The organism is Xanthomonas sp. SS (assembly GCF_014236835.1).
GTDB lineage: Bacteria > Pseudomonadota > Gammaproteobacteria > Xanthomonadales > Xanthomonadaceae > Xanthomonas_A.
Genome location: NZ_CP051190.1, coordinates 284059 through 340785 on the forward strand (window position 1 = coordinate 284059; position 56727 = coordinate 340785).

48 protein-coding genes and 3 pseudogenes (2 of these 51 cut by a window edge) are annotated in these 56727 nt (G+C 67.4%); 33 read left to right on the forward strand and 18 right to left on the reverse strand.

The genetic code is table 11. The features are described 5' to 3' along the window. The 3 genes from HEP74_RS01275 to HEP74_RS01285 all read left to right on the forward strand — a co-directional run. On the forward strand, positions 1-206 hold the 3' end of the coding sequence (locus HEP74_RS01275) for a rhodanese-like domain-containing protein (RefSeq protein ID WP_185814845.1). 229 nt of this gene lie to the left of the window's left edge; the window shows 206 of its 435 coding nt (coding positions 230-435); the start codon falls outside the window, past its left edge; the stop codon is at positions 204-206. A gap of 88 nt (positions 207-294) precedes the next feature. Further along, entirely contained in the window at positions 295-813 is a 519-nt protein-coding gene (gene secB, locus HEP74_RS01280) for a protein-export chaperone SecB (protein ID WP_185814846.1), read from the forward strand. 18 nt (positions 814-831) lie between these two features. After that, positions 832-1857 (forward strand): NAD(P)H-dependent glycerol-3-phosphate dehydrogenase, encoded by a 1026-nt coding sequence (locus HEP74_RS01285; protein WP_185814847.1) that lies wholly within the window; start codon positions 832-834, stop codon positions 1855-1857. A 173-nt stretch (positions 1858-2030) separates the two neighbouring features. Here the strand turns inward: HEP74_RS01285 and HEP74_RS01290 are convergent, their stop codons facing one another. Continuing rightward, positions 2031-2603, reverse strand: a complete 573-nt coding sequence (locus tag HEP74_RS01290; RefSeq protein WP_185814848.1) for an OmpO family porin — start codon at positions 2601-2603, stop codon at positions 2031-2033. Positions 2604-3809: 1206 nt separating this feature from the next. Between HEP74_RS01290 and HEP74_RS01295 the strand changes: the two genes are divergently transcribed. Together HEP74_RS01295 and HEP74_RS01300 are read left to right on the forward strand one after the other, a co-directional pair. Continuing rightward, a complete protein-coding gene (locus HEP74_RS01295; RefSeq protein ID WP_185814849.1) occupies positions 3810-7052 on the forward strand; it encodes a P-loop NTPase family protein in 3243 nt (1080 codons plus the stop codon). A 2-nt stretch (positions 7053-7054) separates the two neighbouring features. Then, a complete protein-coding gene (locus HEP74_RS01300; protein WP_185814850.1) occupies positions 7055-7756 on the forward strand; it encodes a hypothetical protein in 702 nt (233 codons plus the stop codon). 652 nt (positions 7757-8408) lie between these two features. Here HEP74_RS01300 and HEP74_RS01305 read toward each other — a convergent pair. The 3 genes from HEP74_RS01305 to HEP74_RS01315 all read right to left on the reverse strand — a co-directional run bounded on the left by HEP74_RS01305 (position 8409) and on the right by HEP74_RS01315 (position 10660). Further along, a complete protein-coding gene (locus HEP74_RS01305) occupies positions 8409-9077 on the reverse strand; it encodes an NAD(P)-dependent oxidoreductase (RefSeq protein WP_185814851.1) in 669 nt (222 codons plus the stop codon). 200 nt (positions 9078-9277) lie between these two features. Beyond that, the gene (locus HEP74_RS01310) at positions 9278-9751 is read right to left on the reverse strand and encodes an AtaL-like protein (protein ID WP_185814852.1); all 474 of its coding nucleotides are present in this window, start codon (positions 9749-9751) and stop codon (positions 9278-9280) included. Positions 9752-9790: 39 nt separating this feature from the next. Continuing rightward, a complete protein-coding gene (locus tag HEP74_RS01315; protein WP_185814853.1) occupies positions 9791-10660 on the reverse strand; it encodes an SDR family oxidoreductase in 870 nt (289 codons plus the stop codon). A gap of 110 nt (positions 10661-10770) precedes the next feature. On the opposite strand from HEP74_RS01315, the gene HEP74_RS01320 reads away from it, so the two are divergent. Further along, complete coding sequence (locus HEP74_RS01320) at positions 10771-11652, forward strand: LysR family transcriptional regulator (RefSeq protein ID WP_185814854.1); 882 nt, start codon at positions 10771-10773, stop codon at positions 11650-11652. Positions 11653-11826: 174 nt separating this feature from the next. Here HEP74_RS01320 and HEP74_RS22065 read toward each other — a convergent pair. From HEP74_RS22065 to HEP74_RS01340, 4 genes and pseudogenes are all read right to left on the reverse strand, one after another. After that, positions 11827-12266, reverse strand: a pseudogene (locus HEP74_RS22065) (PTH2-like family protein). 19 nt (positions 12267-12285) lie between these two features. Beyond that, the gene (locus tag HEP74_RS01330) at positions 12286-13140 is read right to left on the reverse strand and encodes an AraC family transcriptional regulator (RefSeq protein WP_185814855.1); all 855 of its coding nucleotides are present in this window, start codon (positions 13138-13140) and stop codon (positions 12286-12288) included. A gap of 166 nt (positions 13141-13306) precedes the next feature. Further along, a complete protein-coding gene (locus HEP74_RS01335) occupies positions 13307-13786 on the reverse strand; it encodes a tRNA (cytidine(34)-2'-O)-methyltransferase (RefSeq protein WP_179571124.1) in 480 nt (159 codons plus the stop codon). Positions 13787-13837: 51 nt separating this feature from the next. Beyond that, positions 13838-14311, reverse strand: coding sequence for a hypothetical protein (locus HEP74_RS01340; RefSeq protein WP_185814856.1), 474 nt, complete (start codon positions 14309-14311; stop codon positions 13838-13840). A 414-nt stretch (positions 14312-14725) separates the two neighbouring features. Here HEP74_RS01340 and HEP74_RS01345 point away from each other — a divergent pair, with 414 nt between their 5' ends. The 6 genes from HEP74_RS01345 (at position 14726) to HEP74_RS01370 (ending at position 22331) form a co-directional block, all read left to right on the forward strand. After that, a complete protein-coding gene (locus tag HEP74_RS01345) occupies positions 14726-17602 on the forward strand; it encodes a M16 family metallopeptidase (protein WP_185814857.1) in 2877 nt (958 codons plus the stop codon). A gap of 289 nt (positions 17603-17891) precedes the next feature. Next, positions 17892-18209, forward strand: coding sequence for a DUF4156 domain-containing protein (locus tag HEP74_RS01350; RefSeq protein ID WP_185814858.1), 318 nt, complete (start codon positions 17892-17894; stop codon positions 18207-18209). A 102-nt stretch (positions 18210-18311) separates the two neighbouring features. Further along, positions 18312-19328 carry a 3-oxoacyl-ACP synthase III gene (locus HEP74_RS01355; protein WP_053835032.1) on the forward strand — a complete coding sequence of 339 codons (1017 nt, stop codon included), beginning with the start codon at positions 18312-18314 and terminating at the stop codon, positions 19326-19328. A gap of 140 nt (positions 19329-19468) precedes the next feature. Further along, positions 19469-20641, forward strand: coding sequence for a Fic family protein (locus HEP74_RS01360; protein WP_185814859.1), 1173 nt, complete (start codon positions 19469-19471; stop codon positions 20639-20641). A gap of 103 nt (positions 20642-20744) precedes the next feature. Continuing rightward, on the forward strand, positions 20745-21650 hold the full coding sequence (locus HEP74_RS01365) for an alpha/beta fold hydrolase (RefSeq protein ID WP_185814860.1): 906 nt from the start codon (positions 20745-20747) through the stop codon (positions 21648-21650). A gap of 207 nt (positions 21651-21857) precedes the next feature. Next, on the forward strand, positions 21858-22331 hold the full coding sequence (locus tag HEP74_RS01370) for a hypothetical protein (RefSeq protein ID WP_185814861.1): 474 nt from the start codon (positions 21858-21860) through the stop codon (positions 22329-22331). Positions 22332-22474: 143 nt separating this feature from the next. Here the strand turns inward: HEP74_RS01370 and HEP74_RS01375 are convergent, their stop codons facing one another. Beyond that, entirely contained in the window at positions 22475-22849 is a 375-nt protein-coding gene (locus tag HEP74_RS01375; RefSeq protein WP_185814862.1) for a YkgJ family cysteine cluster protein, read from the reverse strand. A 214-nt stretch (positions 22850-23063) separates the two neighbouring features. Between HEP74_RS01375 and oleC the strand changes: the two genes are divergently transcribed. Together oleC and HEP74_RS01385 are read left to right on the forward strand one after the other, a co-directional pair. Next, positions 23064-24716 (forward strand): olefin beta-lactone synthetase, encoded by a 1653-nt coding sequence (gene oleC, locus HEP74_RS01380; RefSeq protein ID WP_185814863.1) that lies wholly within the window; start codon positions 23064-23066, stop codon positions 24714-24716. A 10-nt stretch (positions 24717-24726) separates the two neighbouring features. After that, a complete protein-coding gene (locus HEP74_RS01385; RefSeq protein WP_185814864.1) occupies positions 24727-26307 on the forward strand; it encodes a winged helix-turn-helix domain-containing protein in 1581 nt (526 codons plus the stop codon). On the opposite strand, the gene HEP74_RS01390 is transcribed toward HEP74_RS01385, so the two are convergent. Further along, entirely contained in the window at positions 26291-27430 is a 1140-nt protein-coding gene (locus HEP74_RS01390) for a serine hydrolase domain-containing protein (RefSeq protein WP_185814865.1), read from the reverse strand. The two genes, HEP74_RS01385 and HEP74_RS01390, sit on opposite strands and share 17 nt — an antisense overlap. A gap of 78 nt (positions 27431-27508) precedes the next feature. Between HEP74_RS01390 and HEP74_RS21830 the strand changes: the two genes are divergently transcribed. The 8 genes from HEP74_RS21830 to HEP74_RS01425 all read left to right on the forward strand — a co-directional run bounded on the left by HEP74_RS21830 (position 27509) and on the right by HEP74_RS01425 (position 34993). Then, a complete protein-coding gene (locus HEP74_RS21830; RefSeq protein ID WP_255423626.1) occupies positions 27509-27631 on the forward strand; it encodes a hypothetical protein in 123 nt (40 codons plus the stop codon). After that, positions 27628-28638: a 2-alkyl-3-oxoalkanoate reductase gene (gene oleD, locus HEP74_RS01395; protein WP_185814866.1), complete on the forward strand. Its 1011-nt coding sequence runs from the start codon at positions 27628-27630 to the stop codon at positions 28636-28638. Before HEP74_RS21830 ends, oleD begins: the two co-directional genes overlap by 4 nt. 62 nt (positions 28639-28700) lie before the next feature. Next, the gene (locus tag HEP74_RS01400; RefSeq protein WP_003468167.1) at positions 28701-28859 is read left to right on the forward strand and encodes a DUF1328 domain-containing protein; all 159 of its coding nucleotides are present in this window, start codon (positions 28701-28703) and stop codon (positions 28857-28859) included. Between the two features lie 350 nt (positions 28860-29209). After that, positions 29210-31126: a prolyl oligopeptidase family serine peptidase gene (locus tag HEP74_RS01405; protein ID WP_255427844.1), complete on the forward strand. Its 1917-nt coding sequence runs from the start codon at positions 29210-29212 to the stop codon at positions 31124-31126. 66 nt (positions 31127-31192) lie between these two features. Further along, on the forward strand, positions 31193-31834 hold the full coding sequence (locus tag HEP74_RS01410) for a ubiquinone biosynthesis accessory factor UbiJ (protein ID WP_185814868.1): 642 nt from the start codon (positions 31193-31195) through the stop codon (positions 31832-31834). Then, a complete protein-coding gene (ubiB, locus tag HEP74_RS01415; RefSeq protein WP_185814869.1) occupies positions 31831-33489 on the forward strand; it encodes a ubiquinone biosynthesis regulatory protein kinase UbiB in 1659 nt (552 codons plus the stop codon). Before HEP74_RS01410 ends, ubiB begins: the two co-directional genes overlap by 4 nt. Before the next feature lie 70 nt (positions 33490-33559). Then, positions 33560-33910 (forward strand): DUF3147 family protein, encoded by a 351-nt coding sequence (locus HEP74_RS01420; protein ID WP_185814870.1) that lies wholly within the window; start codon positions 33560-33562, stop codon positions 33908-33910. A 282-nt stretch (positions 33911-34192) separates the two neighbouring features. Further along, positions 34193-34993 (forward strand): pseudouridine synthase, encoded by an 801-nt coding sequence (locus HEP74_RS01425; RefSeq protein WP_255427937.1) that lies wholly within the window; start codon positions 34193-34195, stop codon positions 34991-34993. 283 nt (positions 34994-35276) lie between these two features. On the opposite strand, the gene HEP74_RS01430 is transcribed toward HEP74_RS01425, so the two are convergent. Next, complete coding sequence (locus HEP74_RS01430) at positions 35277-35816, reverse strand: DUF2059 domain-containing protein (protein ID WP_185814872.1); 540 nt, start codon at positions 35814-35816, stop codon at positions 35277-35279. Between the two features lie 190 nt (positions 35817-36006). On the opposite strand from HEP74_RS01430, the gene arfB reads away from it, so the two are divergent. Further along, positions 36007-36438 (forward strand): alternative ribosome rescue aminoacyl-tRNA hydrolase ArfB, encoded by a 432-nt coding sequence (arfB, locus tag HEP74_RS01435; protein WP_185814873.1) that lies wholly within the window; start codon positions 36007-36009, stop codon positions 36436-36438. A gap of 3 nt (positions 36439-36441) precedes the next feature. Further along, on the forward strand, positions 36442-37044 hold the full coding sequence (locus HEP74_RS01440) for a lysophospholipid acyltransferase family protein (RefSeq protein WP_185814874.1): 603 nt from the start codon (positions 36442-36444) through the stop codon (positions 37042-37044). Positions 37045-37197: 153 nt separating this feature from the next. Here the strand turns inward: HEP74_RS01440 and HEP74_RS01445 are convergent, their stop codons facing one another. The 3 genes from HEP74_RS01445 to HEP74_RS01455 form a co-directional block, all read right to left on the reverse strand. Continuing rightward, positions 37198-40236: a TonB-dependent receptor gene (locus tag HEP74_RS01445; RefSeq protein WP_255427845.1), complete on the reverse strand. Its 3039-nt coding sequence runs from the start codon at positions 40234-40236 to the stop codon at positions 37198-37200. 100 nt (positions 40237-40336) lie between these two features. Continuing rightward, a complete protein-coding gene (locus HEP74_RS01450; protein ID WP_185814876.1) occupies positions 40337-41413 on the reverse strand; it encodes a FecR family protein in 1077 nt (358 codons plus the stop codon). Next, complete coding sequence (locus HEP74_RS01455) at positions 41394-41966, reverse strand: RNA polymerase sigma factor (protein WP_185814877.1); 573 nt, start codon at positions 41964-41966, stop codon at positions 41394-41396. The genes HEP74_RS01450 and HEP74_RS01455 overlap by 20 nt, the downstream gene beginning before the upstream one ends. A gap of 349 nt (positions 41967-42315) precedes the next feature. Here HEP74_RS01455 and HEP74_RS21835 point away from each other — a divergent pair. The 4 genes and pseudogenes from HEP74_RS21835 to lepB form a co-directional block, all read left to right on the forward strand. After that, positions 42316-42837 (forward strand): annotated as a pseudogene (locus HEP74_RS21835) (cyanophycinase); the annotation flags it as partial. A 264-nt stretch (positions 42838-43101) separates the two neighbouring features. Continuing rightward, a complete protein-coding gene (locus HEP74_RS21840; RefSeq protein ID WP_255424062.1) occupies positions 43102-44067 on the forward strand; it encodes an isoaspartyl peptidase/L-asparaginase family protein in 966 nt (321 codons plus the stop codon). A gap of 235 nt (positions 44068-44302) precedes the next feature. Beyond that, a pseudogene (gene dcp, locus HEP74_RS01465) lies at positions 44303-46457 on the forward strand (peptidyl-dipeptidase Dcp). A gap of 441 nt (positions 46458-46898) precedes the next feature. Then, positions 46899-47528 carry a signal peptidase I gene (gene lepB, locus HEP74_RS01470; protein WP_185814879.1) on the forward strand — a complete coding sequence of 210 codons (630 nt, stop codon included), beginning with the start codon at positions 46899-46901 and terminating at the stop codon, positions 47526-47528. A 111-nt stretch (positions 47529-47639) separates the two neighbouring features. Here lepB and HEP74_RS01475 read toward each other — a convergent pair whose 3' ends face one another. Further along, complete coding sequence (locus HEP74_RS01475) at positions 47640-48680, reverse strand: MBL fold metallo-hydrolase (RefSeq protein ID WP_185816448.1); 1041 nt, start codon at positions 48678-48680, stop codon at positions 47640-47642. Between the two features lie 127 nt (positions 48681-48807). On the opposite strand from HEP74_RS01475, the gene HEP74_RS01480 reads away from it, so the two are divergent. After that, positions 48808-49440, forward strand: a complete 633-nt coding sequence (locus HEP74_RS01480; protein ID WP_185814880.1) for a TetR/AcrR family transcriptional regulator — start codon at positions 48808-48810, stop codon at positions 49438-49440. 96 nt (positions 49441-49536) lie between these two features. Here HEP74_RS01480 and HEP74_RS01485 read toward each other — a convergent pair whose 3' ends face one another. The 3 genes from HEP74_RS01485 to HEP74_RS01495 all read right to left on the reverse strand — a co-directional run bounded on the left by HEP74_RS01485 (position 49537) and on the right by HEP74_RS01495 (position 51804). Continuing rightward, on the reverse strand, positions 49537-49887 hold the full coding sequence (locus HEP74_RS01485; protein ID WP_185814881.1) for a VOC family protein: 351 nt from the start codon (positions 49885-49887) through the stop codon (positions 49537-49539). A gap of 70 nt (positions 49888-49957) precedes the next feature. Beyond that, entirely contained in the window at positions 49958-50680 is a 723-nt protein-coding gene (locus HEP74_RS01490) for a helix-turn-helix domain-containing protein (RefSeq protein WP_185814882.1), read from the reverse strand. A gap of 155 nt (positions 50681-50835) precedes the next feature. Next, entirely contained in the window at positions 50836-51804 is a 969-nt protein-coding gene (locus tag HEP74_RS01495; protein ID WP_185814883.1) for a LysR family transcriptional regulator, read from the reverse strand. 108 nt (positions 51805-51912) lie between these two features. Between HEP74_RS01495 and aceB the strand changes: the two genes are divergently transcribed. The 4 genes from aceB to HEP74_RS01515 all read left to right on the forward strand — a co-directional run. After that, on the forward strand, positions 51913-53556 hold the full coding sequence (gene aceB / locus HEP74_RS01500) for a malate synthase A (RefSeq protein WP_185814884.1): 1644 nt from the start codon (positions 51913-51915) through the stop codon (positions 53554-53556). Between the two features lie 142 nt (positions 53557-53698). Continuing rightward, on the forward strand, positions 53699-54994 hold the full coding sequence (aceA, locus tag HEP74_RS01505) for an isocitrate lyase (RefSeq protein WP_185814885.1): 1296 nt from the start codon (positions 53699-53701) through the stop codon (positions 54992-54994). A 295-nt stretch (positions 54995-55289) separates the two neighbouring features. Further along, the gene (locus HEP74_RS01510; protein WP_185814886.1) at positions 55290-56336 is read left to right on the forward strand and encodes a GGDEF domain-containing protein; all 1047 of its coding nucleotides are present in this window, start codon (positions 55290-55292) and stop codon (positions 56334-56336) included. A 26-nt stretch (positions 56337-56362) separates the two neighbouring features. Further along, positions 56363-56727 carry the 5' end (the start) of a putative peptide modification system cyclase gene (locus tag HEP74_RS01515; protein WP_185814887.1) on the forward strand. It continues 2272 nt past the right edge of the window, so only the first 365 of its 2637 coding nucleotides appear in the window; its start codon is at positions 56363-56365; the stop codon falls past the right edge of the window.

Below are 56727 nucleotides of genomic sequence, written 5' to 3' on the forward strand. Positions count from 1 at the left end.
ACGCCACGCCGAGCCAGTTCGGCCCCGAGCACAAGCTGGTGGCCAACGCCAAGTCCTCGCCGGTGGTGCTGGTATGCCGCACCGGCAACACCGCCGATGCCGCCGCCAAGCAGCTGAAGAAGGCCGGCTTCGAGCAGGTCTACGTGCTCGACGGCGGCATCGCCGCTTGGCAGCAGGCCGATCTGCCGCTGGTCAAGGGCCGCTGATCGCGCCTCCCGGCCTGGCGCCGAGCGCCGCGGCCGGCATGTGATAATCCCGAATCTTTCTGTTACCTGAATCCACCGGAGTCAAGAAATGTCCGACGTCACCAACAACGGCGCCACGGCGCCGGCCGAAGCCGCAACCGGCCCCGCTTTCACCATCGAGAAGATCTACGTCAAGGACGTGTCCTTCGAGTCGCCCAACGCGCCGGCGGTGTTCAACGACAACGTGCAGCCGGAGTTGCAGCTCAACCTCAACCAGCGCGTGCAGCGTCTGAACGAGCAGGCGTTCGAAGTGGTGCTCGCGGTGACCCTGACCTGCACCGCCGCCGGCAAGACCGCGTACGTGGCCGAAGTGCAGCAGGCCGGCGTGTTCGGCCTGGTCGGCCTGGACCCGCAGGCGGTGGACGTGCTGCTCGGCACGCAGTGCCCGAACATCCTGTTCCCGTACGTGCGTTCGCTGGTCAGCGATCTGATCCAGGCCGGCGGCTTCCCGCCGTTCTTCCTGCAGCCGATCAACTTCGAAGCGCTGTACGCCGAAACCCTGCGCCAGCGCGCGCAGCAGGGCGAGACCCAGTCGCTCGCCGACTCGGAGCCGGCCGGCAACGCCTGAGCGCGTCTGCCGTTCCACATGCGCGATAACCCCGCGAAGAAGATCGCCGTTCTCGGCGCCGGCTCCTGGGGCACCGCCCTGGCCGCGCTCGTCGCCCGGCACGGTTTCCCGACCGTGCTGTGGGGGCGCGACGCCGTCGTCGCCGAGGCGATCCAGCAGCGCCACGAGAACCCGCGCTACCTGCCGCAGATCCCGCTGCCGGCGACCCTGCAGGCCACCACCGACCTGGCGGCGGCCGTGCACGGCGCCGACTGGATCCTGGTGGTGGTGCCGTCGCACGCGTTCACCGAAACCCTGCACCAGCTGGCGCCGCTGCGCCCGCCGCAGGCCGGCGTGGCCTGGGCGACCAAGGGCTTCGAGCCCGGATCGGGGCGCTTCCTGCACGAGGTGGCGCAGCAGATCCTGGGCGAGGACGTGCCGCTGGCGGTGGTGACCGGTCCGTCGTTCGCCAAGGAAGTGGCGCTGGACCTGCCGACCGCGGTGACCGTGCACGGCGATGCCGCGTTCGCGCAGCAGGTCGCCGACGCGATGCACGGCCCCACCTTCCGCGCCTACACCGGCGACGACATGGTCGGTGCCGAGCTGGGCGGGGCGATGAAGAACGTGCTGGCGGTGGCCACCGGCGTGGCCGACGGCATGGAGCTGGGCCTGAACGCCCGCGCCGGCCTGATCACCCGCGGCCTCAACGAAATGCTGCGGCTGGCCGCGGCGATCGGCGGCAAGCCGGAAACCCTGATGGGCCTGGCCGGACTCGGCGATCTGGTGCTGACCTGCACCGGCGACCTGTCGCGCAACCGGCGCCTGGGCCTGGCCCTGGGCCGCGGGCAGACCCTGCACGACGCGGTTCGCGCGATCGGCCAGGTGGTCGAGTCGGTGCAGACCGCCGACGAGGTGATGCGCCAGGCCGAACGCCATGGCATCGACCTGCCGATCTCCAACGCGGTGCGCGCAGTGCTGCACGGCGAACTGACCCCGGCGGTGGGTCTGCAGCAGTTGCTGGCCCGCGAGCAGAAACCGGAGTATCCGACCACGCTGTTCAGCTGATCGGATCGCTTACCGTTGCAGATACGAAAAAGCCCGGCCGAAGCCGGGCTTTTTCGTATCTACGGTCACTCGGCACGAACGACGCGCAAAAAAGAAGCCCGGTCCTGGGACCGGGCTTCGAACCGCGCGCAGCGGGAGAGAGAGACGCGGCGCGCAGTGCTACGCGGTGCTGCTTACCAGCTGAAACGCGGGCCGACGAACCATTCCTTGTCGCCATCGCGGTTCATCTTCAGGTCCGCGCTCAGGCCCCAGTTCTGGTTGAGCTTGGCCTGGGCGCCGAGGCGGCCATAGAACTCGCCGTCCGGGTTGATGCCGTCCTTCTTGGTGTAGTCCTCGTAACCGCCGAGCGCATACACCTCGAGGTACGGGTTGAACGCGGTACGGATGCCCACTTCAGCGCTGTAGCCGTTGAACTTGGTGCCGTATTCCGGGTCGAAGCGGTTGTAGGCCACGCGGGTCACCAGGTCGGTGCTGGTCGAGATCTCGTGGTTGTAGCCGGCGCCGATGCGCCACTGGTCGACGTCGACGTCGCCGAAATCGGTCTTCTGGCGGTTGAAGTCGCCGAACACGCTGAAGTTCGGGTTGATCGCGTAGGAGCCCTTGACGGCCCAACCATCCGCGTCGCCGCCGTCGGCGTCGGTCTTGATGTAACCGCCTTCGACGTAGTTGTAGGACAGGCCTTCGGCCGCAGAGGCAGCGAACGGCAGAGTGGCCAGGAGGCCGAGAGCGAGCAGAGAAGTCTTCATGATCGGGATACCCTTGTTATTGGTTTAGTCGGCGCTGAGGCGTGGGCCGCTCGCTGCCGATATGTAAATTATCCGTTAGCCACCCGAACTTCCCCTGAATTTCAAACTGACCGGTATATAAATCAGACATCGTGTTCAGGAACTTCCGGGGCGCGGTTTTAGCCATGGGCGAATAGTTCATGCAGGTTGCACGAACTATTGGACCAAAGGCCTGTTCAAACTATTGGAAATCCTAGACCGCACAGGGCGACGGCATGCTTCATCGCAGCCGTCAGCTCTTAGCAGACGCATGGGTCACTGCGAGCTCGCGACGCGTACACTGAACGTACGAAGAACAGGTTGATCCCCATCTTGGCGTTGGATCTGTAACACGCAGTTCTCGGACATCACCTATAGGAGCGCCTGTGAACGCTGAAGACGATTTGCTCGATCCTACATCCGACGCTGGCTTCTGTCGGAGGCAACGCCCCGCGTCTGGGCCGCAGCCTTCGCTGCGAATCTGGACGGGGGCGCAGAGTCGGCACTTCGTGCTGCAAATACAGCTGCCGCCCTCGTGGAGCAGATAAAAGTATGCACCGCCGAAGCCGCTCGAATCCATCGCTGCTCAGGCAGGCCTCTCAATCGACGCACGTGATTTCAGAGGGTGGTATCGGGTCTGCGATGCCTTACGGAACGGGAAGACTCCTGACTATCTCCCGCCAAGCGAGCAAGAGATCGAAGGTGCCTACCAAGCGTATACGCTGGGAATGGCCGACTTCTACTAAGTAGGCTCAATCAGAATGCCGGAGCGCGGCTGACGGCTAGCTTCTCCCGCGAACCCTGGAGGTAGTTCCCTAAGTTTACATGAGCGTGCAGCAGGGCGTGGGCTCAGCGATGGAGAGTCGAGGGTCCGCTTTTGGCTGAAGCGGGCGCTTCCCCTAACGCCTATAACCGATTGATCTTTATAGGCTCGCGCATCAATGGGTAGGAAGGCGGTCGATACCTGGCGGCTGCCGGTTGCCACGTTGGGGCCCTTGTAGGTGTGGAAGCCGGCACACCTAAGGCACACAACAGGACGAATCCCTAGCTCTTAATGGATCCGTCGCCCCCTAGGGGGAGCTCGACGGGCGTTGCGACCGGTTGCGGCAATCCCCTGGATATAGCGCTGGAATCGGTCGCTGCAGTAGTCTGTACACCTCGCTGCAAGGAACGCCTAAGGGTCTATAGATGCTGCCGTCAAACATGCTGATTCGTAATGATGATATATCGGGCATCGTCTCGCGACTTGGGGCGCGCGACATAGTGCTGTGGGTCCGCAAACCTTTGCTTTCGGATCATGAGCGCGACGAGTTGGCGCGGTTCGTAGGGCTGCCTTGGGCGATGGTCGTTTCAGAGGACTACGACGACGCTCTAGTCGCCGCGATTCAGAATGACGAGGGTGTGGATAATCCTCTGGTGCGGCGGCGCGGTTTCGTCCAAATAATCGAAAGCGACATTAGCAAGGTCGATCTCCCTACTAGATCACTGCCCTTGCTGTTCCTTGGCGGGAGCGCTCGCAAGGTGGCGACTCAAACGTTCGCAGATAAAATGCGGCGAATGGCGATGCTTGACTTTGTCAGGACGTCGGATGCCAGACATATCCTAGCCGTAGGTGGCGAAACGGCCGGTGTGCCGGAAGGCATCGGCGATATATGGGGGGCGTCGTTCCAGCCCTCATTAACGGTCGTTTCTCCCCTGGCCGATGCGGGTGAAGTGCTCAGTGGGGAGGTGAGTAAGTTTCGGAACATAACGCTTGTATCGTTGGGGTACGAGCACTTCATGGATGAAGTCATATCGCGATACAGCGAAGTGTTTCCTCCCGATCACGTTATGGTGCGATTGCGCGACAAGCGGGGTAATCCGCAAGTAGTGGATCTGACGCTTTGCGATGAACCTGAACGCCCCGTCCTTGAAGATTATAACCTGATTCAGGAGCGAGACCTTCGATCCATCATGCCGGACGAGCTCACCGGGGAGGCATTTGCCGACTTCTTTTCCGGTAAGGCCACACGGTGGGAGCCTTACGCAGCGGGTTTGCCGTGGTCGAGAGGCGAGACCGCCCGCCACGCGCTTAAGTCACTCCTGCACAAGCTGGATTCTCACGGCCCAGATGCCAACGTTATCGGCTACATCACATCTGAGCCTGGAGCCGGAGGAACAACTTTAGCGCACGCACTCGCTTGGGAGGCGGCAAGAGACGGATATCCTGTGCTTGTGGCCAAGTCGCTTCCTTTCGAAGTTAGTGCGCTGCCGCTTGTCCATTTCATGCATCGTGCTAAGGATGCGGCAGCGGAGTCATCTGTACTTCGAAGCGTCTCCGTCAATACGATTTCCGACCATGAGCTCTACGAGACGCCTTGGGTCATTGTATTTGACGTGATGCATTGGCAGCATCGCGCCTCTGAGCTTCTCAGTTTCTTTCAAGAGGTTAAGCGTTCCGGTCGGCCTACTCTAATTTTGGTGGTGGCAGATGTGCAACTGCCGCTCGCTTATCACAATCATTCTATCTTCAAGCCGGTTGCGAATGTGCTTCACCTACTTTCCAGTGACGCTGCAAGAGATCTCGGAAGGCACCTGAACAAGTTCCTCTCATCGCGGGGGTTGGCAAGATCCGAGGCTCAATGGACGGCGTTCTTTAACGCGCATGCGGTAGGTGGCGTTAATGACAGTGCATCTTTCTGGGTTGCACTGTCGTTCTGGGTCCGAGGCCAATACGATCTCAACGAGTCCTTGCAAGAGTGGATCTTCTCCAAATTCATATCGGGCTGCCCAGACGATGAGTTGAAGCTGGCGGTAATGGAGATTGCATCACTTAGCGCTGAGCGAGTTCCGATGCCGGAAGGGTTGCTACATCGGTCCTCTGGAAAATGGCCGACATCTGCACTTCTCGGGGATGCCCGTAGTGACTTGGCTGCCGTCGGGCTTATCTCAATGCATGGGCCAAATGGCCGGCATTGGGCGCTAGTTCACGACGTGCTCGGTACTTACTTGCTGAATGCGATCTTCTACGACGATGCGCTGTTGGGAAAGCTTTCGTTAACGCAAGCTACGAGTCCAGAACACCTGCGCCTCATTCTCCTTGGTCAAATCGCGGTAAATTTTGAGCTGGGCGAGCGTCGGTACCGTGCACTCGGGGAGGACTTCGCGACAACTTTCCTAAAAATTGACCCGGATCATGGTCACTTTAGCTTTGCGCCTTTCTGGCGCGAGGCTCTGTCAATCCTGAATAAGATGCCGAGCCCGTTGCGCGACTCGAGTCGAGTCTTCCGTCACCATACTGCGATTTCACGCCGCCGAATCGCGAAGTTGGGTGTATCGGCTGGCGTGGAAGCGAGCGAAAAGGTGGAGATTCTGCGTCAAGCTGTCACTGATCTGCTTTACGCAATCGATTTCATTGATCAGAATGACGACTCTGAGTCTGACCTCAATCTTCTAAACTCGCTTGCGAATGCATACTTCGACCTTGCGGCTGCGCAAGCTGAGCTAGGAGATTCAGGTGGCGCGGTGCACGACACGCGCAAGCTAGGATATGAATTTGCGGCTAGGGCACACGCGCTTAGTCCTGCTAATCCCTTCGTTATTGAAACTCATGTGAAGAGTCTCCTGGAACGTGCGGCCGAAGACGACGTTTCCGCACCGGCACTCTACGTTGAGGCTCTGAATGTCCTCTTTGCAGCCGCTGAGTCGAAGGACGTTCAGTACCGACGAGATCAGCTCGCAAAGATGGCGGATCAGGCATTGAATTCCCTACTTACCAAGCACGCAACTGCTTCCGCAGGACAGCCGGCAAGCGGTGCTCCGTCTGGTCCGGTAGACGTGCTAGTAGCTGCGTGGATATCACTTGCATCCACCTTCGAAGGCGTCTCGTTCTTTAACGTCGACGCAATCGATCCAGAAGAGCTGGATAAGGCGCTTGCCATTCTCGAAAATACTGCGGGAGCCGGGAACTCTCAAGTCATAAGGCTTACTTTTGACTTGGTTGTTCGACGGGAGCCGTTGAACTTTGACCGGCAGCTACAGCTCCTCAATGAGCTTATAGCGGTAGGTTATCGCCTGCCGGCACAACTGCAGCTTGACCGAGCCGTTCTCCTGTATCAAGTGGGGAGGGCAGCCCAAGGCGAGCGCGAGTTCAAAAACCTTCGGAACCTGTGGAGGACGACAGAACAATATGTCTCCGTTCCAGATCGTCTGCGTTGGTTGCTTACACACGATCGAAAGGAAAGGAGGGTGATCGACGCAGTGGCAGTTTCTGGCTACGGTGCGCGTGCGGTCGCGAAGATTGGGGAGTTCAATAATTCTCAGACGCCATATCGACCGGAAGAGCATGCGCTTCGGGATCCGAAGCCGGGACTACGGTTCAAAGCTTACGTTTCCTTTGGGAATAATGGGCCGTTTCTGCGTCCCCTTACAGCTCCCTGGACACACTTCTGAGAATGGATATTCCAGACCACGTCAAGCTCTATGCGCGCTCCGCAGGACTAAAGATAAGCGCCCGCACGGTCTTTGTCGAAGGGACGAGCGATGTCGAGTACTTCAAGATCGCCTCCCAACTTGAGCAGAAGTCCGGCGGGTCCCAACTTATAGGTGGTAACTTCTCGATCGTTGCCGCCGGAGAGCGGGATCGGGGCGGGGTGGATGGGCTGGTACAACAGCTGTTGGCATTTCGAACCATGGCTACGACCTACAGGGATAGAAGTGGCCGTCACGTGTACCGATTTCTTGGGTTGTTCGACAATGACTTTGCGGGACGAAGCGCGCTCAAGTTGGCAACTTCACGTAACGTCGGTATGCAAGAATTTGCCGATGTGTTCAACCTGTTTCCTGTAATGAATCCCGCAGTTGGCGACCCGGCTGCTGTCGGGAGAGCGATATGGAAGGAAAATGATGGCTTTAAGGGAATCGACTGGGAGATTGAAGATATGCTTTGTCCAAGTTTTCTTGATGAATACGAGAGATCTAATCCTCGTTTCCTGAGAAGTAAGAAGACGTCGCCCGGGGGGCATGTGCATCGCGAATGGACTCCCGACGGCAAGACGGAGCTACTGCGTTTTACACGCCGCAATGCAATGAGGCAGGATGTGGACAGAATCGTAGCGGCACTTGCTGGGCTCCGGTCCTACATCGGGGCAACGTGAGTGCCCGTGTGATCTTTCAGAACCGTCGGTTTGCGACGGCGTGGCTACCGCGCCCCCTGGTTCTCATTCGAAGGGAGCAGCGCCTCAGCGGCCTAAATCATCCAAGCGCTTTCCGACTCGACGCAGCACAAGTCTCAGCCACTGGTCTGACTGTTCATAGGGCGAGCCAAACAGGAACACTCTTATCCACCAAGCGTGCTGCTCTGGATGGATGTAGTTGACGTGGTTGAATCGCCCATGGCATTGCACACCGTCCTCAGCTCATGTCGTACTAGTGCGCGAATAGTCTGTACGCTCACTACCGAATGCACGAACTATGGGTGACGCACCTTTAGAATCAATGACGTGTAGGGTGGTCTGCCAAACGATGGAGCGCAAATGCGAGCATAGTTTGTGCATAAGCACCTCCGAAACGGCCCAACTATGGCTCTAACTGGTGTAAGAACTATGGGGAGATGGCTAGTTTCGAGGGTGCATGGCCCACACGGTCCGCGCTGCTACCGGATCACAAGTCGCTGAATTCCCGTGACGCCAAACCGCAATCGACTCGTTGCCGACGGAATTGGTCGTTGGCTTTTCTTCGCGCCTACCGTGGCGGGCCGCGTCCGTTTGCTCGTTCAGCGCGCTCCCAACAGTGGCGCGCGCGGTGCGCTTACCAAGCGATCAGCGGCGAGCGATGCAACCATGCATCGGAGGCCACCTGATTCAGGACGAACGTGGCGACATCCGACCGCGCGATGGTGCCGCCGTGGAAGCCGGTGAGATCGGTGAGCGCGCGGACATCGCCGCGGGCAGGCTTGTCGTTGAGAACGGAGGGACGCACCAGCACCCAGTCGAGGCCGCTGTCGCGGATCAGGGCTTCCTGCCGGTTCTTGTCGGCATATACCTTGCGCAGGAGCAGTGGAAAGATCAGCTTGTCGAAGAGAAAGCCGCCGTGTCCCGCGCTGTCGCCGGCCCCCATGCCGGTAATGCCGACCAGGCGTGCGACCTGCTCCGCCTGCATCGCGCTCACCAGCGCCCGCGTCGCGGTGGAGAGCAGGGTGACTTCGCGGCGCGGGCTGGCCGGCGTGCCCAGTGCGCTGATGACGGCGTCGCGGCCGCGCAGCGCCTGGCGCAGGACCTGCTCGTCGCGTGCGTCTCCCACGATGAGTTCGGCCCCGCCGAGATGACGCGCGCGGTCGGGCGAACGTACCAGCGCCGCGACGTCGTACCCTCTGGCCACTGCCTGGCCGACGATGAGCCGGCCAGTGCCGCCGGTCGCGCCCAGGACCAAAATCTTCGGTCGGTCAGGCGCGATAGTGTCGCTGTCGTGCTGTTGCATATCGATTTCCTCGAGGCAAGGGGCGCCTGTTGCAGGTCGCCCAGGATGGGGTATGACTTTTCGACCAGGCATCGCTCCTGGCCGAACCGTTGCCAGTTCGTCAAACGGGACCGAGCGTTGGGGGGCGTCGGCGTGGCGTTCCATACCGCTGCCCGCATGGAACAGCTCCGCGCGGACAGGGAATGGAGGCGGATGCTTGTTCAGAGCCGGCCGTCCGCGAGCAGTTCGCGGGTGCGTTTCAGCGTCGAGTGCAGCGCCGCCTTATAGCCCTTGTCGCTGTCGAACTGCGCCTGCTCGGCCTGCTCCTCGGGGCCGCCCGGCTGCTTGCCGCGCAGGCCGAGATAGCAGTAGAAGCACAGCTGCAGCACTCCGGCCGCGTCTTCGAACAGCACGTTGACGATCGCGCCTTCGCGCGGGCCGGTGGCCTGGAAGAAGGTGATCTTGCTTTCCGGTTCGAGGGCGATGATCTCGCGCAGGTCGGTGCCGGCGATCGTGGCTTCGCGCACGAAGTGCGTCGCGCTTTCCTCGACGACATCGCAGCGGGTGCATAGGCCTTCGGGCAGAAACAGGCGGGCGTCGCGGGCCTTGAGCAGCAGGCCCTGCCAGGCCTGCGCGCGGGTCAGCGGGAGTTCGCCGGGAGGGTTCACGGCGACGGTGGCGGTCGAATAGATCATGGTGGCGTCCTGGTGGTGTAGGTGCGCAAGCGCTGCGTATCAGGAGGAGGTCGCGACCCGGGTGGCGAACTCGCGATAGGAGTGGAGCGGACGACCCAGCAGCGTGGTCAGGCGTTCGACGTCGCCGGCGGCGGGGATCATGCCGTCGCTGATGAAGCGCTCGCTCATCAGGCGCATGTCGAAGGCCATCCAGCTCGGCATGAACTGGCGCAGGTTCTGCTCGAATGCGGCGGTGTCCTCGCCCGGATAGGAGATCTGGCGGCCCAGCGCCTCGCTCCAGATCGCGGCGATGGCGGTGCCGGTCAGGGTCTCGGGGCCGACCAGGTTGATGCGCTCCAGCGCCAGCGGCACGGCCGACTGCTCGCGGCGCAGCAGTTCGATGGCCGCGACCTCGCCGATGTCGCGGGTATCGACCATCGCCAGGCCCTTGCTGCCGATCGGCATCGGGTAGATGCCGTAGCCGCTCACCACGTCCTTGATCGTGAGGTCGTTGTCGATGAAGTAGGCCGGACGCAGGATGGTGGCGTTCAGGCCCATCTGCTCGATCATGCGTTCCACGCCGTACTTGCCGGCGAAGTGCGGCACGTTGACGTACAGGTCGCTGTGGATCACCGACAGATAGACGAACCGCTCGATCCCGGCCTGGCGCGCGACGTTCAGTGCGATCAGGGCCTGCGTGTACTCGTCGGCGACCACGGCGTTGAGCAGAAACAGCGTGGAGACGCCGGAGAAGGCGCCGCGCAGCGAGTCGACATCGAGCAGATCGCCCTGGACGACCTCGACGCCTGCCGGCAGGTTGGCCTTGGCCGCGTCGCGGACCAGCGCGCGGACATCGGCGCCGCGCTTGACGAGTTGTTCGACGACCTGACGGCCGACATTGCCGGTGGCACCGGTTACGAGAATGGTCATGGTGATTTCCTTGGTTGGGGTTTGGTCTGGGTGTGGGCAAACAATAAGAGGTTCCATATTCAAAACACAGACTCTAAAATGTGGACGCCTCGTATCAAATTTGAGACGCAATGGACCTGAATGCCCTGGAAGATTTCCAACTGGTGGCCGTGCATGGCGGCTTCGGCAGAGCCAGCCGCGCCAGTGGCCGGTCCAAGGCGACCTTGTCGCGCCGGGTCGCCGATCTCGAGGACTCGCTGGGCATACGGCTCATCGAGCGAGGCGAGCGCAGCCTGGGCCTGACCGAAGCCGGCCAGATCCTGCTGGCCAGACTCGAGGGGCCGATGCGCGAGGTGGCCGACGCGATCGCGGCGGCGCGGGACGGGCTGGCGACCCCGCGGGGCCGGCTGCGTGTCGCCGCGCCGCTGCTGTTCTCGCAAGTGGCGCTGGGACGGCTTGCCGCCGCGTTCCAGGCGCTCTATCCGCAAGTGCAGATAGAAGCCGTTTCCGAGGACCGTGTCGCCGACCTCGTCGAGGAGCATTTCGACGTCGCCATCCGCATCAATCCGCGCAAGGACAGCGTGCTGGTCGGCAGGTGTTTCGCCAAGGACCGCTTGCTGCTTGCGGCGGCTCCTGCCATCGAGAGGCCAAAAGGGCGGAAAGGCGAGACGCCGCGCGTCCCGGCCGTGGTGACGCCGTCCTATCGCGACGGCGAGCTGTGGTCCGTGCAGGGCGGCCAACTCGTCGTCGAACCACAGCCCGTGCTGCGGCTGTCCTCGCTGCTGACGGTCCGCGATGCCGTTACCGCCGGCGCGGGCGCGGCCATGCTGCCGCAGTCGCTGATCGGGCATCTTCTGGACAAGGGCGAACTGGTCGCGTGGGGCGCGGCCGGCGACGAGGTCGAACTGTGGGTGCTGCATACCTCGCGGCGCCTGCAGAGCCCTAAGGTCCGGGCGTTCGTCGAGTTCATCTGCGGCTGCTACCCGAGTGGCGTGTTCTTCGTCGACGCATGACCTTGGCCGGGCGGCGCACGGCATACGGATGCGCGGACCGTGTGCCTGCCCTCGGCTGCCAGCATCGCCACGCATCGCCTGGAGCGATCCGCTAACGGCCGACCGTGCAGGGGACGCTGCGGCTTGCGAGATGACCCAAGGAGATTCGGCACGGCCGCATCGCCGCGTGCCACGTCACGGATGCAGCGCCAGGCGCTTGGTGGCTTTTTCCACGGCCTTCTTCGGCCCGCGCAACCCGATCCCCACGAGGTTCAGATCGCCCGGGTCTTCCGCGGCGAAGGCCTGGCGATTGGCGTCGTCGTGCCCGGTCGCGAACATGGCGAACACATAGGGCAGCACGGTGATCTCACGTTCCAGTCCCACGCGGTGTGCGGCCTGGAGCCCGGCGAGATCGGCCTCGAACACCAGCATCGGCTGCCCGAGCATGTTGCCGTAGCGGTGGCCGTTCGCATCGACGTAGGGTTCCCCATGGCGTCGGGGGCGGCCGCTGCGATGCCGGTCGCGAGGAAGGCAACGACATTCAACCGCTGCCAGGTCGCCAGGTCGTTGCGGACGATGAGAGCCACTTTGGTGTCGAACATGGGGGAACTCCGTTCTCGCTGGACTGTGGCCATGATCGGAGCCGCCCAGGATTCAATCTAGAACGCCTGTGCACTGCCGCTGGTAGGCGGCCGGGGTGAGCCGGTAGGCGCGCTTGAACCAGCGGCCCAGATGGCTTTGATCGGCAAAGCCGACCTTGAGCGCCACGTCCGCCGGTTCCTGTCCAGTGGCCAGCAGGGCGCGCGCGACGCGCAACCGCAAGCGGATCAGGTAAGCGTGCGGCGACAGGCCGAACGTTCGCTGGAATTGCCGGGTGAGGCGGAACCGGTCCATGTCGGCGTAGCCGGCAAGTTCATCCAGGCCGACGTCGCGTTCCATCTGCGCGTGCAGGAAATCCCTGGCCCGCGCCATCCTTGCCGCCGAATCGCGCGCGGGCTGCGCATCCGCAGACAGATGCGAGGACAGCAGCCGCATCATGCGATCCAGGCTCTGGTCCCGCGCCAGGCGGCCTTCGCCGTGATGCACGGCGAGGAACGCCTGCCGTATCGCCGCGCTCAGCACGGCGTCGCCGGTCAAGGTGCTCCGGAACGCCGGTTGAATCGCGGAGATGTCCCACTGGCCGAGCCGCTGCAGCATCTCCGCCACCCAGGACTGGGGGAGGTAGAGCATCGCGTAGGTGAAGCCGTCCTCCTCGGGCGCATGCCCGTCGTGGACCGCCCCGGGCTCGATGAGGATGGCGCGCCCGGGCGTACTGGTATGCAGCGATCGATGGCAGTGGAACCGCTGCACTCCCTGCAGGGTGACGCCGACCAGTACCTCGTCATGATCGTGGGGATCGTAGGCGTGTCCGCGGAAATGCGCGTGCACGCTCTCGATCCCGGTTTCCCGATCGCGGCGAATCCTGACCCAATCGTCGGCGGTGGTCGTTTTTCGGGAGCTGGATGTCATAACGCTACCCTGCAAGAGCGCAGCGGCAGCTCGCTCGGATCGACTCAGGCGATGTCCCTGACGACCGAGTGTAAGAACGAAGCGTTGCCGACTTCAACCGCAAGCAGGGAGGCCCGCGATCCGGCCCGAAGGACCTGTCGCCATCGACCGGCGCCCTGCCGCGCGTTCAATCCGCGCCGGGGAAACCCAACTGCCGCCATGCTTCGAACACCACCACCGCCACCGCGTTGGACAGGTTGAGGCTGCGGTTGTGCGGGCGCATCGGCAGGCGCAGGCGTTGCGCGGGCGGAACCTGTTCCAGCACCTCGGCAGGCAGGCCGCGGGTCTCCGGGCCGAACAGGAACGCATCGCCGTCGGCGAAGGCGGGCGCATCGTAGCGGGTGTCGCTGCGGGTACTCAGGGCGAACAGGCGGCGCGGGGCGATGCTCTGCAACGCGGCGTCCAGCGAAGCGTGGACCTGCAGGCGTGCGTACTCGTGGTAATCCAGGCCGGCGCGTTTGAGCTGCTTGTCCTCGAGGTCGAAGCCGAGCGGCTCGATCAGGTGCAGCTGCGCGCCGGTATTCGCGCAAAGGCGGATGGCATTGCCCGTGTTGGGCGGTATTTCGGGTTGGAACAGCAGGACATGCAGCGTGGGCGTGGCGGTCATCGGCGCAGTTTACGCGCCGGCTCCGGCCTGCGCCGGCGAAGCGTCGCCGGCTCAGCGCGCCAGGCTGGTGGTCAGGTCCTGGCCCAGGTTCTGCAGGCTCGGCTGCAGCTGCAGCATCGCGCTGTCCAGGGCGCCGCTGACCACGCTGCCGATCGCGAAGACGCTCTGGGTGTCGGCGCTCGGACGCACCTGCACTGCGGTCAGGGTAACAACGCGCGGGCTCGTGGCCTGCTCGGTAGCGCGCTGGGCGATCTGCTCGGCGGACGGACGCACCTGCACCGACGCCAGCGTGGCGATGCGGCTGGACAGCTCGGCGTCGCGCTGCGCCAGCTGCTCGGCGGAGGGACGCACCTGCACCGCGGTCAGGGTGGCGATGCCGCTGTTGCGCTCGAAGGTGCGCTGGGCGATCTGCTCGGCGGAGGGGCGGACCTGCACGCTGTCCAGGGTGGCGGTCGGTGCGGCGATGGCCGGCGCGGCGAGCAGGGCGGCGATGGCGAAGGTCAGGGCGAAGGAAGCGGTTTTCATGGCGGGCCTCGTTGGTGTTGTTGAGCAGTGGTGTGGTAGTAAGGTAGAACACCTAATCAGAGTGTGCAAGAACTTTCTTCTGTTTTTTCTAGTTATTAAGCTTTCATTCATTATTTGATTTGGCGGTGTTTGTTGCGCCCCAGATACAAAGCAGATCCTGTGCCAACTTCAAAGCATTGTTATTCAAGGTTTTTTTATGGAGCTGTGTGTCCGCAGGCGGACACACGGTCGCTTGCGTACGTCCGTCTTCGGCCTGCCGGTCACCTCTCCGGCAGTGGCGCCAGCCCATCGCGTTCAGGATTGGAGGCGCCAGCCATGGTCGGGAACGGGCCGAAAGGCATACGCGGGCGCGGCGGCGGCCCGTTACGATCGAGGCCTGGCTGTCCTTCCATTCATTACTCAAAAGGAACTTGCATGACCGTGTCGATCCGCCCCCGTGGGGCGCTGCTGGCCATCGCCCTGTCCACCGCGCTCGGCGCGCTGAGCTACGCGCCCCCGTCCAGTGCGGCCAGGCAGCCGGCTGCGGCGAAAGTGGACATCGCGTTCGAGCAGTTCACCCTGCCCAATGGCCTGCGCGTGGTGGTGCATACCGATCGCAAGGCGCCGATCGTGGCGGTCAATCTCTGGTACCACGTCGGCGCCAAGGACGAGCCGGCCGGGCGCACCGGTTTCGCGCACCTGTTCGAACACCTGATGTTCCAGGGCAGCGAGAACCACAGCGGCGAATTCTTCGAACCGTTCAAGCAGGTCGGCGCCACCGACCAGAACGGCACTACCAACAGCGACCGCACCAACTATTTCGAGAACGTGCCGACCACCGCGCTGGACATGGCGCTGTGGATGGAGTCCGACCGCATGGGCCACCTCGTCGGCGCCATCGACCAGGCCGCGCTCGACGAACAGCGCGGCGTGGTCCAGAACGAGAAGCGGCAGGGCGAGAACCAGCCCTACGGCCAGGCCTGGGACAAGCTGAGCCGCGCGCTGTACCCGAAGGGCCACCCGTACCACCACAGCGTGATCGGCTCGATGAACGACCTCAACGCCGCCTCGCTGGCCGACGTGAAGCAGTGGTTCCGCACCTGGTACGGGCCGAACAACGCGGTGCTGGTGCTGGCCGGCGACATCGACGTGGCCACCGCGAAAGAGAAGGTCGCCCGCTACTTCGGCGATATCCCGGCCGGGCCGAGCATGGCGCAGCCGCAGGTCGACGTGGCCCAGCACACCCAGTCCACCCGCGAGACGATGACCGACAAGGTGCCGCAGGCGCGCATCTACCGCGTCTGGAACGTGGCCCAGACCGGCACCGAGGACATCGACCGCCTGCAACTGCTGGCGCAGGTGCTGGGTGGCGCCAAGTCGTCGCGGCTGGACCGGCGCCTGGTGCACGAGGACAAGCTGGTCGACCAGATCAGCGCCGGCGCCTGGCCGTCGCAGCTGGGCTCGAGCTTCGGCATCATCGCCACGGTGAAGCAGGGCGTGGATCCGGCCAAGGTCGAGGCGGTGATCGACGAGGAACTGCGCAAGCTGCTCGACAAGGGGCCGGACAAGGACGAGCTGCTGCGCGCCAAGACCGCGTTCCGCGCCGGCTTCGTGCGCGGCATCGAGCGCATCGGCGGGTTCGGCGGCAAGGCCGATGCGCTGGCCGAGTGCACGGTGTTCACCGGCGATCCGGGCTGCTTCCGCACCTCGCTGGCCATGATCGAGTCCACCCGCGCGCGCGATCTGAAGGCGGTGGGCCGCAAGTGGCTGGGCAAGGGCGACCACACCCTGGTGGTGGAACCGGGCGAGCGCGTGGCGCTGGCCGAAGAGCCGGCGGTGCAGCCGGCGCCGCTGAATCCGCCGCCGGTCGATCCGAAGTACCGCGCGCTGCCCAGCGTCGTCGATCGCAGCGCCGGCCCGCCCAAGACCACCCAGTTCCCGCAGCTGAAGTTCCCGGCGCTGCAGCGCGCCACGCTGAAGAACGGCACCCGGTTGATCCTGGCCGAGCGCCACGACGTGCCGGTGGTGCAGTTCAGCTACGAATTCCCGGGCGGCTTCAGTGCCGACCAGGGGCGCAAGTCGGGCACCGCCAACTTCACCATGGGCATGCTCGACGAAGGCGCCGGCACCTACGACTCGTTGGGCTTCGCCGATGCCGCCGACACGCTGGGCGCCACGCTCAGCGCCGGCGCCTCGCTGGACGGCAGCAGCGCCTACTTGTCCGCATTGAAAGAGAACCTGGCGCCGTCGCTGGCGCTGTACGCCGACATGCTGCGGCGCCCGCGCTTCGAGCAGAAGGAGATCGAGCGGATCAAGGCGAGCTGGATCGCCGGCATCCGCCAGGAGAAGGCGCAGCCCAACGCGGTGGCGATGCGGGTGCTGCCGCCGCTGCTGTACGGCGCCGGCCATCCGTATGCGATCCCGTTCAGCGGCAGCGGCACCGAGCCAGCGATCGAGGCGCTGGAGCGCACCGACCTGGTGGACTTCCAGCGCGACTGGATCCGTCCCGAACAAGCCACCCTGATCGTGGTCGGCGACACCACCCTGGCCGAGGTGGTGCCGCTGCTGGACGCGCAGTTCGGCGACTGGAAGGGCGAGGGCCCGGCGCCATCGCTGCAGGCGCCGGCGGCGGTGCCGCGTCCGAGCAAGCCGCGGGTGTACCTGATCGACCAGCCCGGCGCGGTGCAGGCCAACCTGTTCGCCGCCGAACTGGTGCCGCCGACCACCGATGCGTCCTCGATCCGGTTCGACACCGCCAACGGCGTGCTCGGTGGCGATTTCACCTCGCGGCTGAACATGAACCTGCGCGAGAACAAGCACTGGTCGTACGGCGCGCGCAGTTCGGCCTCCAACACCCTGGGCCAGCGCCCGTGGTCGGCCGCCGCGCCGGTGCAGATCGACAAGACCGCACCGGCGCTGCAGGAGATGCAGAAGGAGATCAGCGCCTTCGCCAGCGGCAAGCTGCCGCCGACGGCGGACGAAGTGGCGCGGATCCGCAACATCCAGACCCTGAGCCTGCCTGGCGCCTACGAGACCGCCAGTTCGGTGCTCGGTGCGATCGGCGGCATCGTCCGCTACGGGCGCCCCGACGACTACGTGTTCAAGCGCAAGGCCGAGATCGAGGCGATGACCCCGGCGCAGGTGGCGCAGGCCGCCGCGACCCTGGACGCGAACGCGCTGACCTGGGTGGTGGTGGGCGACCTGAAGCAGATCGAGCGCCCGGTGCGCGCGCTGAAGCTGGGCGAAGTGACGGTGATCGACGCCGACGGCAAGCCGCAGGGCGCGGCCGCGCCGGTGGCGCCCAAGCGCTGAGGCGGTGGCCTGTGGGGCGGGGTGAGGATATGGGTGGAGCCTTGTGCGCCCAGCTCCGCGAGACACTTCGCGCCGGACCCTCACCCCAACCCCTCTCCCGATGGGAGAGGGGCTACGGCTGTTCCCTTCTCCCGTCGGGAGAAGGTGCCCCACAGGGGCGGATGAGGGTACGGACGAAGCCTCGCACGAATCGGCTTTCATGCTGGGCAGCCACCAAATCCGCCAGCGTCATTGCCAATTCAGCAATCTGCGGCACAATCCGGGTTCTCTCAGTCTGCGGTCCCTCTCCATGCGCCTACCGATCGCGTTGCTCCTGCTCGCCAGTCTCGCTGCCTGCACCTGGGTGCCGATGGCGCCGGAAGGCAAGACCGTGCGCGTGCTGCCGCCAGGGCAGGCGCCGGCCGGCTGCGAGAAGCGGGGCGAGGTGGTGGTGTCGGTGAAGAGCAACGTGGGCTTCTACCAGCGCAACCCGCTGCGGGTGCGCGAGGAACTGGAGACCCTGGCGCGCAACGAGGCCCCCGGCGTCGGCGCGAATACCGTGCAGGCGATGGGCGAACCGGTCGACGGCGACCAGCGCTACGCCGCTTATCAGTGCAGTGTTCGCTGAACGGGTTAAGCCATACGCTCTGTTCCAGTTTGTTAAAGATGCGGTAAAACCGGGCAGCCGCTAGAATTGGCGCCCCTTCGCCTTATCCCGGCGTACATCTCGATGCTCTTCAACAATGTCTCCATCGCGGGACTGGCGCATATCGATGCGCCGCACACGCTGACTTCCAAGCAGATCAACGAACGCCTGCAGCCGACCTATGATCGCCTCGGCATCCGCACCGACGTGCTCGGCGACGTCGCCGGCATCCACGCGCGGCGCATGTGGGATGCGGACATGCAGGCATCCGATGCAGCCACCCTGGCGGCCCGCAAGGCGATGACCGACGCCGGCATCACCGCCGGCCAGGTCGGGTTGCTGGTCAATACCTCGGTCAGCCGCGACTACCTGGAACCGTCCACCGCCAGCATCGTCTCCGGCAACCTGGGCGTAGGCGAGGAATGCGTGACCTTCGACGTCGCCAATGCCTGCCTGGCCTTCATCAACGGCATGGACATCGCGGCGCGGATGATCGAGCGCGGCGAAGTCGACTATGCGCTGGTGGTGGATGGCGAGACCGCCAACCTGGTGTACGAGAAGACCCTGGAGCGGATGACCTCCCCGGACGTGACCGCACAGGAATTCCGCGACGAGCTGGCCGCGCTGACCCTGGGCTGCGGCGCCGCGGCGATGGTGATGGCGCGCGCCGAGCTGGTTCCCGACGCCCCGCGCTACCGCGGCGGCGTGACCCGCTCGGCCACCGAGTGGAACACGCTGTGCCGGGGCAACCTGGACCGCATGGTCACCGATACCCGCATGCTGCTGATCGAGGGCCTCAAGCTGGCGCAGAAGACCTTCGTCGCCGCCATGCAGGCGCTGGGCTGGGCGGTGGACGAGCTGGACCAGTTCGTGATCCACCAGGTCAGCCTGCCGCACACCCAGGCCTTCATCAAGAACTTCGGCATCGACCCGAAGAAGGTGATGACCATCTTCGGCGAGCACGGCAACATCGGCCCGGCCAGCGTGCCGATCGTGCTGAGCAAGCTGCGCGAACTGGGACGCCTGAAAAAGGGCGACCGGATCGCGCTGATGGGCATCGGTTCGGGCCTGAACTGCTCGATGGCCGAGGTGGTTTGGTAGGCGGAAGGCGTTTGTTGTGGGGCTCCATTGCGCCGAATAGGCCAATAATTTTCCTTGTCCGGCGCAATCTGGCGCTTTGGGAAAATTATTGGTAGTTTTCTTTCTTAATGGCCGCATTCGGTGGCTGTAAGGAAAGCCCGATGCCTCCCCGCCGTTCCACCGGCCATTACGTTTCCGGTTCGCTGGCCGGGAGTCGTTACCAGGCGTTCGTCCCCGATCCGCTGCCGCCTGTGCCGCCGCTGGATCTGGCCGCGCCGGAATTGATCGCTCGCAAGGAGCGGGCGGACCAGGCCCTGGGACGCCTGGATGGCATCACCTTGATGCTGCCGGATCCGGAACTGTTCCTCTATCAATACGTGCGCAAGGAAGCGCTGCTGTCCTCGCAGATCGAGGGGACGCAGTCGTCGTTGTCGGACTTGTTGCTGTTCGAATTGGACGAGGCGCCGGGCGTGCCGCTGGACGACGTGGAGGAGGTGTCCAACTACGTCGCCGCGCTGAACCACGGGCTCAAGCGTTTGCGCCAGGACGACTTCCCGCTGTCCTTGCGCTTGATCCGGGAAATGCACGCCTTGCTGTTGCGGGGTGGGCGCGGTGCCGGCAAGCGGCCCGGCGAATTCCGCGCGGGGCAGGTATGGATCGGCGGCGCCTCGCCGGCGTTGGCGCACTTCGTGCCGCCGCCGCCCGAAGCCCTGGAGACGGTGCTGGGCGCATTCGAACGCTTCCTGCATGCGCCGGCCAGCGACGTGTCGCCACTGGTCAAGGCCGCGTTGGCGCATGTGCAGTTCGAGACGATCCATCCTTTCAGCGACGGCAACGGCCGGCTGGGGCGGCTGCTGATCGCGTTGATCCTGTGCAATGAAGGCGTCTTGCGCGAACCAAGTCTGTATCTGAGCCTGTTCTTCAAGCGGCATCGCGCGCAGTACTACGAGCGCCTCAACGGCGTGCGCACCGAGGGTGACTGGGAAGGATGGCTGGGATTCTTCCTCGACGGCGTCGCGGATACGGCGCAGCAAGCGGTCAGCACGGCGCAGCGTTTGCTGGCGCTGTTGGCGCAAGATCGTGCGCGGATTGCCGGACTGGGCACGCGCGCCGGCAATGTCGGACTGGTGTTCGAGCAGTTCGCGCGCAGGGTGCTGCTGGGCGTGCCGCAGGTGCAGCCGCATCTGGCGCTGAGCGCACCGACGATCCGCGCGGCCATCCGTACCCTGCAGGAACTGGCGATCGTCAACGAACTCACCGGCCAGCAGCGGCATCGCGTCTTCGCCTATCAGGCGTACCTGGACATCCTCAGCGAAGGCGCGCAGCCGCTATGAATGTGCCCGCGCCCGCCTGTGCAGACATGCCATCTGCATGCCTTGCCCGCGATGCCCATGCACATGCTTCGCTTCATTTCCCACTTTCAATTGGTCGACCCATATGAACTACCCCGGCTACCCCTTCACCCCGCAACGTTTCCAGGTCCGTCCAGGGCTGACGATGTCCTATCTCGACGAAGGCCCGCGCGACGGCGAGGTGATCGTGATGCTGCACGGCAATCCGTCGTGGAGCTACCTGTGGCGGCATCTGGTGAGCGGACTGTCGGACCGCTATCGCTGCATCGTGCCCGACCATATCGGCATGGGCCTGTCGGACAAGCCGGACGATGCGCCGGGCGCGCAGCCGGGCTACGACTACACCTTGCAGTCGCGCGTGGACGATCTCGACGCGCTGCTGCGGCACCTGGGCATCGACGGGCCGGTGACGCTGGCTGTGCACGACTGGGGCGGCATGATTGGCTTCGGCTGGGCGCTGTCGCACCACGCGCAGGTCAAGCGGCTGGTGATCACCAACACCGCTGCGTTCCCGTTGCCGGCGGCCAAGCCGATGCCGTGGCAGATCGCGATGGGCCGGCATTGGCGCCCCGGCGAGTGGTTCATCCGCACCTTCAACGCGTTCTCCTCCGGCGCATCGTGGCTGGGCGTGTCGCGGCGCATGCCAGCCGACGTGCGCCGCGCCTACGTGGCGCCGTACGACAGTTGGGCCAACCGCATTTCCACCATCCGCTTCATGCAGGACATCCCGCTGTCGCCGGCCGACAAGGCCTGGTCGCTGCTGGAACGCTCGGCGCAGGCGTTGCCGTCGTTCGCCGACCGCCCGGCGTTCATCGCCTGGGGCCTGCGCGACATCTGCTTCGACCATCATTTCCTGGCCGGTTTCCGCCAGGCGCTGCCGCAGGCCGAGGTGATGACGTTCGAGGACGCCAACCATTACGTGCTCGAAGACAAGCACGAGGTGCTGGTGCCGGCGATCCGCACGTTCCTGGACACGCATCCGCTGGGCTGACGCGCGATTGTCTGTGCTCATCGGCCCGGCAGCGGCGCGCATCGCGCTGAGGCGCGCCGTTGGCCATGGCGCGAGTCGCAGCGGGAGCCGTCGCCGGCATGCTCGCGGAAACTGCAAACGATTGCCGCTCTGTAATAAACCGGTCCCTGTACAGTGCGGGCGATTCACGCAACCGCACCGGAGACAGACGAAGTGAGAGCGATCGCAATGTCGATGTTGTTGGTGTCGATGAGCGCCACTGGCGCGCACGCGGAAGACCTGACGACCTCCCCCGACGGCAAGCGCCTGGCGGTCGGTTTCGGCCAGCCCACCTACAAGCAGGTGCTGCACTACCGGAAGATGTACGACAAGAAGCCGTTTCCCGATGCCGAGCTCTATTACTACAGCAACGGCATGTACAAGCTCATCTCGCAAGGCGAGAACCACTACGGCGTGTATGTGCTGCAAGGCAGTTTCGACGACGAGAGCTATACCATCCGCTTCATTTCCCTGCCTTCCGAGGATTGGGGCAACAAGACCGCCTTCCACCAGTTGACCTTCGTCCGCGGCGAGGACAAGAACATCTTCATCCAGAACGCGATCGTCGACACCGGCGAAGCCATCGCCCAGCAGAACGGCACCTACACCATGGAAAAGAACACCGTGACCAACCCGGTGCCGACCAAGTGGAAGGATCGCTGAAGCGGGTTCGTGCTCGGCCGTGGCACTGGCAGGCGGACGTCGCCAGCGTTATGGGCGCCCGGCACCGATGAGAGGGTGGTCATCGGACGACGGGCTGTAATGCGTGCGGACGGCGTTGCGCCGAGCGCGGCAGCATCGCGCAATCAGGCGTCCGGAAGATTGCGCTCGGTCACGCCGCCCCAGTCGTCCGCGGTCAGCAGTGGCAAACCATGCGCCAGCCGCGATTTGTCGCACTGCGCGCTGCGTTCGCCGAACTCCAGCGAGGCGGGCACCGCGGCGCACACCGAGGGACGCCGGTCGTGGATCGTGCAGCGGCTGTAGCGGCCGATCTCGGCATCCAGCGCCACGCAGCGCGGCTGCGCCTGCGAGGTGCCGCGCATCACCCGTTCGTGGGTGCGCAACGGCTCGGTGAGCGCGAACGGGACCCTGCCGCCCAGCTCGGGATCGGCTTCGCTCCAGTGGAAGCTGACGCGGAAGTAGGCGCAGCAGGCGCCGCAGGTGAGGCAGGGATGTGCCATGGCAGCCGGGCCTTGCGCGGCAAATAGCGGTGGGAGGCGCGGCATTCTGACCGAACCGGCGCGCGCTGCAAGCGCGCCGGCGTTCAGGTGCGTGGCGCCGCCGCGCCGCTGGCGGACCGGGTGCCCGCTGCCGAACCCACTCCTCGGGCCGCGGCATGTTGGACAAACGCATGCCGGTAAAGGCATGGCCGGCGCCATCGGCGATAATCGACCGATGACCACGACCCCCATCTGCAACATCTCCGCGACGCTGCCGCCGTTGGCGCGCGAGCGCCCCGACCAGATCGCCATCCGCTGCCCGGGCCGCCGCGGCGCCGACGGCCTGGCCGCCTACGACGTGACTTTGAGCTATGCGCAGCTGGATGCGCGCAGCGACGCGATCGCCGCCGGGCTGGGCGGCTACGGCATCGGCCGCGGCACCCGCACGGTGGTGATGGTGCGACCGTCGCCGGAATTCTTCCTGCTGATGTTCGCGCTGTTCAAGGCCGGTGCGGTGCCGGTGCTGGTGGATCCGGGCATCGACAAGCGCGCGCTCAAGCAGTGCCTGGACGAGGCGCAGCCGGAGGCGTTCATCGGTATCCCGCTGGCGCAGCTGGCGCGGCGGCTGCTGGGCTGGGCGCGCTCGGCGCGGCGCATCGTCACCGTGGGCCGGCGCTGGGCCTGGGGCGGCACCACGCTGGCGCAGATCGAGCGTGCCGGGAGCGGTGCCGGCAGCCAGCTGGCCGACACCGCGGCTGACGACGTGGCCGCGATCCTGTTCACCAGCGGCTCCACCGGCGTGCCCAAGGGCGTGGTCTACCGGCACCGCCATTTCGTCGGCCAGATCGAACTGATGCGCAACGCGTTCGGTATGCAGCCCGGCGGCATCGACCTGCCGACCTTCCCGCCGTTCGCCCTGTTCGACCCAGCGCTGGGGCTGACCTCGGTGATCCCGGACATGGACCCGACGCGTCCGGCCAGCGCCGATCCGCGCAAGCTGCACGATGCGATCGACCGCTTCGGGGTGACCCAGCTGTTCGGTTCGCCGGCGCTGATGCGGGTGCTGGCCGACTACGGCCGGCCGTTGCCGAACGTGCGCTGCGCGACTTCGGCCGGCGCGCCGGTGCCGCCGGAAATCGTCGCCAAGATCTGCAGCCTGCTGCCGGAGGACGGCAAGCTGTGGACGCCGTACGGCGCCACCGAGTGCCTGCCGGTGGCGGCGATCGAAGGCCGCGAACTGCAGGACACGCGCACGGCCACCGAAACCGGCGCCGGCACCTGCGTCGGCGCGGTGGTGGCGCCCAACGTGGTGCGCATCATCGCCATCGACGATGCGGCGATTCCCGAGTGGCCGGGCGTGCGCGAGTTGCCCGCGGGCACGGTCGGCGAGATCACCGTGGCCGGGCCGACCACCACCGACACCTATTTCAACCGCGATGCGGCCACGCGCATCGCCAAGATCCGCGAGCGCCTGGACGACGGCAGCGAGCGCATCGTGCATCGCATGGGCGACATCGGCTACTTCGACGCGCAGGGCCGGCTGTGGTTCTGCGGGCGCAAGACCCAGCGCGTGGAGACCGCGCAGGGGCCGCTGTACACCGAGCAGGTCGAACCGATCTTCAACACCTTGCCGTGGCTGCGCCGCAGCGCGCTGGTCGGGATCGGTGCGGCGGGCGCGCAGCGGCCGGTGCTGTGCTACGAACTGCAGGCGGGCGTGGCGCCGCCGGCGCAGCCGGAAGCGGTGCTGCGCGCACTGGCGCAGACGCATGCGCACACCGCCGGCATCGCCGACTTCCTGCGTCATCCAGGCTTCCCGGTGGATATCCGCCACAACGCCAAGATCGGCCGCGAGAAACTCGCGTTGTGGGCCAAGGACGAACTGCGCTGAGGCCGCGGCGATGGGCGAGCGCTACCGGCTGGACGACCTGCGCATCGACGTGGCACGGCAGCGGGTCGAGCGCGACGGCGTGGCACTGGAGCTGGGCGGACTGAGTTTCCGCCTGCTGCATTACCTGTTGCAGCAGGGCCAGCGCGTGGTCGGCTTCGACGAACTGATCGCGCAGGTGTGGGCGCCGGCGCTGGTCAACGAGGAGACCGTGACCCAGCGCGTGCGCCTGTTGCGGCAGGCGTTGGGCGATGCCTCGCGGCAGCCGCGCTACCTGCGCTCGGTGCGCGGCCAGGGCTACCAGTTGTGCGCGCCGGTGCGCAGCGACGAAGACGGCGGCGACAGGGAAGACGCACCGGCACCGCGACGCCCGCGTTGGCATGGCGTCGCGATCGCGGCAGCGGTCGTGCTCGGTGTCGGGACGCTGGCGGCGCTGGCGTGGTCGTGGTCTGCGCCGCTACCGCAAGCGGCGACGTCGCCGCTGCTGCAACGCGCCGAGTACTACGCCGGCATCGGCCAGCGCGACGACAACGAACGCGCGATCGCGCTGTACCGGCAGCGCTTGCAGCAAGTGCCCGACGAGCCGCGTGCGTTGCTCGGGCTCAGTCGCGCCTACAGCGCACGCGTGTGCCAGTACGGCGGCGATGCGCAGTACGTCGCGCTCGCGCGGCGCCTGGCGGCGCAGGTGATTGCGGCGCAGCCGCAGCTGGCCGCCGCGCATGCCGCGCTCGGCTACGCGCACGATTGCAGCGGCGAGTACGCGGCGGCGCTGGCCGCCTACGAGCGCGCGCTGCAGTTGGATCCGGGCGCCGATGCGGTGCGCGGCTCGGCTGCGTATCTGTACGAACGCAAGGGCCAGTTGGCGCAGGCGTTGGCCGCCAACCTGCAGGTGCGCGATCCGGCGCGGGTGCGGTTCCTGCCGATCCAGATCGCCAGCAACCTCAACCTGCTCGGCTACGTCAGCGCCGCCGAAGCACGCTATCGCGACAGCTTCCAGTTGTATCCGGACAGCGCGTTTTCCAACGTGGCCTGGCCGAGTTTCCTGTTCGCGCATGGCCGCACCGCCGAAGCGCAGGCGGCATTGGACGAGGCGCTGGGGCGCGGTACCGCCTATGCCGGGCTGTACCTGCTGCAAGCGGAACTGGCATTGGTGCAGGGCGATGCGGCGCGTGCGCGCCAGGCCAGCCTGCAGGCGCTGCGGTTACGTCCCCAGGGCAGCCTGGGGCAGACAGTGGCATGGACGCTGGGCGCGCAGCCACGACCAGCCGCGCCGGCGCTGCGCGCGCGGGCGCAGGACCTGTTGCGCAACCTCGCGCGTGGCGCTGATCCACTCGATGGGCTGGATGCGGCGCTGCTGCTGCAACTGGCCGGCGACCCGGATGCGGCGCTGGATGCGCTGCGTCGCGCGCAGGCCGCCGGCTATCGCGATGCGGCCTACCTGCGGGTGTCGCCGCTGCTGGCGCCGCTGCGCACGCAGGCCGGCTTCGCCACGTTGCTGGCGCACAACCAGGCCGACATCGCCACCCAGCGCGCGCAGGTGCGCCAAGCCGGCCTGCTCCCGCAGGAAACCGGCGCGGCTACGGCAACGCCTTGAGCACGTAGTCGGCGAGCAGCGCCTGCGATTGCGGATGCATTTTCGGCGTGTTGTAGGCGCTGCGGGTGATCACCACCACCAGGCGCTCCTCGGGCAGCACGAACACGTAGTTGCCGCCGTTGCCGGACATCGCCCACACCCCGCGTTCCACCCCGCGCACCGGGAAGCGGAAACGCCACAGCAGATAGCCGTAGTCGGCGTCCTCGCGCGCCTGCGCGTGCACCGTGGTCATCGCCCGCACCCAGTCCGCAGGCAGCACCTGCTGGCCGTGCCAGCGGCCCTGGTCGAGCAGCAGCTGGCCGAACTTGGCCAGGTCGCGGCTGCGGTAGCGGGTGCCGCCGCCGCCCATGCCCACGCCCTCGGCCGAGCGGCCCCAGTGGACGTCGGTGATGCCCAGTGGCCGTTCCAGCGCCTGCGCGGCGAAGTCTTCCAGGTGCTGGCCGGTGGCTTTTTCCACCAGCGCGCCGAGCAGGAAGCTGCCGGCGGTGCAGTAGGCGAAGGCGCGGCCATGCGGGCTGTTCTCGGGGCGAGTCATCCACGGCGCGTAACCCTTGATCGGCAGGTCCAGCGCGAACTGGGTCCAGTTGGCGCTGACGTACATGCGTTCCTCGTTGCCGCTGGAGAACGCGTTCTCGTCGTCGCATTCCAGTTGCGAACTCATCGTCAGCAGGTCCTCGACGGTGAGCGAGCGCTTGCGTGGATCGGGCTGCTGCCAATGACGGTCACCGAAGTAGTCGTAGACCTTGGCCTGCGCGCCGGCCAGGCGGCCGCGCTCGATCGCCGCGCCCACCAGCATCGCGGTGATGCTCTTGGTCGCCGAGCGGGTGTCTTGCAGGGTCTGCCGGTCGGCATCGCCGAAGTAACGTTCGTAGACCAATGCGCCGTCGCGCACGATCAGCATGCTGCTGGTGTTCGGCGCCTTGCCGTCGGTGATGGCCTGCTCCAGTGCCGCGAGCGTGGCCATGTTCCAGCCGGTGGCCTTGGGGTCGGCGACCTTCCAGCCGTCTTCGAGCGCCGGCGGCGTGGTGGTGGTGGTGCTGCTGGTGGTGGTGGCGGGCGCGGCATGGACGACAGGCGCGGCGAGGACGAACACGGTGCACAGCAGGAACGGAAGGCGCGACATGGTGAAACTCCGGAAGGATGCAGTCCGCGCACTGCGCCAGCGCCGTGGATGAAGTGCCTGATGCCACGGTGAAGAATTATGAAGTTCCACAAGATCAATGACTTGGGGTGCGCCCTGGCGTCGCCCGCGGCCGTGCGGATCGCCTTCCCCGGCGACCCCGGCTATCGTGTGCGCCCTGATGCGATCGGTGCGGCGCGATGAAGATAGTGGTGACGGGCGGTGGTGGATTCCTGGGCCAGGCGCTGTGCCGCGGCCTGATCGCGCGTGGGCATGAAGTGATCAGCTACAACCGCGGCCACTATCCGGAGCTGCAGGCGCTGGGCGTGGCCCAGGTGCGCGGCGACCTGACCGATGCGCAAGCGCTGCACCACGCCGTCGCCGGCGCCGAGGCGGTGTTCCACAACGCGGCCAAGGCCGGTGCCTGGGGCAGCTACGACAGCTACTACCAGCCCAACGTGGTCGGCACCGAGAACGTGCTGGCCGCCTGCCGCGCGCACGGCGTGGGCCGTTTGATCTACACCTCCACGCCGAGCGTGACCCATCGCGCCACGCATCCGGTGGAGGGCTTGGGCGCGGACCAGGTGCCGTATGGCGAGAACTTCCAGGCGCCGTACGCGGCGACCAAGGCGATCGCCGAGCGCGCGGTGCTCGCCGCCAACGACGCGCAACTGGCGGTGGTGGCGCTGCGGCCGCGGCTGATCTGGGGGCCGGGCGACAACCAGATCCTGCCCAAGTTGGTCGCGCGCGCGCAGGCCGGGCGTGTGCGCCTGGTCGGCGGCGGCGACAACCGGGTCGATTCCACCTTCATCGACAATGCCGCGCAGGCGCATTTCGACGCGTTCGAGCATCTGCGCGTCGGCGCGGCCTGCGCCGGCAAGGCGTACTTCATTTCCAACGGCGAGCCGTTGCCGATGCGCGAGTTGCTGAACAAGCTGCTGGCCGCGGTCGGCGCGCCGCCGGTCACCAAGACCCTGTCATTCAAGGCGGCCTATCGTATCGGCGCCGCCTGCGAAACGCTGTGGCCGCTGCTGCGCCTGCGCGGCGAGCCGCCGCTGACCCGCTTCCTGGCCGAGCAGCTGTGCACGCCGCATTGGTACAGCATGGAACCGGCGCGACGCGATTTCGGCTATGTACCGCAGGTTTCGATCGAGCAGGGCCTGCAGCGCCTGGCGTCATCATGGCGCCGCGACACTTCCGTCACTTCCTGACGACCGGCGGTTTCCGAAGATAACTGCGCGCCGATTCGGCACGACAACTTCTGGACCTTGCCATGCTGCATTACGCCATCATCTTTTTCGTCATCGCCATCATCGCGGCCGTGCTGGGTTTCAGCGGCATCGCCGGCGCCGCGACCAACATCGCCTGGATCCTGTTCGTGGTATTCCTGATCCTGGCCGTGATCTCGATGTTCCGTCGCGGCAAGGTGTAGTCGCCCGCGTAGCATCCCGAACGGCCCGTCGCACCGGAGAACATCCGGCGCGGCGGGCCGTTCGTTTTTGTGCGCGCCGCTGGCGCCTGATGCGCGCCAGTGCGTCGCCGGATTCCAGCAACGCCACCGCGCTAAGCAGCGCTATGTCTTGCGCGTGTCGTTGCTTCCGCCATGCCCATACAGGGGCGATAGCATGGGCTCATCGAGGTGCGCTGGGTAAGCTATGCGGCAATGTCGGCAAGGGATGGACGCCGAGCTCGGGGCTTGCCACCATAGGCCTATCAGGGGATGTGGTTGGGGAATCGATGCGACGTTGGACGTTCGTGGCCGGCCTTGCGCTGGCTTCTTGCATGGCATGCGCGCAGGCCGAGCCGCCGCCGCTGGATCTGACCCCGTATCTGAAGCGCGACCAGTTCGAGCGGGTCAAGATCTCGCCGACCGGCGCCTACTATGCCGTTACCCAGCCGATGGAGGACCGCACCGGGCTGGTGGTCGTTCGCCGCAGCGACAAGCAGCTTTCGGCCAGGATCATCGGCGGTGCCGACTCGGTGATCGACGATTTCTGGTGGGCCAACGACGAGCGCATCGTGGTATCGATGGCCGAGCGCTTCGGCACGCGCGACGAACCGGTGGCGATCGGCCAACTGCACGCCATCGATGCCGACGGCAAGAATCCGCGCCTGCTCGCCAGCCCGTATGGAATGAACGATGCGGTCAATGCCACCACGCTCAAGGCGGGCCTGGATCCGTCGGTGTACATGCTCGATACCCTGGCGCAGGATCCGCGCAACGTGCTGGTGTCGGTAGTGGCGCCCAGCAGCGATCCCACGATCCGCATCGACAAGCTCGATATCTACAATCACCGGCGTACGCCAGTGGCGACCGCGCCGGTGTCGCGGGCCGATTTCGTCGCCGACCATGCCGGGCGTGTGCGTTTCGCCAACGGCGCCGATAGCGGCAATTTTAGCAAGCTCTACTACCGCGACGACAACGACACGCCGTGGCGGCTGATCAACGACGAAACCGTCAGCTTCCACCGCGCCTATCCGCTGGGGTTCTCCAGCGACGACAAGCTCGCCTATCTGCAGGTGGAACAGGCCAGCGGTCCGGATGCGGTGGTGTCCTGGGATCCGGCGACCGATCGCTACTCGCCCTTGCTGCGCGACGAGCAGGTCGACCCGTACCGGGTATTGCGCGACCTGGACGGCAAGACGCCGATCGGCATGTCGTTCATGAGCGATCGGGTGCGCAACCGCTTCTTCGACGACAACGCGCCGACCTCGCGCCTGTATCGATCGCTGGAAAAGGCGTTCAACGGCGATGCGGTGTTCATCACCTCGGCAACGGCCGATCGCCGGCTGGTGTTGCTATACGTCTGGAGCGATCGCAACAACGGCGATTATTTCCTGTACGACACCGTGGACAAGCAGGCCAAGCGCGTGTTCAGCCGGCGCGAATGGTTCCGGCCCGACCAGGTGCCGCCCAGCCGCGAGGTCAGCTTCAAGGCCAGGGATGGCTTGCCGCTGCACGGCTATCTCACCCTGCCGCTGCATGCCGAGGCGGGCAAGCCCTTGCCGATGGTGCTGCTGCCGCACGGCGGGCCGTTCGGCGTATTCGATGCGTGGAATTTTGACGACGACGCGCAGCTGCTGGCCGCGGCGGGCTACGCGGTGCTGCGGGTCAATTACCGTGGTTCGGGCAACTATGGCCGTGCCTTCACCCAGGCCGGGGCGAAGGAATGGGGCGGCCGCATGCAGGACGACCTGACCGATGCTACGCGCTGGGCGGCTGCGCAGGGTATCGCCGATGCCTCGCGCATCTGCCTCTACGGCGCCAGCTACGGCGCCTACGCGGCGTTGATGGGCGCGGCCAGGGAACCGGCCTTGTACCGTTGCGCCGCCGGCTACGTCGGCGTCTACGACCTGGAGGCGATGTACCGCGACCAGGCCAGGCGTGCGCGCTGGGCCAAGAACTGGGCCGGCGACTGGCTTGGCGAACGCAGCACCCTGGCCGCGCGCTCGCCGGTCAATCTGGCCGATCGCATCCGCATCCCGGTGTTCCTGGCCGCCGGCGGCAAGGACGAGCGTGCGCCGATCCAGCACACCGAGCGCATGGAAAAGGCGCTGAAGAAAGCCGGTGCGCCGGTGGAGTCGCTGTATTTCCCCAACGAGGGCCATGGCTTCTACACCGAGCCGCACCGGCGCGCCTACTACACTCAGTTGCTGTCGTTCCTGAGCAAACACCTGGGGGGCGCGCAGGCGCAGTAGCGCGGCGCGCTTCACAGTCTGCCGCGCGCACGGTGCGGCGACGTGTCTGCCGCTAGAATGCGCGGCATGCCTGGATCTCCCTTCGATGCCCTCAAGCCCCTGGCCGGCCGCGCGCTGGAAGCGGCGCTCAACCGCGCGCTGGCGCTGGACCCGGATACCCGCGAGGCGCTGCGCGGCCTCGACGGCCAGCGCGTGGCGCTGACCCTGGAGGCGCCGGCGCTGGCGCTGCAGATCCGGGTGGACGGCACGCGCCTGCAGGTCGGCCCGGTGGACACGGCGCAGGAGCCGGATCTTGCGGTGCGCAGCACCCTCGGCGGGCTGTTCGCGCAGCTGCCATTCCTGGCCCAGGCACGGCGCGGCGCCAGTCCCGGCGGACGGGTGCGGGTGTCCGGCGATGCCGAACTGGCGCGGCGCCTGCAGCAGTTGGCGGGGCGCTTCGACCCGGACTGGCAGCGCCCGTTCACCCAGGTGTTCGGCGACGTGCTCGGCGTGCAGTTCGCCAACGCCGCGCGCGCGGCGCTGCAGCAGGCCCAGCGCAGCGCGCAGGACCTGGCGCAGAGCGCGGCCGAATTCGTCACCGAGGAGTCGCGCGACGTGGTCCCGCGCGCTGAGCTTGATGCGTTCTACGACGATGTGGATGCGGTGCGCGACGATGTCGAGCGCCTGGCCGCGCGCGTGGCCAGGTTGCAGCCGGGGCACGGCGCATGAAGGCGATGTTCCGCGCCAGCCGCATCGGCCGGGTGATCCTGCGCTACCGCCTGGACGATCTGCTCGACGGCACCCCGGCCGAGCGCTGGCTGCGCCTGGCCAAGCCGTTCGTGCCGCGCGCCAGCCCGGACATCGCCGCGCAGTCGCGCGGTGCGCGGTTGCGTCTGGCGCTGCAGGACCTGGGGCCGATCTTCGTCAAGTTCGGGCAGATCCTGTCCACCCGCCGCGACCTGATGCCGCCGGACGTGGCCGAGGAACTGACCCTGCTGCAGGACCGGGTGCGCCCGTTCGACGGCGAGGCCGCGCGGCGCATCGTCGAGCAGGCGCTGGGGCAGCCGATCGGCGTGGCCTTCGCCAGTTTCGACACCACGCCGCTGGCCTCGGCCTCGATCGCGCAGGTGCATGCGGCGACGCTGCACGACGGTCGCGAAGTGGTGGTCAAGGTGCTGCGCCCGGACATCGAGCGGCAGATCGATGCCGACATCGCGCTGTTGAAGTCCGCCGCCGCGCTGGTCGATCGCGCGCACCCGCGCGCCGACAAGATCCGTCCGCGCGAAGTGGTGGCCGAGATCGAGACCACCCTGGCCGCGGAGCTGGACCTGCAGCGCGAAGGCGCCAACGCCAGCGTGCTGCGCCGCTTCTGGCTGCATTCGGACGACATGTACGTGCCGGAGGTGATCTGGAGCCACACCGCCGAGCGCGCGCTGACCCTGGAGCGGGTGCGCGGCATCCCTTCCGACGACATCGCCTCGCTCGACGCCGCCGGCATCGACCGCAAGGCGCTGGCGGCCAAGGGCGTGCGCGTGTTCTACACGCAGGTGTTCCGCGACAACTTCTTCCATGCCGATGCGCACGCCGGCAACATCTGGGTCGACAGCGATCCGGCGCGGCGGATCAACCCGCGCTTCATCGCGCTGGACTTCGGCATCATGGGCCAGCTGTCGCAGGAAGATCAGTACTACCTGGCCGAGAATTTCATGGCCATCTTCAACAAGGACTACCGGCGCATGGCCGAGCTGCACGTGGAGGCGGGCTGGATGCCGGCCAACGTGCGCATCGACGAACTGGAGGCGGCGGCGCGCTCGGTGTGCGAGCCGTACTTCACCCGGCCGCTGTCGCAGATCTCGCTGGCCGAGGTGCTGATCAAGCTGTTCCGCGTCGCCCAGCGCTACCAGCTGACCCTGCAGCCGCAGCTGATCCTGCTGCAGAAGACCCTGCTCAACATCGAAGGCGTGGGCCGCCAGCTGGACCCGGAGCTGGACATCTGGGCGGTGGCGCGGCCGGTGCTCGAGCGCATCCTGGTCGAGCGCTACAGCCCGCAGCGCGCGCTGCACGAACTGCGCAAGCGGTTGCCGGAAATCATGACCCATGCGCCGGACATGCCGCGCCTGGTGCACAGCTGGCTGCGCCAGCAGGTGGAAGGCGGCCACGAGCTGTCGATGCGCTCGCGCGACCTGTCCGACCTCAACCTGATCCTGCTGCGCATGCAGCGCCGCGTGGTCACCGCGATCACCGGCGTGGGTCTGCTCACCGTCGCCGTGCTGCTGTACGCGCTTCACGCGGGCGGGCCGCAACTCGGCGGGGCCTCGCTATGGGCATGGATCGCCGGCGGCATCGGCGTGGTCAGCCTGCTCTCGGCGTGGTGGCGGCGCTAGGCGCTTCGCCGCCACGAGCGAACGCCCGCGCTGGCCGCGTCCTGCGTTTTTCACCTGTTGGGAGCTGCGCATGCCCTGGATCGTCGGCAAGTATCTGATCACCGCCGCGCTGGTGGTGGCGATTTCCGAAGTGGCGCGGCGCAGCGACCGGCTCGGCGGGCTGATCGCCGCCTTGCCGCTGGTGACCGTGCTGACGCTGGTCTGGCTGCAACTGGAGCGGCAGCCGCAGGCCAAGATCGCCAACCACGCCTGGTATACGTTCTGGTACGTGCTGCCGACGCTGCCGATGTTCCTGGCGTTTCCGCTACTGCTGCCGCGGCTGGGCTTCTGGTGGACGCTGGCCGCGTGCGCGCTGCTGACCATCGCCTGCTTCGGCGCGTTGGCGCTGGGCGTGCGCCGCTTCGGGATCCAGTTGCTGTAGGGCGTGTCATCCACCCATGAGCAGATCGCGCCACGCTTGCGCGTGCCTGCGGCAGGAAACGGGAGGACGTGAGTCCACGCGATGACATGGCAGTACGCGGAAGCGACACGCCATGGCACCGATAAGGCTGCCGGTCGCCTTGGGCTGCGCGTTGGCGTCGGCTGCGGCGGCGTCGGGCAGTTCCAGCATTTCAACGGGACTCCGCAGCTGTGGGGAGGCCATCGTCGAACCATCGCGCGGCGACGTCGACGGCCTGGAACCGGACGCTGCGTGACGCGCGCATTGTGGCCGGGGGCGCCGGGCGCGGATAATCCGGCGGTGAGCATTTCTCCCGATTCCCTGCAGATCCTCTATCTGGACCCGTTCCTGGCCGTGGTCGACAAGCCGGCCGGGCTGATGGTCCACGACAGCAAGCTGGCCCGCGGCGAGGACGACTTCCTCGCCGATCGCCTGCGTGCGCAACTGGGGCGTCCGATCTTCCTGGTGCACCGGCTCGACCGCGCCACCAGCGGTTGCCTGCTGCTGGCCTTCGACCGCGACACCGCCAGCGCGCTTGGCAAGGCGCTGATGGCGGGGGAGGTGGACAAGGATTACCTGGCGATCTGTCGCGGCTGGCCGGCCGAGGAACGCTTCGACGTCGACCACGACCTCGACGGCGGCCCCGGCAAGCCGGTGAAGAAACCGGCGCAGACTCGTTTCCAGCGCCTGGCCTGCGGCGAGCTGCAGGTGCCGTCGGGCGAGTTCGGCACCTCGCGCTACGCGTTGCTGCGCTGCAGCCCGGTGACCGGGCGTTTCCGCCAGATCCGCCGCCACCTCAAGCATCTGTCGCATCACCTGATCGGCGATACCAGCCATGGCGACGGCCGCCACAACCGCATCTTCCGCATGCAGGGCGTGCACCGCATGCTGCTGCACGCCGAGCGCCTGGCGTTCCCGCATCCGGACGGGCGCCGGATCGAGGTGAACGCACCGCTGGATGCGGAGTTCGTGCGCGCGTTCGGATTGTTCGGCTGGTCGCCTGCGCCGTGGGTGCGGAGCGAGGCGGAACGATTGGCAGATGCGCCAGGCGAACTCGCTGGCTAGCGCTTTTTCATAGGGTTCGTGGTGCGCGCTTGTGTAGGAGCGGCTTCAGCCGCGACCGGAGCTACCGGTAATGCCCGATCGCGACGACGCATGACCTAACGCCACCCAAAGTCGTTCCGACGATGCCTTCCGCGCGGCCTGAGCTTCCAGCTGCGGCCGGGACATGTCGATCCAGACCTCTGCCGCAAGCGCAACGCCAGCCGCTTCGCTCGTCGCGGTTGAAACCGCTCCTACAGGAAGCGCGGTGCAGCGCGTCGCGCGCAACGCGATGGTCGCGGCAGGACTACTTCTTCGCCGGCGCCGCCGGCGGCGTGTTGACGGTCTGCTCCAGGTCCTTCTGCAGGTCGGCGAACAGCGGGGTGATCTTCTGCTGGATCGCGCCCATCAGGTTCTGCATCAGCTGCGGGGTCTTGTCGAGCATGCTCTGGCCGGCCGGACTCTCGTAGAACTCGGCCATCGCCAGCACGTCCTGCTTGGAGAACGACTGCTTGTACAGGTTCACGTAGAGCGGGCGCAGTTCCTGCCACGACAGCGCCTTGCGCACGGTGGCCTGGGTGCGCTCCTGGATCTGCTGCACCTTCTGCTGCTGTACCGCGTCGAGCGGGCGCTGCGCGGTCAGCTGCGCGAATTGCTGGCGCTGCATCGCCTCGATCTGCGGCAGCATGCTGTCGAGCATGTTCTGCGCGCGCGAGGCCGACAGCAGGCGGTTGACGTCGCCGTCGCTGGGCGGTTCGGCCAGCGCGGAGCCTGCGGCCAGGGCCAGCAGCGCGGCCAGCAGCAGGCGCTGCGGCCAGCGACGGGAAAGGAGCGGGGTCGGGTTCATCGAGCGTCCTGCAAGGCTATGACCGGCGGCCAGGATACGGGAATCGCCGCGGCCTCGTCGTCTGCGCCGGCCCGCGTGGCCGGCCCAGCTCCGACGTCGCGCCGCGGCCGCCGGCACTGCCCACGTCTTCACGTCGCGGCCGCGGGCCTTGGAAAATCAAGCCGTCTGGCGGATGCCCTACAATTCGCGGATGGGTAATGGGGCCATCCACATCTCGAACAGCCTGGCGATTCCGGAAAGCGAAATCGTCGAGCGCTTCGTGCGCGCCAGCGGCGCCGGCGGGCAGAACGTCAACAAGGTCTCCACCGCGGTGGAGCTGCGTTTCGATCTGGCCGGCTCGCCGTCGCTGCCGGAGCCGCTGCGTGCGCGACTGCTGGCGCGTCGCGACCGGCGCATCACCGCCGAGGGCGTGCTGGTGATCGATGCGCAACGCTTCCGCACCCAGGACCGCAACCGCGACGATGCGCGCCAGCGCCTGGCCGAGTTCATCGCCGCCGGGCTGTCGGTGCCGAAGCGGCGCATCGCCACCAAACCTTCGAAGGGCGCAAAGCTGCGGCGCCTGGATGACAAGCGCGAGCGCAGCCAGATCAAACGCGGCCGTTCGCCCGGCCGCTGGGAGTGACTTTTGAGCGAACGCGATTTTTCGTTGCCCCCCGCCACCCCCAACATGCCGATGGTCAAGCCCAGCCGCTTCGGCCGCTGGCTCGGCCGCACCGCGCTGCGCCTGACCGGTTGGCGGGTGGTGGGCGAATTCCCGGACGTGCCGAAGCTGGTGATGATCGTCGCCCCGCATTCGTCCAACTGGGACGGTTTCCTCGGCTTCGCGGTCAAGTTCGCGGTCGGCTTCGAAGTGCGGGTGATGGGCAAGAGCCAGCTGTTCTGGTGGCCGCTGGGGCCGTTGCTGCGCAAGCTCGGCGGCATCCCGCTGGACCGCAAGTCGCCACGCGGCGTGGTCGAGCAGGCGGTGGCGCTGATCCGGCAGGCGCCGCGCATGTGGTACGTGATTACGCCGGAAGGCACGCGCAAGCGTGTAGAGAAGTGGAAGGTCGGTTTCTGGAAGATCGCGCATGGCGCCGAGATCCCGATCTTCCCGGTGTACTTCGACTACCCCAGCCGCACCGTCGGCCTCGGCCCGCTGTTCCACACCAGCGCCGACATGCAGGCCGACATCGCCGCGATCCGCACCTGGTACCGGCCGTGGCGCGGCAAGCATCGCGATACGTTGTGAGGCTGGCCGGCACCTCGATGCGAATGCGGTTCCTGTAGGAGCGGCTTCAGCCGCGACCGGGCGTTACCGGTAGCATCCTGTCGCGGCTGAAGCCGCTCCTACAAGATCGCGCCGACCTGCGAACAGTCGAAGAACGCGCCAGTAGCGGTGGCCTTACAACGCGCTGCCACCGAACTTGTGCGTGTACTGCAAATACAGGCTGCGGCCCACGGTGTCGAACCAGGACACGTCGTAGTACGGATACGACGTGTAGGTGCGGTCGCGCGGCGGCATCTTGTCGAACAGGTTGGTCACCGCCAGCGACAACTGCGCATGGTCGCCGATGCGGTACTGCACCGAGGCGTTGTAGCGGTAGGTGGCGCCGATCCACGGGCTGTCGCCGCTGTCCGGGTCGTAGACCTGATCGTAGGAATCGGAACTGGGCAGGCGCCCCAGGCGCTCGCCGTGCAGCGTCGCCGACCACGCCTTGCGTTCCCACGACACGCTGGCGCTGGCCTTGCTGCGCGGGATGTCGTAGCCGCTGTTGACCGCGAATTCGTCCACCATCGCTTCGCCGGCGTAGACCTGGATGTCGTGGCGGCGCACCCAGGTGTAGCTGCCGCTGAAGCGGAAGGTGCCGATCCCGCTGTCCAGCCGGTAATGGGTGCTCAGGTCGATGCCGCTGGTGCTTTCGCGGGCGATGTTGATCGGGTTGACGTAGACCCCGTACAGGTCGCCGTCGGCGCTGCGGGTGACCCGCGCCAGCGCCTGCTGGCAGGTGGTCGAGGCCGCATCCAGGTTGCCGAGCCGGCATTCGGATTCGTCGCGCAGCACCTGGTCCACGCGCAGGTCCTGCACCTGGTTGCGCATGTCGATGTCGAAGTAGTCCACCGACACGTCCAGCTCCGGACGCGGCGACCAGACGACGCCGGCGGTCCACGAGGTGCTGGTCTCCGGATCCAGTTTGCGGTTGCCGCTGCGGCCGCGGATGATCGCCTCGTCGTTGTAACTGCAGTCCTCGATCGCCACCCCGGGTTCTTCGCTGGCGCAGCGGTAGTAGTCCACTCCGGAGGTCTCGTCGTTGCCGGCGCCGGCGTAGATGTAGTGCAGGTCCGGCGCGCGGAACGCGGTGCCGTAGGAGCTGCGCAGCAGCAGCGTGTCCAGCGGCCGCCATTCCAGCCCGCCGCTGTAGGTGAACTTGCCCAGGGTACGGCCGGAGAAGCGGTACTGGTCGTAGCGTCCGGCCAGGCTCAGCGCCAGCGTCGACAGCACCGGCAGGCGCAGCTCGCTGGCCAGTGCCCAGCGGTTGCGGCTGCCGTGGCCGTCGGAGTCCTTCCAGCTGTAGTAGTAGTACTGGGTGGCCAGCGGATCCGGGCGCAGGTCGTAGCCCTGGTTGCCGAACTCGGCGGTGGCCGACAGCCCGGCGTCGCCGCCGGGCAGCGCGAACAGGCTGGGATTGGTCACGGTGAAGGCGGCGGTGTCGGTGCGCGAGCGCGGCTGGTAGACGCTGCGCTGGGCGATGCTGTCGTATTCGTCGCGGGTCAGCGGCGTGTACAGGCGCTGCGGGTCGGCATTGAAGATCGGCAGGCCGGAATCTTCGTCCACGCCCAGCTGCGGGCCGAGGAACAGCGCGTTGGCGCGCTCGGCGACGATCTGCGGCCAGCTGATCGTGGCCTGGTACTGCGAATGGCTGAGGCTGGCCTCGTAGTCCCAGTCGCTGGCCAGCTTGCCCTTGAAGCCGGTGGTCAGGCTGAAGGTCTTCTGCCGGGTGCGGATGGTGCCGGCGTTGAGTCCGCCCATTTCCTCGGGACTGAACTGGCGGCCCCAGGCCTCGATCTGGTCGCTGGCCTGGTTGTAGAAATAGCCTTCCTCGTTGCCGTCCGGGGCCATGTAGCCCCACTGGGTCACGTCGCGGAACAGCGACAGCTCGTGGTAGCCGAGCTGCAGGTCGGCGAACCACTCGGTGCCGCCATCAAAGGCATAGCTCAGCGAGGCGTAGGCGTTGATGCCGCGGCGCTTGTTGCCGATGGTGCCGTAGCCGATCGCCGCGCTGCTGCCGCAGAACTCGCCGTAGCCCGGGCGCGAGGCGTAGCCGGTGCTGCCGCGGTTGAGGCCGGACAGCGCCTCGCAGGTGGCCGCGCCCGGATCCAGGTAGTTGTCGTCGTAGTCGGTGCGCAGGAAGGTGCGGCGCGGCACCTGCGAACGCTCGGTCGGGCCGTCCAGGGTGCTGTCCTGGCGGCTGCGCTGGTAGGCCCACAGCGGATTCTGGGTCACCGCTTCGGCGCCGAACACCGCATCGAATGCGCCGCGCGAGAAACCGCTGCTGACGCTCAGGTTGAAGCTGTCGCCGCCGCCGCCGCTGGTGTCGCCGAAGCGGTAGTCCAGGGTGGTGCCGTCGGCATGCTTCTTGAGGATGAAGTTGACCACGCCGGAGATCGCGTCCGAGCCGTAGATCGCCGAGGCGCTGCCGGTCAGGATCTCGATGCGGTCGATCATGCCCAGCGGGATGTTGGAGATGTCGGTGAAGTTGCTGCGGCCCTTGAACGGCATCGGGAAGTCGGCGATGCGGCGGCCGTTGACCAGCACCAGGGTGTGGTTGGGGCCGAGCCCGCGCAGGTCCACCTGCTGCGCGCCGGGCGAGAAGTCGGCGCCGCTGGCCGACTGCGGGCTCTGCGTCTCGCCGCCGTTCTGGGTCATCGCGCGCAGCACGTCCGGCACCGAGGTGAAGCCGTTGGCCTTGATCTGCTCGGCGCTGATCACGCTGATTGGCGCCGGCCCTTCCAGCTGCGCGCGCGGAATGCGCGAGCCGGTGACCTGTAACGTCTGCAAGTCGGCGATCGGTTCGGCGGGCGCGGCGGCCGGCAGCGCGGCGCGCACCGGTTGCGCGCGCGGCGCCGGGGCCGGGCCCTGGCGCCGCACCAGCCAGGCGCCGGAGGCATCGCGCTGGGCGATGAAGCCGCTGCCCTGCAGCACGCGTTGCAGCGCCTGCGCGGTGTCCAGTTGGCCGTGCGCGCCGGCGCTGCGCGCGCCGTCGAGCTGGTCGGCGCGGTAGATCAGCTGCGCGCCGGATTGCCGCGCCAGCGCCTCCAGCGCCGCGCGCAGCGGGCCGGCGGGAATGTTCAGCTGGGTGCCGGCGGCTTGGCCGTCGGCAGCGGATTGCGCCTGCGCCGCGCAGGCGGTCGCGCAGGCCATGCTCAGCAGCAGGACACGCATCGGATATCGCATCGAGTTTTCTCCCCTAAACCAGGCGCAAGGCCACGCCCCCGCTAGACAGGACGAACGAGCTGCGCAAATCCCCCCATCCCGACCGCGCTCAGCGGCTGTGCAACAGCACCCGGTCGCCGCGGCGCTCGGCGCGGATCGGGAAGCCCTGCTCGAGCAGGCGCACGAACGCCTCGGTGTTGGACCAGCGGAAATTGCCGCCGACGCGCAGCGCGCCGGCATCGGCGTCGGCCACCTGCAGCTTGACCGTGTTGTAGCGGTTGAACTCGGCCACCGCCGCCTGCAGCGGGGTGTCGTCGAAGGTCAGGTAGCCGTTGCGCCAGTCCAGCGCGCGTTCGGCCTCGGCCAGCGTGACCCGGCGCACCAGCACTCCGTGCGGGCCGGCCAGGGCGATGCTGCCGGCCAGCAGCAGGGTCGGCGGCGCCTGCGGGTTCGCCGCCGATTCCAGCCGTACCGTGCCCTCGGTGACCACCACGCGCAGCGCGTCGGCGTCGCGGCGCACCGCGAAGCGCGTGCCCACCGCGATCACCCGGCGCGCGCCGCTGGCGACCACGAACGGCCGCGCCGGATCCTTGCTCACTTCGAAGAACGCCTCGCCGCGCTGCAGGTCGATATGCCGCTGCGCGCGCGACAGGGCCACGTCGATGCGGCTGTCGCTGCTCAGCGTCGCGTGCGAGCCGTCGGCCAAGGCCAGCGGGCGCAGGCTGCCGGTGGCGCTGGCGTAGGCGACCGCCGGCGGCGCTGCGGACTGGCGCCAGGCCAGGCCCAGCACCGCGCCGAGCAGCAGCGTCGCGGCCAGCGCCAGCGGCCAGCGCCGGCGCGTGCGTGGCGGCGGGCGCGGCGCGAAGCGCAACCGGCCCAAGTCGGTCGGTGCGGCGGATGCGGCGGCCGCCGCCGCGCTGGCGCTGGCGCTGGCCGCGCCGTCGCCAGCCGCCAGCCCGCGCCAGCTGCCGCGTGGCGGAATGCCGCCGTCGCGCTGGCCCGCGCCCAGCGCCTGCAGCCGCCCGCTCTCCTGCCAGGCCGCGCGCAGGCGCAGGAACGCCACCCGGTGCGCCGTGGCCGCCGCCAGCCACGCCTCCAGTCGCGCCTGCTGCTGCGGCGTCCAGTCGCCACGGTCGCAGCGTGCCAGCCACGCCGCCGCGCGCAGCTCAATCCGCCTGCTGTCCATCCTGCGCCCGTGCCCGCCGCGGCGCCGCGGGCGCTCGCGCGCCGTCGTCGCCATGAAAATGATCGGCCAGCAGGCGCATGCCCTTGGCCACGTGCTTTTCCACGGTCTTCTCGCTGATGCCCAGACGCACGGCCACCTCCCGTTGCGACAGTTCCTCGACCCGCCGCAGCCAGATCACGCTGCGGCAGCGGTCGGGCAGGCGGTCGAAGGCGGCCGCCAGCCGCCCCAGTACCTGCCGCCCGCCGCACCAGCGTTCCGGCGACAGCTCGTCTACCAGGACGTGCAGCGACTCCAAATCACCCACTGCCTCGATCGACACCACCCGGCTGCGCCGCCGCCGGTCGCTCATCAGGTGCCGCGCGGTGGCGAACAGGAACGACTTGGGCAGGCTCGGCCGCGCCTTGCCGGCGGCCTCGTAGACGCGCACGTAGATTTCCTGGCGCAGGTCGTGCCATTCGTCGCGCTGCGGCCAGCAGCGCCGCAGGTAACCGCTCAGCGCCTGCTCGTGGACGAGGATCTCGTGGACGAACCAATCGTCGAGGGAGGCGGGCATGCATCCCACAGTAGCCGATCGTCCGCCCGCGTGGCAGCGCCCGCGCGGCGCCGCGAACCGGTACAACGACGAGGGGGGAAACCGCGCCGCCGTTCGTCCCCTGTCTGCAACGAACCGCCCGTGCGGTTCCCGTCCGCCCCTCGAGGAGATCCGCATGACCCGTTTCGTCGGCACGTTCCGGCCCTGGATGGTGGCGTTGCTGGGCCTGTGCCTGGCCGCGCCCGCCGCCGCGCGCGATTACCGCCAGTACCTGGTCGGCGACCCGGCCCTGCCTACGCCCGGCCCGGTCGCGCCCGGCTTGCTGCTGATGGGCGGCGGCGACCGCAACTACGACGCGCTGCGCTGGTTCATGGCCAAGGCCGGGCATGGTCACGTGGTGGTGCTGCGCGCCTCGCAAGGCAACGAAGTGGCCGAGGAGTTCTATCGCGACGTCGGCGGCGTGGCCTCGGTGGAGACGTTCGTGTTCAGCGGCCGCGGCGCCTCCAGCGATCCGGTGCTGCTGCGCAGCCTGGCCCGCGCCGACGGCATCTTCATCGCCGGCGGCGACCAGTCGCGCTACGTGCGCTACTGGAAGGGCACGCCGGTGGCGGCCGCGCTGGACGCGCACGTGCGCGCCGGCAAGCCGCTCGGCGGCACCAGCGCCGGCCTGGCCATGCTCGGCGAGTACCTGTACGGGGCGATGGACGGCGGCAGCCTGACCAGCGCGCCGGCGATGGCCGATCCGCTGGGGCCGGCCACCACCATCGAGACCGACTTCCTGCACCTGGACCTGCTCAAGCGGGTCATCACCGACACCCACTTCAAGGAACGCGACCGGCTCGGCCGGCTGTTCGCGTTCCGCGCCAAGGCGGCGACGCTGGCCCCGGCCGGACAGCCGCTGATCGGCCTGGGCGTGGACGAGAGCGCGGCGCTGGCGGTGGAGGGCGACGGCAGCGCGCGGGTCTATGCCACCGATCCGCAGGCCGGTGCCACCGTGGTCGCCGGCCCGTTGCAGCCGCCCACGCCGGCCGGGAAGCCGCTGCAGGCCGCGCGCATCGAGACCGTCGGCGTCGGCCCCGGCTCGACCCTGCACCTGCCCGAAGGCCGGGTCGATGCGCCGGTGTTCCACCGCTACTACGCGGTGCGCAACGGGCAGATGCGCGAGATTCCCGCCACCACCCTGGTGATCCACGGCGGCGCCGGGGTCGAGCGCGCCAGCAGCAGCGCTGCCGACCTGGCGCAGGCGCGCGCGGCGATGGAAACCGCCCTGCGCACCGGACAGGCGTTGCTGGCGCAGGGCAAGCCGGCGGTGGACGCGGTCGCCGCGGCGATCGCGGTGCTGGAGGACTCGCCGCAGTTCAACGCCGGCAAGGGCGCGGTGTTCACCCACGACGGCCGCAACGAACTGGACGCGGCGATCATGGACGGCGCCAGCGGCAAGGCCGGCGCGGTGGCCGGGGTGCACCGGGTGAGGAACCCGATCCAGCTGGCGCGCGCGGTGATGGACCAGTCCGAGCACGTGATGCTGGTCGGCGACGGCGCCGAGGTGTTCGCGCGCCAGCACGGGGTGACCCTGGTCGATCCGTCCTACTTCCGCACCGACAAGCGCTGGAAGCAGCTGCAGCAGGCGCTGAAGGAAGAAGCCAACAAGCAGGCGCACGCCGACCTGGAGACCGCCAAGCACTTCGGCACGGTCGGCGCGCTGGCGCTGGACACGCAGGGCCGGCTGGCCGCCGGCACCTCCACCGGCGGCATGACCAACAAGCGCTACGGCCGCATCGGCGACTCGCCGATCATCGGCGCCGGCACCTACGCCGACAGCCGCTGCGCGGTGTCCGGCACCGGCTGGGGCGAGTTCTACATCCGCGCGGTGGCGGCCTACGACATCTGCGCGCGGGTCAAGTACGCCGGGCAGAGCCTGGCGCAGGCGGCCGAGGCGGTGATCGACCAGCAGATCCCCAAGGCCGGCGGCGACGGCGGCGCGATCGCGTTGGGCGCCGACGGCAGCGTCGCCTTCCCGTTCAACACCGAAGGCATGTACCGCGGCTGGATCGGCGCCGACGGCGTGCCGCACGTGGCCATCTTCAAGGACGAGGCGCTGCCGCTGCCTGGGGCGCCGTAACCGGCTTGAGCAAGTTCCTGTCGCGGCTGAAGCCGCTCCTACAAGGCCGGTGCACTGTAGGAGCGGCTTCAGCCGCGACAGGATCTGCCCGCAAAGCGCCTGCCCCGGCCGCTGCGCCAAGGCGTTCGGCGCTGCGCCCGCCACCCCCAGATCCAATGGCACATGCCGCCCCCGCACAAACCGCGTAGCGTGCGCGGCTGCCCCGCCACCATGTCCCTGTCAGGAGTTCCACCCCATGTCGCGTACTGTCGTTCTGGCCGCCGCCATCAGCTTGGCGCTGGCCGCCTGTTCCGGTAAGGAGTCCACCCCGTGCCCGCCGCCCCCGCCGCTTCGCAGTCCCCGCTCCCGCCGCCGCCAATCCGCTGTTGAGCGCCAGCACGCTGCCGTTCCAGGCGCCGCCGTTCGACAAGATCAAGGACGCCGACTACCAGCCCGCGTTCGAAGAGGGCATGAAGCAGCACCTGGCCGAGATCCGCAAGATCGCCGACAACGCCGAGCCGGCCACCTTCGCCAACACCATCGAGGCGATGGAACGCAGCGGCGAGACCCTGAACCGGGTCCAGCGCATCTTCTTCGGCCTGGTCCAGGCCGACACCAACGACGAACGCCAGAAGATCCAGGAAGCGGTGGCGCCGAAGATGGCCGAGCACCAGGACGAGATCAGCCTGGACCCGAAGCTGTTCGCGCGGATCAAGGCGATCTACGACCAGCGCGACACGCTGAACCTGGAGCCGGAGCAGAAGCGCCTGGTCGAGCGCGACTACGAAGAGTTCGTGCGTTCTGGCGCGCAGCTGTCCGATGCCGACAAGGCGACGCTGCGCAAGCTCAACGTCGAGGAAACCACGCTGGCCACGCAGTTCCACACCAAGCTGGTCGCGGCCACCGCCGCCGGTGCGGTGGTGGTGGACGACAAGGCCAAGCTCGACGGCCTGTCCGAAGGCGACATCGCCTCGGCCGCGCAGGACGCCACCGCGCGCAAGCTCGACGGCAAGTACCTGCTCGCGTTGCAGAACACCACCCAGCAGCCGGTGCTGGCGTCGCTGAAAGACCGCGAGCTGCGCACCCAGGTGATGGCCGCCTCGCAGTCGCGCGCCGAGAAGGGCGACGCCAACGACACCCGCCAGACCATCCAGCGCCTGGCCCAGCTGCGCGCGCAGAAGGCCAAGCTGCTCGGCTTCGAGAGCTACGCGGCCTACAGCCTGGGCGACCAGATGGCCAAGACCCCGGCCGCGGCGCTGAAGCTGCTCACCGACACCGTGCCGGCGGCCACCGCCAAGGCACGCAGCGAAGTCGCCGAGATGCAGAAGGTGATCGATGCGCAGAAGGGCGGCTTCAAGCTCGCCGCGTCCGATTGGGACTTCTACGCCGAGCAGGTGCGCAAGGCCAAGTACGACCTGGACGAGTCGCAGATCAAGCCGTACTTCGAGCTGGACAACGTGCTCAAGAACGGCGTGTTCTACGCCGCCACCGAGCTGTACGGCATCACCTTCAAGGAACGCACCGACATTCCGACCTACAACCCGGACATGAAGGTGTACGAAGTGTTCGACCAGGACGGCACCTCGATGGCGCTGTTCTACACCGACTACTACAAGCGCGACAGCAAGTCCGGCGGCGCGTGGATGGACGTGTTCGTCGAGCAGGACGGCCTCACCGGCGCCAAGCCGGTGGTCTACAACGTCTGCAACTTCACCAAGCCCGCACCCGGCCAGCCGGCGCTGCTCAGCTTCGACGACGTCACCACCATGTTCCACGAGTTCGGCCACGCGCTGCACGGCATGTTCTCCAAGGTGAAGTACCCGTCGATCGCCGGCACCGCGACCTCGCGCGACTTCGTCGAGTTCCCGTCGCAGTTCAACGAGCACTGGGCCTCGGATCCGAAGGTGTTCGCGCACTACGCCAAGCACTACCAGACCGGCGCGGCGATGCCGGCCGAGCTGGTGGAGAAGATCAAGAAGGCGCGCACCTTCAACCAGGGCTACGCGACCACCGAATACCTGTCGGCGGCGCTGCTCGACCTGGCCTGGCACACCCAGCCGGCCGACGCCCCGCTGCAGGACGTGGACAAGTTCGAGGCCGACGCGCTGAAGAAGTTCAAGGTGGACGTGGCCGAAGTGCCGCCGCGTTACCGCACCACCTATTTCGACCACATCTGGGGCGGCGGCTACTCGGCCGGCTACTACGCCTACTTCTGGTCGGAAGTGCTCGACGACGACGCGTTCGAATGGTTCAAGGAGAACGGCGGCCTGTCGCGCAAGAACGGCGATATCTTCCGTGCCAAGATCCTCTCGCGCGGCAACACCGTCGACCTGGCCACCCTGTACCGCGATTTCCGCGGCAAGGATCCCAGCGTCGAACCGCTGCTGGAAAACCGCGGTCTGAAGAACTGAGTCGCACCTCGCCGCCAGCGGTGATCGAGAACGGGATGGCCCAACGGCCATCCCGTTCTTCGTTGTGGCAGCCGCGAAATGGCCGCGGTAACCCTGTAGAAGGGGCTTCAGCCCCGACAGTCTCCTAAACCGTGCGCACACTCGTTTCGAGCGCCATGGCTTCCGAAGCCGACCACTGAGCGCCGACCGACTACTGCCACACCGATAGTCGAGGCGACCTAGCGCCGCTCCCCACATTGGAGAGCATGCACAGCCGGCTGGGCGCACTGCAGGAGGGACTTCAGCCCCGACCGCCTGCGCAGCCGTGAACCCATCCGCGCCCGCCTCCCGACGGCGCAAGCGCCGCCCCATGCCTTCCGTCACTGGTACCCGTGCGGCGACGCGCGCACTGTCGCAATCGCAGTGCCGCGCTGTGCTCCTTCCCAATTCCCCAGGTGTCCCATGACCTCGACCGACCCACAAGACTCCCGCCTGCACCGCGCCGCGCGCTGGACGCGCAAGGAACTGCTGCCGATCGCGGTCATGCTGCTGTTGCTGACCGCCGCGCGTTCCTCGTTCGCCAACCACTACGTAGTCCCGAGCGGCTCAATGCAGCCGACCCTGCAACCCGGAGACCGCGTTGCCGTGGACATGAGCGCCTACGGGCTGCGTGCGCCGTTCACCGAATGGCGCCTGCTCGAACGCGGCCATCCGCAGCGCGGCGACGTGGCGGTGTTCGATTCGCCGCGCGACGGCACCCGCCTGATCAAGCGCGTGGTAGCGGTGGCCGGCGACCGCGTCGACCTGCGCGACGGCCACCTGTCGATCAACGGCCAGCCGCTGCGGATCGGCAGCGCCGGCGACGAGGAACGGTTCGGCGAACGCATCGCGCACCTGGATCTGGACGCCGGCGGCGGCCCTGACCTGTACGACGTGCGCGTGCCGCCCGGCAAGCTGCTGGCGGTCGGCGACCATCGCGGCAACAGCCTGGACGGCCGTTACTTCGGTTTCGTCGATGCCGACAGCGTCTACGGCAAGGCGCTGGCGGTGTACTACCGCCGTGGCGAAGGCCTGGAGTGGCTGCGCCTGTAATGCCATGCGCGTGTCGGTCGCGTCATGCGGCCAGCGCGTGCAGTCTCCGAAGGATGTGCCGGCGCAGGTCGCGGACCGCGCCGGCATTGGCAACGTTGCTGCTTCAGCGCTTCAACGCGCGGCCGCAGGAACCGCGCCCAACGTGCGCCACCAGCGGTCGCCGGCAACCGGCGCGGTCAGGTCCACGCGCTCGCCCATGCGCGGCGTCGCCAGCGTCACGCCGGCCGCGACCGCCAACGCGACGATGCGCTCGAACGGTTCGTGCCAGGCATGCAGGGCCAGATCGAAGGTGCCGTTATGGATCGGCAGCATGGTGCGTCCGCGCACGTCCAGGTGCGCCTGCAGGCTCTGCTCGGGCTGCATGTGCACGTGCGGCCATTGCGCGTCGTAGGCACCGGTTTCCATCAAGGTCAGGTCGAACGGACCCAGCCGCTGGCCGATCGCCTTGAAGCCGTCGAAGTAGCCGCTGTCGCCGCTGAAGAAGATCTTCAGCGCGTGGTCCTGGATCGCCCACGAGCACCACAGCGCGCGGCCGCTGTCGAACAGCCCGCGGCCAGAGAAATGCTGCGACGGCGTCGCGGTCAGCGTCACTCCGTCCACCGTGGTCGATTGCCACCAGTCCAGCTGCCGCACCTTGGCCGGGTCCACGCCCCAGCGCAGCAGCAGGTCGCCCACGCCCAGCGGCGTCACGAACACGCCGACCCGGTCGGCCAGGCGGCGAATGGTGGCGCGGTCCAGGTGGTCGTAGTGGTTGTGCGACAGGATCACCCCGGCGATCGGCGGCAGCTCGTCCAGCGCGATCGGCGGCGCATGGAAGCGCTTGGGGCCGGCGAACGCGAACGGCGAGGCGCGCTCGGAGAACACCGGATCGGTCAGCCAGAAACCGCCGTGCAACTTCATCAGCACCGTGGAGTGGCCGAGCCGGAACAGGCTGTGGTCCGGCGCGGCCAGCAGCTGCGCGCGGCTCAGCGGCAGCACCGGCAGCGGCAGCGAAGGTACCGTGTGCGCCGGCTTGTTGAACAGGAAGTCCCACATCAGGCGCAGGGTCGGGAAGAAGCCCAGCGCACTGGTCGCGGTGGGCGCCGCATTGCGGAAACGTCCATCGCGGAACTGCGGCGAGGCCGCGTGCGGGGACGGCGAACAGCGGGGCATCTGGCGGGCGGAGGCGAGCACGGCGGTGTTCCAGAAGGATGTGGAGGGAGGGGTGTGGCATGAAAATTACACTACACAGTGTAGTTTCCTTAGGAAGAAAGTAAACCGCCCGGTGTAAAATGTCCACATGTCCAGTTCATCTGATCCCGCACCGGCCCCGGTGCGCCTGACCGAGCGCAAGCGCCAGGCCATCCTGGAGGCGGCGATCGCCGAGTTCCGCAGCCAGGGCTTCGACGCCACCAGCATGGACCGCGTTGCCGCCAGCGCCGGCGTGTCCAAGCGCACCGTCTACAACCACTTCCCGAGCAAGGACGCGCTGTTCGCCGAGATCCTGCGCCGGCTGTGGCAGCGCAGCGCGGACACGCTCGACGTGCCGTATCGCGCCGACCGGCCGTTGCGCGAGCAACTGCTGCAACTGCTGCAGCAGAAGCTGCGGCTGCTCGACGACCCGGCCTTCATCGACCTGTCGCGCGTGGCCATCGCCCAGGGCGTGCACTCGCCCGAGCGCGCCCGCGAACTGATCGCGCAACTGGGCAGCAAGGAAGAGGGCACCACGGTCTGGATCCGCGCGGCCCTGGCCGACGGCCGCCTGCAGCCGCTGGATCCGGAGTTCGCCTCGCAGCAGCTGCAAGGCCTGGTCAAGGGCTTCGCGTTCTGGCCGCAGATCGCCATGGGCCAGCCCGCGTTGAACGCCGCGCAGCAGGCGCAGGTGGCGGAGTCGGCGGCGGATATGTTCTTGCGGCATTACGCGCGCGGCTGAGTGCGTGCGGCGCGCCATTGCGCCAGTACGCGGTTGCCTATAGGCGGCAGTGCCGCAGACGTACAGCGGCCTCTGCGCCGCAGTCGTCCCCAGCCCTCACCCCTCCGACCACACCGCCAACTCATAGCCGTCGCGATCGGCGAAATGGAAGCGGCGGCCGCCGGGGAATTCGAAGACCGGGCGGACGATGCGGCCGCTGGCGGCTTCGATGCGCGCCTGGGTGTCGGCCAGGTCGTTGGAGTACAGCACCACCAGCGCGCCGCCGGGCTGCGCGGTGCCGTGGAAGAAGCCGCCGGTGAGGCGGCCGTCGCGGAATTCGCAGTAGTCCGGGCCGTAGTCCTGGAAGGTCCAGTCGAAAGCCTGGCCGTAGAAGGCCTTGGCCGCGGCGATCGAGGCGACGGCGAATTCCAGGTAGTCGATGCGGTGCTGCTGGTCGGCGCGGCTCATGGCGGGCTCCGTGGAAAGGGCGGCCAGTATCCATCGCCGCGCCGCTGCCGGCTTGGCGAAAACGGCCAGCTCAGCGCGCGTGTCGTTGCACCAGGTCGCGCGGGCTGAGGCCGGTCAGCTGGCGGCTGTCGCGGACCAGGTGCGGGGCATCGCCGTAACCGGCTTGCAGCGCGGCCGCGGTCAGCGTGGCGTGACCGGAGGCGATACGCAGGAAGCGCTGCAGGCGCAGGATGCGTTCCAGGGTCTTGGCGCCGTAGCCGAATGCATCCTGGCAGCGGCGCCGCAGCGTGCGTTCGCTGATGCCGAGGCTGCGCGTGAGTTCGGCCATGCGCGGCGCATCGTCGCCGGCCAGTTGCGCGAACACCCAGGCCATCGGCCGGTCCGCCACGAGTGGACGGCTGGCGCATAGCGCATGCAGCAACGTCAGCGGTTCGGTGCTGTCTTCGAGCCGTGTTTGCCAGTCGCGACCGCGGCCGTCCCACAACGCCTCCAGCGCGACGCGTTGGTCGGCGATGGCATGCAGCGGCACGCCGAGCAGGCTCGCGCCCGCGCCTGCCGCCAGGCGCACCCCGCTCAGTAAGCTGCCCGGCGCCAGCGTCGCGACGTTGGCTTCGTGGTCCGGTCCGGCCACGAACAGAGCGCGTCCGTCCCAGATCAGGTCCACGCAGCCATCCGGCAGGACCTGCGTTGGCAGCGGATCGGCATCGCCCTGGCGAAAGCGCCAGCTGCAGCGCAGGCGATCGCGCAAGGCTGGCGGCGGGGCGATTTCGGCGTAGCGGGAGGAGGGATTCAAGGCTGTGGCGGTGGGTGGGCGATGTGCGGCTTCACCTTAGCAAGCAGCCGGCATGTCCTGGGTCCGGCGCCGCCGCGAGCCTGCCAGCGCAACCGGACGGCCTGCGGCCACCCGGCGCGGCGCGCGAAGCGGCCGGTTCGCCGGGCCACGGCGCCTCAGCGCTCCGACGGCCCGCTCTCGTCGTAGCCGCGCGGGGTGAACAGGTCCGGCTGGATCAGTTCGATGAAGGCGCGTGCCTGCGGCGACAGGAACTTGCCCTTGCGCACCACCACGCCGTAGCTGCGCGACGGGAAATAGTCGCTCAGCGAGCGCGTGGCCAGCTTTCCACGGTCGGCCTCGGTGACGCAGATCGAGCTGACGATGGAGATGCCCATGCCCATCGCCACGTACTGCTTGATCACCTCCCAGCCGCCCACTTCCAGCGCCACGGTGTACGGCACCCGCGCCTGCTGGAACACCAGGTCGACCAGGCGGTAGGTCACCTGGCGCTTGGGCGGCAGGATCAGCGGATACGGCGACAGGTCGTGCAGGGTCAGCTTGGGCGTGTTCGCCAGCGGGTGGTCGCGCGGGGCGATCAGCAGTTGTTCGAAACGGTACACCGGCGCATAGCTGAGGTCGGCCGGCACGTCGAGCATCGAGCCGACCGCCAGGTCCACTGCGTCCTCGCGCAGCAACTCGGTGCCGTCGGCGCTGATCGCGTTGTGCAGGGTCAGGCGCACGTCCGGGTGGCGCGCGCGGAAGTTCTCCACGATCTTCGGCAGCAGGTACAGGATGGTGGAGCTGTTGGCGGCGATGTTCAGTTCGCCGGCATCCAGCCCGCGCGCCTTCTCGCGGAAATCGGCCTCCAGCCGGTCCAGGCTTTCCACCAGCGGCTGCGCCATTTCGTACAGCAACTGGCCCTCGCGGCTGGGGATCAGGCGTCGTCCGCTGCGCTCCAGCAGCACCACGCCCAGTTCGCGCTCCAGCGCCTGCAATTGCAGGGTCACCGCCGGCTGGCTGACGAACAGCGCCTCGGCCGCCCGTGAGACCGAGCCCAGGCGCACCGTCTGGCAGAACGCGCGCAGCGGCTTCAGCCGGTCGGATTTGTAAGGAAAACGCGGGGTTGCGGTGCCGCGCGTGGCCATGATGTGACAACTATAAGGTGTGCTTATTTAATGCATTGATAAAACTGTATTGTCAAATACTTGCTGCGGAAGCACGGTGACATCCCGGAAACATCGAGGAACCCCACCATGTCCGCCGCCGCCTTCGCCGCTTCATCCCCGTCCGCCGAGCGCTCCACCCCCGGCATCACCCTGACCGCCTCGCTGGCCGGCCAGGACGCCCTGTTGCCGCCGGCGGCGTTGGCCTTGCTGGTGTCGCTGCACCGGGCGATCGAACCCGAGCGCCAGGCGCGGCTGGCGGCGCGCCGCGAGCGCCAGGCCTATTTCGATGGTGGCGGCCTGCCGGACTTCCGTGCCGATACCCAGGCGATCCGCGCCGGCGACTGGCGCGTGGCGCCGCTGCCGGCCGCGCTGCAGGACCGCCGCGTCGAGATCACCGGCCCGACCGATCCGAAGATGGTCATCAACGCGCTGAACTCCGGCGCCAAGGTGTACATGGCCGACTTCGAGGACTCGACCGCGCCGACCTGGCGCAACCTGGTCGCCGGGCAGCGCGCGCTGGCCGAGGCGGTGGCCGGCACGCTGAGCTTCAGCGCGCCGCCGGCGCGCGACGGCAGCGCGGGCAAGCGCTACGCGCTCAAGCCCTTTGAGGAGCAGGCGGTGCTGATCGTGCGCCCGCGCGGCTGGCACCTGGACGAGAAGCATGTGCTGGTCGACGGCCAGCCGCTGGCCGGCGGCCTGTTCGACGCGGCGCTGTTCGCCTTCCACAACGGCCGCGCGCTGCTGGCCAAGGACCGCGGTCCGTACCTGTACCTGCCCAAGCTGCAATCGATGGAAGAGGCCGCGCTGTGGGAAGCCGCGCTGTCGCACATCGAGGCGATGCTGGGCCTGCCGCAGGGCCAGATCAAGGTCACCGTGCTGATCGAGACGCTGCCGGCGGTGTTCGAGATGGACGAGATCCTGCATGCGCTGCGCGAGCGCATCGTCGGCCTGAACTGCGGCCGCTGGGACTACATCTTTTCCTACCTGAAGACCTTCCGCCGCCACCCCGACCGGGTGCTGCCCGAGCGCGGCCAGGTGACCATGACCCAGCCGTTCCTGAAGGCGTATTCGGAACTGCTGATCCGCACCTGCCACCGCCGCGGCGCGCATGCGATGGGCGGCATGGCCGCGCAGATCCCGATCGGCCACGACGAGGCGGCCAACGAGCAGGCGATGGCGCGGGTGCGCGCGGACAAGCTGCGCGAAGTCACCGCCGGCCACGACGGCACCTGGGTCGCGCATCCGGCGCTGATCCCGATCGCCCGCGCCATCTTCGACGAGCACATGCGCGCGCCGAACCAGCACGACGTGCGCCGCGAGGACGTGCAGGCCGACCGCGACACGCTGATCGCGCCGTCCACCGGCACGATCACCCGCGCCGGCTTCGAAGGCAACATCGAAGTGTGCGTGCGCTATCTGGCGGCGTGGCTGGACGGCAACGGCTGCGTGCCGATCCACCACCTGATGGAAGACGCGGCCACCGCCGAGATCAGCCGCAGCCAGCTATGGCAGTGGCTGCACGTGGGCGGCCTGCACCTGGACGACGGCACCGCGATCGACTTCGCGCTGTTCGACGCCTGCATGCGCCAGCTGCCGGCACGCCTGGGCGAACGCGCGCTGCTGCCCGGCGGCAACCGCCTGGACGACGCCATCGCGCTGTTGGACACGCTGACCCGCAGCGAGGACTTGGCCGAATTCCTGACGTTGCCGGCCTACCAGATGATCGAGTGATTGGAGCTGGGAGTGGGGAATCGGGAATGGGGAATCGTGAAAGCGACATTCCTGCGCCTGACTCTTCCGTGCCTTCCATGCTTTTCGTCCGAAACACCGCTCCACCGTTTCATCGCCGTATCCATTCCGAGGAGAACGCAAGATGAGCACCACGTTGCAGACCGCCGAACAGATCCAGCACGCCTGGGACACCGATCCGCGCTGGGCCGGGATCGCCCGCAACTACACCGCCGCCGACGTGGTGCGCCTGCGCGGCACCGTGCACGTGGAGCATTCGCTGGCCCGGCTCGGTGCCGAGAAGCTGTGGAAGTACCTGCACGAAAAGGACTTCGTCAACGCGCTGGGCGCGCTGACCGGCAACCAGGCGATGCAGCAGGTCAAGGCTGGGCTCAATGCGATCTACCTGTCCGGCTGGCAGGTCGCCGCCGACGCCAACCTGGCCGGGCAGATGTACCCGGACCAGTCACTGTATCCGGCCGATTCGGTGCCGGCGGTGGTCAAGCGCATCAACAACACGCTGCTGCGCGCCGACCAGCTGCACCACGCCGAGGGCAAGGACGAGATCGACTTCCTGCAGCCGATCGTGGCCGATGCCGAGGCCGGTTTCGGCGGCGTGCTCAACGCCTTCGAACTGATGAAGGCGATGATCGAGGCCGGCGCGGCCGGCGTGCACTTCGAGGACCAACTGGCGTCGGTGAAGAAGTGCGGACATATGGGCGGCAAGGTGCTGGTGCCGACCCGCGAGGCGATCGAGAAGCTCAACGCCGCGCGCCTGGCCGCCGACGTGCTGGGCGTGCCGACGCTGCTGGTCGCGCGCACCGACGCCGAGGCCGCCGACCTGGTGACCAGCGACATCGATCCCAACGACCGCCCGTTCACCACCGGCGAGCGCACCGTCGAGGGCTTCTTCAAGACCAACAAGGGCCTGGACCAGGCGATCAGCCGCGGCCTGGCTTACGCCCCGTATGCCGACCTGATCTGGTGCGAGACCGGCAAGCCGGACCTGGAGTTCGCGCGCCAGTTCGCCGAGGCGATTCACGCCAAGTTCCCGGGCAAGCTGCTGGCCTACAACTGCTCGCCGAGCTTCAACTGGAAGAAGAACCTGGACGACGCGACCATCGCCACGTTCCAGAAAGAGATCGCCCGCTACGGCTACAAGTTCCAATTCATCACCCTGGCCGGCTTCCATGCGCTGAACTACTCGATGTTCAATCTGGCGCACGGCTATGCGCGCCGACAGATGAGCGCCTTCGTCGAGTTGCAGGAAGCCGAGTTCGCCGCCGCCGATCGCGGCTTCACCGCGGTCAAGCACCAACGCGAGGTCGGCACCGGCTACTTCGACGCGGTGACCCAGGCGATCCAGCAGGGCCAGTCCTCCACCACCGCACTGAAGGGCTCGACGGAAGAAGAGCAGTTCCACGGCGAAAAGGCCGCCTGACCTGCAGCCAGGCGTCCATTGCTTGCCGATCCCCATGGGAGGGGAGAGCCCGGGTTCGCCCGGGCTTTTTTTTGCGTGTGCGGGAGCGCCTGTGCCGGCGGCGGCACGGTGTCTACGAGTTGCGACAGGGCCGGGTGCGGCGACGCCGTACCGCTGGACCGACAAGGCCTGATTCCTGGCCCTTTCTCGGTCTCCGCCCTTGCGAGATTGGCTGTGATCGCATCAGCGGAGATTCGTTCAGGTGCTATGCTTTGCGCAAGATGGCGGGCGACGCCAAGAGCAGTAGGGGGGCTGGATGAGCTGCGACAGCGCCGCGTCCAATGCACGCGAGACAATTCCGACGGTTGCTGTGGTCGCTCCCAAGCCCAATGAGCTGACGGTGCTGACTGCCGCGGAGCTGCGCCTGTTCTCCGAGTTCGGCCGTTCGCGCACGGTGCGCGCCGGCGACGTGCTGTTCCGGCGCGGCGACGGCGGCAGCGCCATGTTCGTGATCAACAGCGGCGTGATCGACCTGGATTTCGGCGAGGACCTGGTCGTCAAGCATCTCGGACACGGCGAATTCTTCGGCGAGCTCGGCCTGTTGATCGGCAACCACATGCGCAGCGCCGACGCCATCGCCGCCAGCGACGGCGTGCTGGTGGAACTGGACCACGACGACTTCCAGCGCCTGGTGGAGCGCGATCCGGGCCTGGTCGCCTACTTCCTGCGCCGCACCATCATGCGCGTGGTGATGAACGAGCAGACCCTGATCCGCCAGCTGCGCCGCCGCAACCACGACCTGGAAGCGGCGCTGGACAATCTGTACGCCACCACCCACCAGCTCACCCAGACCGAAGAACTGGTGCGCACCGACGAACTGACCGGCCTGCACAACCGCCGCGGCCTGATCCTGCGCCTCCAGGAATGCCGCCGCGACGGCCGCTCGCCTGGCCCCGGCCTGCTGCTGATCGACTGCGACCGTTTCAAGCGCATCAACGACGAGCATGGCCATCTGGTCGGCGACCGCGTGCTGCAGAACGTCGCCAACATCCTGCGCTCCGTCGCCGGCCAGGACGACATCGCCTGCCGCCTCGGCGGCGACGAATTCTGCCTGCTGGTGTCCACCGGCAACGCGGACGATCTGCGCCGCATCGGCGAGTTCGTGATCGCCACCGTGCAGAACCTGCTCGGCGTGCCGCACCCGCTGCCGCACATCTGCCCGGTCAGCATCGGCATCAGCCGGGTCGATCCGCAATCCGATTGGAACGATTGGTACGCCAACGCCGACGCCGCGCTGTACGAGGCCAAGCGCCTCGGCGGCAATCGCTTGTATTGGCACGACCTCGCCTCCGGCTCGCGCTGAGCCCATCAACAACCCTCGAGCTGCCCATGAACGACGCCCATCAGCCGCAGCCCGACGCCCCGCAACTGCGGACGCTGCTGCTGACCGACCTGTGCGATTCGATGGCGCTGGTGGAGCGGCTGGGCGACGCCAAGGCCGCCGAACTGTTCAAGCTGCATGATCATCTGGTGCTGGAACTGCAGCAGCGCTGGCGCGGACGCCTGATCGACCGTTCCGACGGCCTGCTGCTGCTGTTCGAACGGCCGATCGACGGCCTCGGGTTCGCCCTGGACTACAGCCGCGGCCTGCACGAGCTGGGCAAGCAGCGCAAACTGGTACTGAAAGTGCGCGCCGGCCTGCACGTCGGCGAGGTGCTGACCTGGCGCAACAGCGATGCCGCGGTGCAGGTCGG

Bases quoted from the DNA above. Each gene is read 5' to 3' on its own strand.
- secB (WP_185814846.1), top strand. From the start codon at position 295: ATGTCCGACGTCACCAACAACGGCGCCACGGCGCCGGCCGAAGCCGCA.
- HEP74_RS01285 (WP_185814847.1), top strand. From the start codon at position 832: ATGCGCGATAACCCCGCGAAGAAGATCGCCGTTCTCGGCGCCGGCTCC.
- HEP74_RS01290 (WP_185814848.1), bottom strand. From the start codon at position 2,603: ATGAAGACTTCTCTGCTCGCTCTCGGCCTCCTGGCCACTCTGCCGTTC.
- HEP74_RS01295 (WP_185814849.1), top strand. From the start codon at position 3,810: ATGCTGCCGTCAAACATGCTGATTCGTAATGATGATATATCGGGCATC.
- HEP74_RS01300 (WP_185814850.1), top strand. From the start codon at position 7,055: ATGGATATTCCAGACCACGTCAAGCTCTATGCGCGCTCCGCAGGACTA.
- HEP74_RS01305 (WP_185814851.1), bottom strand. From the start codon at position 9,077: ATGCAACAGCACGACAGCGACACTATCGCGCCTGACCGACCGAAGATT.
- HEP74_RS01310 (WP_185814852.1), bottom strand. From the start codon at position 9,751: ATGATCTATTCGACCGCCACCGTCGCCGTGAACCCTCCCGGCGAACTC.
- HEP74_RS01315 (WP_185814853.1), bottom strand. From the start codon at position 10,660: ATGACCATTCTCGTAACCGGTGCCACCGGCAATGTCGGCCGTCAGGTC.
- HEP74_RS01320 (WP_185814854.1), top strand. From the start codon at position 10,771: ATGGACCTGAATGCCCTGGAAGATTTCCAACTGGTGGCCGTGCATGGC.
- HEP74_RS01330 (WP_185814855.1), bottom strand. From the start codon at position 13,140: ATGACATCCAGCTCCCGAAAAACGACCACCGCCGACGATTGGGTCAGG.
- HEP74_RS01335 (WP_179571124.1), bottom strand. From the start codon at position 13,786: ATGACCGCCACGCCCACGCTGCATGTCCTGCTGTTCCAACCCGAAATA.
- HEP74_RS01340 (WP_185814856.1), bottom strand. From the start codon at position 14,311: ATGAAAACCGCTTCCTTCGCCCTGACCTTCGCCATCGCCGCCCTGCTC.
- HEP74_RS01345 (WP_185814857.1), top strand. From the start codon at position 14,726: ATGACCGTGTCGATCCGCCCCCGTGGGGCGCTGCTGGCCATCGCCCTG.
- HEP74_RS01350 (WP_185814858.1), top strand. From the start codon at position 17,892: ATGCGCCTACCGATCGCGTTGCTCCTGCTCGCCAGTCTCGCTGCCTGC.
- HEP74_RS01355 (WP_053835032.1), top strand. From the start codon at position 18,312: ATGCTCTTCAACAATGTCTCCATCGCGGGACTGGCGCATATCGATGCG.
- HEP74_RS01360 (WP_185814859.1), top strand. From the start codon at position 19,469: ATGCCTCCCCGCCGTTCCACCGGCCATTACGTTTCCGGTTCGCTGGCC.
- HEP74_RS01365 (WP_185814860.1), top strand. From the start codon at position 20,745: ATGAACTACCCCGGCTACCCCTTCACCCCGCAACGTTTCCAGGTCCGT.
- HEP74_RS01370 (WP_185814861.1), top strand. From the start codon at position 21,858: ATGTCGATGTTGTTGGTGTCGATGAGCGCCACTGGCGCGCACGCGGAA.
- HEP74_RS01375 (WP_185814862.1), bottom strand. From the start codon at position 22,849: ATGGCACATCCCTGCCTCACCTGCGGCGCCTGCTGCGCCTACTTCCGC.
- oleC (WP_185814863.1), top strand. From the start codon at position 23,064: ATGACCACGACCCCCATCTGCAACATCTCCGCGACGCTGCCGCCGTTG.
- HEP74_RS01385 (WP_185814864.1), top strand. From the start codon at position 24,727: ATGGGCGAGCGCTACCGGCTGGACGACCTGCGCATCGACGTGGCACGG.
- HEP74_RS01390 (WP_185814865.1), bottom strand. From the start codon at position 27,430: ATGTCGCGCCTTCCGTTCCTGCTGTGCACCGTGTTCGTCCTCGCCGCG.
- HEP74_RS21830 (WP_255423626.1), top strand. From the start codon at position 27,509: ATGAAGTTCCACAAGATCAATGACTTGGGGTGCGCCCTGGCGTCGCCC.
- oleD (WP_185814866.1), top strand. From the start codon at position 27,628: ATGAAGATAGTGGTGACGGGCGGTGGTGGATTCCTGGGCCAGGCGCTG.
- HEP74_RS01400 (WP_003468167.1), top strand. From the start codon at position 28,701: ATGCTGCATTACGCCATCATCTTTTTCGTCATCGCCATCATCGCGGCC.
- HEP74_RS01405 (WP_255427844.1), top strand. From the start codon at position 29,210: ATGGCATGCGCGCAGGCCGAGCCGCCGCCGCTGGATCTGACCCCGTAT.
- HEP74_RS01410 (WP_185814868.1), top strand. From the start codon at position 31,193: ATGCCTGGATCTCCCTTCGATGCCCTCAAGCCCCTGGCCGGCCGCGCG.
- ubiB (WP_185814869.1), top strand. From the start codon at position 31,831: ATGAAGGCGATGTTCCGCGCCAGCCGCATCGGCCGGGTGATCCTGCGC.
- HEP74_RS01420 (WP_185814870.1), top strand. From the start codon at position 33,560: ATGCCCTGGATCGTCGGCAAGTATCTGATCACCGCCGCGCTGGTGGTG.
- HEP74_RS01430 (WP_185814872.1), bottom strand. From the start codon at position 35,816: ATGAACCCGACCCCGCTCCTTTCCCGTCGCTGGCCGCAGCGCCTGCTG.
- arfB (WP_185814873.1), top strand. From the start codon at position 36,007: ATGGGTAATGGGGCCATCCACATCTCGAACAGCCTGGCGATTCCGGAA.
- HEP74_RS01445 (WP_255427845.1), bottom strand. From the start codon at position 40,236: ATGCGTGTCCTGCTGCTGAGCATGGCCTGCGCGACCGCCTGCGCGGCG.
- HEP74_RS01450 (WP_185814876.1), bottom strand. From the start codon at position 41,413: ATGGACAGCAGGCGGATTGAGCTGCGCGCGGCGGCGTGGCTGGCACGC.
- HEP74_RS01455 (WP_185814877.1), bottom strand. From the start codon at position 41,966: ATGCCCGCCTCCCTCGACGATTGGTTCGTCCACGAGATCCTCGTCCAC.
- HEP74_RS21840 (WP_255424062.1), top strand. From the start codon at position 43,102: ATGCGCGAGATTCCCGCCACCACCCTGGTGATCCACGGCGGCGCCGGG.
- lepB (WP_185814879.1), top strand. From the start codon at position 46,899: ATGACCTCGACCGACCCACAAGACTCCCGCCTGCACCGCGCCGCGCGC.
- HEP74_RS01475 (WP_185816448.1), bottom strand. From the start codon at position 48,680: ATGCCCCGCTGTTCGCCGTCCCCGCACGCGGCCTCGCCGCAGTTCCGC.
- HEP74_RS01480 (WP_185814880.1), top strand. From the start codon at position 48,808: ATGTCCAGTTCATCTGATCCCGCACCGGCCCCGGTGCGCCTGACCGAG.
- HEP74_RS01485 (WP_185814881.1), bottom strand. From the start codon at position 49,887: ATGAGCCGCGCCGACCAGCAGCACCGCATCGACTACCTGGAATTCGCC.
- HEP74_RS01495 (WP_185814883.1), bottom strand. From the start codon at position 51,804: ATGGCCACGCGCGGCACCGCAACCCCGCGTTTTCCTTACAAATCCGAC.
- aceB (WP_185814884.1), top strand. From the start codon at position 51,913: ATGTCCGCCGCCGCCTTCGCCGCTTCATCCCCGTCCGCCGAGCGCTCC.
- aceA (WP_185814885.1), top strand. From the start codon at position 53,699: ATGAGCACCACGTTGCAGACCGCCGAACAGATCCAGCACGCCTGGGAC.
- HEP74_RS01510 (WP_185814886.1), top strand. From the start codon at position 55,290: ATGAGCTGCGACAGCGCCGCGTCCAATGCACGCGAGACAATTCCGACG.